55 protein-coding genes and 1 riboswitch (2 of these 56 cut by a window edge) are annotated in these 56,491 nt (G+C 63.8%); of the genes, 30 read left to right on the top strand and 25 right to left on the bottom strand.

All coding sequences use genetic code 11. From position 1 onward, the window contains the following. Positions 1-1,264 carry the 3' portion of a radical SAM protein gene (locus RBA40_RS17920; protein WP_306649132.1) on the top strand. Its footprint begins 203 nt before the window's first position, so only the last 1,264 of its 1,467 coding nucleotides appear in the window; its start codon lies off the left edge, out of view; the stop codon is at positions 1,262-1,264. Between the two features lie 47 nt (positions 1,265-1,311). Here RBA40_RS17920 and RBA40_RS17925 read toward each other — a convergent pair whose 3' ends face one another. The 8 genes from RBA40_RS17925 to RBA40_RS17960 all read right to left on the bottom strand — a co-directional run bounded on the left by RBA40_RS17925 (position 1,312) and on the right by RBA40_RS17960 (position 10,581). Further along, positions 1,312-2,067, bottom strand: a complete 756-nt coding sequence (locus RBA40_RS17925) for a hypothetical protein (RefSeq protein WP_306649133.1) — start codon at positions 2,065-2,067, stop codon at positions 1,312-1,314. A 33-nt stretch (positions 2,068-2,100) separates the two neighbouring features. Then, the gene (locus RBA40_RS17930; protein WP_306649135.1) at positions 2,101-2,472 is read right to left on the bottom strand and encodes a VOC family protein; all 372 of its coding nucleotides are present in this window, start codon (positions 2,470-2,472) and stop codon (positions 2,101-2,103) included. Positions 2,473-2,608: 136 nt separating this feature from the next. Beyond that, positions 2,609-3,061 (bottom strand): DUF2147 domain-containing protein, encoded by a 453-nt coding sequence (locus RBA40_RS17935; protein WP_306649136.1) that lies wholly within the window; start codon positions 3,059-3,061, stop codon positions 2,609-2,611. A 166-nt stretch (positions 3,062-3,227) separates the two neighbouring features. Continuing rightward, a complete protein-coding gene (locus RBA40_RS17940; RefSeq protein WP_306649137.1) occupies positions 3,228-3,914 on the bottom strand; it encodes a hypothetical protein in 687 nt (228 codons plus the stop codon). 321 nt (positions 3,915-4,235) lie between these two features. Further along, the gene (locus RBA40_RS17945) at positions 4,236-7,046 is read right to left on the bottom strand and encodes a valine--tRNA ligase (protein WP_306649138.1); all 2,811 of its coding nucleotides are present in this window, start codon (positions 7,044-7,046) and stop codon (positions 4,236-4,238) included. A 90-nt stretch (positions 7,047-7,136) separates the two neighbouring features. After that, entirely contained in the window at positions 7,137-7,781 is a 645-nt protein-coding gene (locus RBA40_RS17950; RefSeq protein WP_306649139.1) for an SRPBCC family protein, read from the bottom strand. Between the two features lie 20 nt (positions 7,782-7,801). Then, positions 7,802-8,929, bottom strand: a complete 1,128-nt coding sequence (locus tag RBA40_RS17955; RefSeq protein ID WP_306649140.1) for an MGDG synthase family glycosyltransferase — start codon at positions 8,927-8,929, stop codon at positions 7,802-7,804. A gap of 86 nt (positions 8,930-9,015) precedes the next feature. Next, positions 9,016-10,581, bottom strand: coding sequence for a S8 family serine peptidase (locus tag RBA40_RS17960; RefSeq protein ID WP_306649141.1), 1,566 nt, complete (start codon positions 10,579-10,581; stop codon positions 9,016-9,018). A gap of 378 nt (positions 10,582-10,959) precedes the next feature. After that, a riboswitch (TPP riboswitch) is annotated at positions 10,960-11,065 on the top strand. Positions 11,066-11,135: 70 nt separating this feature from the next. Here RBA40_RS17960 and thiC point away from each other — a divergent pair. The 9 genes from thiC (at position 11,136) to RBA40_RS18005 (ending at position 18,680) form a co-directional block, all read left to right on the top strand. Next, complete coding sequence (gene thiC, locus RBA40_RS17965; protein ID WP_306623641.1) at positions 11,136-13,061, top strand: phosphomethylpyrimidine synthase ThiC; 1,926 nt, start codon at positions 11,136-11,138, stop codon at positions 13,059-13,061. Positions 13,062-13,063: 2 nt separating this feature from the next. Next, positions 13,064-13,270, top strand: a complete 207-nt coding sequence (gene thiS / locus RBA40_RS17970) for a sulfur carrier protein ThiS (protein WP_099882074.1) — start codon at positions 13,064-13,066, stop codon at positions 13,268-13,270. A 17-nt stretch (positions 13,271-13,287) separates the two neighbouring features. After that, a complete protein-coding gene (locus RBA40_RS17975) occupies positions 13,288-14,094 on the top strand; it encodes a thiazole synthase (protein WP_306649142.1) in 807 nt (268 codons plus the stop codon). Between the two features lie 17 nt (positions 14,095-14,111). Next, positions 14,112-14,849, top strand: coding sequence for a bifunctional hydroxymethylpyrimidine kinase/phosphomethylpyrimidine kinase (gene thiD / locus RBA40_RS17980; protein ID WP_306649188.1), 738 nt, complete (start codon positions 14,112-14,114; stop codon positions 14,847-14,849). 20 nt (positions 14,850-14,869) lie between these two features. Further along, positions 14,870-15,517 (top strand): thiamine phosphate synthase, encoded by a 648-nt coding sequence (thiE, locus tag RBA40_RS17985; protein ID WP_306649143.1) that lies wholly within the window; start codon positions 14,870-14,872, stop codon positions 15,515-15,517. Positions 15,518-15,553: 36 nt separating this feature from the next. Beyond that, on the top strand, positions 15,554-16,189 hold the full coding sequence (locus tag RBA40_RS17990; protein WP_099874343.1) for an ANTAR domain-containing response regulator: 636 nt from the start codon (positions 15,554-15,556) through the stop codon (positions 16,187-16,189). 295 nt (positions 16,190-16,484) lie between these two features. After that, positions 16,485-17,072 (top strand): response regulator, encoded by a 588-nt coding sequence (locus RBA40_RS17995; protein ID WP_306649144.1) that lies wholly within the window; start codon positions 16,485-16,487, stop codon positions 17,070-17,072. Between the two features lies 1 nt (position 17,073). After that, a complete protein-coding gene (locus RBA40_RS18000) occupies positions 17,074-17,484 on the top strand; it encodes a response regulator (protein ID WP_306649145.1) in 411 nt (136 codons plus the stop codon). An 89-nt stretch (positions 17,485-17,573) separates the two neighbouring features. Then, on the top strand, positions 17,574-18,680 hold the full coding sequence (locus RBA40_RS18005) for an S-(hydroxymethyl)glutathione dehydrogenase/class III alcohol dehydrogenase (protein ID WP_306649146.1): 1,107 nt from the start codon (positions 17,574-17,576) through the stop codon (positions 18,678-18,680). Positions 18,681-18,887: 207 nt separating this feature from the next. Here the strand turns inward: RBA40_RS18005 and RBA40_RS18010 are convergent, their stop codons facing one another. Then, entirely contained in the window at positions 18,888-21,008 is a 2,121-nt protein-coding gene (locus RBA40_RS18010; RefSeq protein ID WP_306649147.1) for a heparinase II/III domain-containing protein, read from the bottom strand. A gap of 464 nt (positions 21,009-21,472) precedes the next feature. Between RBA40_RS18010 and RBA40_RS18015 the strand changes: the two genes are divergently transcribed. From RBA40_RS18015 to RBA40_RS18040, 6 genes are all read left to right on the top strand, one after another. Further along, positions 21,473-23,401, top strand: coding sequence for a M56 family metallopeptidase (locus tag RBA40_RS18015; RefSeq protein WP_306649148.1), 1,929 nt, complete (start codon positions 21,473-21,475; stop codon positions 23,399-23,401). Positions 23,402-23,512: 111 nt separating this feature from the next. Beyond that, a complete protein-coding gene (locus RBA40_RS18020) occupies positions 23,513-23,917 on the top strand; it encodes a hypothetical protein (RefSeq protein WP_306649149.1) in 405 nt (134 codons plus the stop codon). A 41-nt stretch (positions 23,918-23,958) separates the two neighbouring features. After that, on the top strand, positions 23,959-24,345 hold the full coding sequence (locus tag RBA40_RS18025; RefSeq protein WP_306649150.1) for a hypothetical protein: 387 nt from the start codon (positions 23,959-23,961) through the stop codon (positions 24,343-24,345). Positions 24,346-24,446: 101 nt separating this feature from the next. After that, positions 24,447-24,833, top strand: a complete 387-nt coding sequence (locus RBA40_RS18030; RefSeq protein WP_306649151.1) for a BlaI/MecI/CopY family transcriptional regulator — start codon at positions 24,447-24,449, stop codon at positions 24,831-24,833. Then, a complete protein-coding gene (locus RBA40_RS18035) occupies positions 24,823-26,040 on the top strand; it encodes a M56 family metallopeptidase (protein WP_306649152.1) in 1,218 nt (405 codons plus the stop codon). Before RBA40_RS18030 ends, RBA40_RS18035 begins: the two co-directional genes overlap by 11 nt. Positions 26,041-26,102: 62 nt before the next feature. Next, complete coding sequence (locus tag RBA40_RS18040; RefSeq protein ID WP_306649153.1) at positions 26,103-28,415, top strand: UvrD-helicase domain-containing protein; 2,313 nt, start codon at positions 26,103-26,105, stop codon at positions 28,413-28,415. 51 nt (positions 28,416-28,466) lie between these two features. On the opposite strand, the gene RBA40_RS18045 is transcribed toward RBA40_RS18040, so the two are convergent. The 3 genes from RBA40_RS18045 to RBA40_RS18055 all read right to left on the bottom strand — a co-directional run bounded on the left by RBA40_RS18045 (position 28,467) and on the right by RBA40_RS18055 (position 30,703). Further along, the gene (locus RBA40_RS18045) at positions 28,467-29,240 is read right to left on the bottom strand and encodes a BPSS1780 family membrane protein (protein ID WP_306649154.1); all 774 of its coding nucleotides are present in this window, start codon (positions 29,238-29,240) and stop codon (positions 28,467-28,469) included. Further along, the gene (locus RBA40_RS18050) at positions 29,237-30,196 is read right to left on the bottom strand and encodes a homoserine kinase (protein ID WP_306649155.1); all 960 of its coding nucleotides are present in this window, start codon (positions 30,194-30,196) and stop codon (positions 29,237-29,239) included. The genes RBA40_RS18045 and RBA40_RS18050 overlap by 4 nt, the downstream gene beginning before the upstream one ends. Before the next feature lie 78 nt (positions 30,197-30,274). Next, on the bottom strand, positions 30,275-30,703 hold the full coding sequence (locus RBA40_RS18055) for a hypothetical protein (protein ID WP_306649156.1): 429 nt from the start codon (positions 30,701-30,703) through the stop codon (positions 30,275-30,277). A 432-nt stretch (positions 30,704-31,135) separates the two neighbouring features. On the opposite strand from RBA40_RS18055, the gene polA reads away from it, so the two are divergent. The 6 genes from polA (at position 31,136) to RBA40_RS18085 (ending at position 37,829) form a co-directional block, all read left to right on the top strand. Then, a complete protein-coding gene (gene polA, locus RBA40_RS18060) occupies positions 31,136-33,880 on the top strand; it encodes a DNA polymerase I (protein ID WP_306649157.1) in 2,745 nt (914 codons plus the stop codon). A 32-nt stretch (positions 33,881-33,912) separates the two neighbouring features. Next, entirely contained in the window at positions 33,913-35,166 is a 1,254-nt protein-coding gene (locus RBA40_RS18065; protein ID WP_306649158.1) for a DUF4382 domain-containing protein, read from the top strand. 198 nt (positions 35,167-35,364) lie between these two features. Further along, entirely contained in the window at positions 35,365-36,114 is a 750-nt protein-coding gene (locus RBA40_RS18070; RefSeq protein WP_208640252.1) for a ZIP family metal transporter, read from the top strand. Between the two features lie 220 nt (positions 36,115-36,334). After that, complete coding sequence (locus tag RBA40_RS18075; RefSeq protein WP_306623618.1) at positions 36,335-36,601, top strand: beta/gamma crystallin-related protein; 267 nt, start codon at positions 36,335-36,337, stop codon at positions 36,599-36,601. Positions 36,602-36,680: 79 nt separating this feature from the next. Next, complete coding sequence (locus RBA40_RS18080; RefSeq protein WP_306649160.1) at positions 36,681-36,953, top strand: beta/gamma crystallin-related protein; 273 nt, start codon at positions 36,681-36,683, stop codon at positions 36,951-36,953. A 117-nt stretch (positions 36,954-37,070) separates the two neighbouring features. Then, complete coding sequence (locus tag RBA40_RS18085; protein WP_306649161.1) at positions 37,071-37,829, top strand: UCP032817 domain-containing protein; 759 nt, start codon at positions 37,071-37,073, stop codon at positions 37,827-37,829. Between the two features lie 54 nt (positions 37,830-37,883). On the opposite strand, the gene RBA40_RS18090 is transcribed toward RBA40_RS18085, so the two are convergent. Genes RBA40_RS18090 through RBA40_RS18105 form a run of 4 tightly spaced genes read right to left on the bottom strand, consistent with a single transcriptional unit; the run spans position 37,884 to position 41,703 of the window. Next, entirely contained in the window at positions 37,884-38,735 is an 852-nt protein-coding gene (locus tag RBA40_RS18090; protein ID WP_306649162.1) for a sulfurtransferase, read from the bottom strand. Between the two features lie 8 nt (positions 38,736-38,743). Then, positions 38,744-39,670: a DMT family transporter gene (locus tag RBA40_RS18095; protein WP_306649163.1), complete on the bottom strand. Its 927-nt coding sequence runs from the start codon at positions 39,668-39,670 to the stop codon at positions 38,744-38,746. Positions 39,671-39,677: 7 nt separating this feature from the next. Continuing rightward, a complete protein-coding gene (locus RBA40_RS18100; protein WP_306649164.1) occupies positions 39,678-40,592 on the bottom strand; it encodes a DMT family transporter in 915 nt (304 codons plus the stop codon). A 10-nt stretch (positions 40,593-40,602) separates the two neighbouring features. Continuing rightward, positions 40,603-41,703 carry an aromatic ring-hydroxylating oxygenase subunit alpha gene (locus RBA40_RS18105; protein WP_306649165.1) on the bottom strand — a complete coding sequence of 367 codons (1,101 nt, stop codon included), beginning with the start codon at positions 41,701-41,703 and terminating at the stop codon, positions 40,603-40,605. A 314-nt stretch (positions 41,704-42,017) separates the two neighbouring features. Here RBA40_RS18105 and RBA40_RS18110 point away from each other — a divergent pair, with 314 nt between their 5' ends. From RBA40_RS18110 to dxs, 3 genes are read left to right on the top strand one after another with little or no spacing between them, the layout of a single operon-like run. Continuing rightward, complete coding sequence (locus tag RBA40_RS18110) at positions 42,018-42,278, top strand: exodeoxyribonuclease VII small subunit (protein ID WP_054266369.1); 261 nt, start codon at positions 42,018-42,020, stop codon at positions 42,276-42,278. Further along, positions 42,275-43,168, top strand: a complete 894-nt coding sequence (locus RBA40_RS18115) for a polyprenyl synthetase family protein (RefSeq protein ID WP_306649166.1) — start codon at positions 42,275-42,277, stop codon at positions 43,166-43,168. The genes RBA40_RS18110 and RBA40_RS18115 overlap by 4 nt, the downstream gene beginning before the upstream one ends. Then, positions 43,169-45,037, top strand: coding sequence for a 1-deoxy-D-xylulose-5-phosphate synthase (gene dxs / locus RBA40_RS18120; RefSeq protein WP_306649168.1), 1,869 nt, complete (start codon positions 43,169-43,171; stop codon positions 45,035-45,037). 157 nt (positions 45,038-45,194) lie between these two features. Here dxs and RBA40_RS18125 read toward each other — a convergent pair whose 3' ends face one another. The 5 genes from RBA40_RS18125 to RBA40_RS18145 form a co-directional block, all read right to left on the bottom strand. Next, positions 45,195-45,803, bottom strand: a complete 609-nt coding sequence (locus tag RBA40_RS18125) for a uracil-DNA glycosylase family protein (protein ID WP_306649169.1) — start codon at positions 45,801-45,803, stop codon at positions 45,195-45,197. Continuing rightward, a complete protein-coding gene (locus RBA40_RS18130; protein WP_306649170.1) occupies positions 45,796-46,374 on the bottom strand; it encodes a DUF488 domain-containing protein in 579 nt (192 codons plus the stop codon). The genes RBA40_RS18125 and RBA40_RS18130 overlap by 8 nt, the downstream gene beginning before the upstream one ends. 99 nt (positions 46,375-46,473) lie before the next feature. Continuing rightward, positions 46,474-47,406: a hypothetical protein gene (locus tag RBA40_RS18135; RefSeq protein WP_306649171.1), complete on the bottom strand. Its 933-nt coding sequence runs from the start codon at positions 47,404-47,406 to the stop codon at positions 46,474-46,476. Next, positions 47,407-47,769: a DUF5329 family protein gene (locus RBA40_RS18140; RefSeq protein ID WP_306649172.1), complete on the bottom strand. Its 363-nt coding sequence runs from the start codon at positions 47,767-47,769 to the stop codon at positions 47,407-47,409. It abuts the gene before it with no gap. 5 nt (positions 47,770-47,774) lie between these two features. Continuing rightward, a complete protein-coding gene (locus RBA40_RS18145) occupies positions 47,775-48,329 on the bottom strand; it encodes a cob(I)yrinic acid a,c-diamide adenosyltransferase (RefSeq protein WP_306649173.1) in 555 nt (184 codons plus the stop codon). Between the two features lie 73 nt (positions 48,330-48,402). On the opposite strand from RBA40_RS18145, the gene RBA40_RS18150 reads away from it, so the two are divergent. From RBA40_RS18150 to glcF, 3 genes are read left to right on the top strand one after another with little or no spacing between them, the layout of a single operon-like run. Continuing rightward, positions 48,403-49,884: an FAD-linked oxidase C-terminal domain-containing protein gene (locus tag RBA40_RS18150; RefSeq protein WP_306649174.1), complete on the top strand. Its 1,482-nt coding sequence runs from the start codon at positions 48,403-48,405 to the stop codon at positions 49,882-49,884. A 1-nt stretch (position 49,885) separates the two neighbouring features. After that, on the top strand, positions 49,886-50,953 hold the full coding sequence (gene glcE / locus RBA40_RS18155) for a glycolate oxidase subunit GlcE (RefSeq protein ID WP_374710512.1): 1,068 nt from the start codon (positions 49,886-49,888) through the stop codon (positions 50,951-50,953). After that, positions 50,953-52,179 carry a glycolate oxidase subunit GlcF gene (glcF, locus tag RBA40_RS18160; protein WP_306649176.1) on the top strand — a complete coding sequence of 409 codons (1,227 nt, stop codon included), beginning with the start codon at positions 50,953-50,955 and terminating at the stop codon, positions 52,177-52,179. The genes glcE and glcF overlap by 1 nt, the downstream gene beginning before the upstream one ends. A gap of 2 nt (positions 52,180-52,181) precedes the next feature. Here the strand turns inward: glcF and RBA40_RS18165 are convergent, their stop codons facing one another. The 4 genes from RBA40_RS18165 to RBA40_RS18180 all read right to left on the bottom strand — a co-directional run bounded on the left by RBA40_RS18165 (position 52,182) and on the right by RBA40_RS18180 (position 55,354). Next, positions 52,182-52,400 (bottom strand): hypothetical protein, encoded by a 219-nt coding sequence (locus RBA40_RS18165; RefSeq protein WP_306649177.1) that lies wholly within the window; start codon positions 52,398-52,400, stop codon positions 52,182-52,184. A 270-nt stretch (positions 52,401-52,670) separates the two neighbouring features. Continuing rightward, positions 52,671-53,162 (bottom strand): glutathione peroxidase, encoded by a 492-nt coding sequence (locus RBA40_RS18170; protein WP_306649178.1) that lies wholly within the window; start codon positions 53,160-53,162, stop codon positions 52,671-52,673. Next, on the bottom strand, positions 53,159-54,295 hold the full coding sequence (locus RBA40_RS18175) for a PilT/PilU family type 4a pilus ATPase (RefSeq protein ID WP_306649179.1): 1,137 nt from the start codon (positions 54,293-54,295) through the stop codon (positions 53,159-53,161). The genes RBA40_RS18170 and RBA40_RS18175 overlap by 4 nt, the downstream gene beginning before the upstream one ends. Before the next feature lie 15 nt (positions 54,296-54,310). Then, a complete protein-coding gene (locus RBA40_RS18180; RefSeq protein ID WP_099874375.1) occupies positions 54,311-55,354 on the bottom strand; it encodes a type IV pilus twitching motility protein PilT in 1,044 nt (347 codons plus the stop codon). Between the two features lie 91 nt (positions 55,355-55,445). On the opposite strand from RBA40_RS18180, the gene RBA40_RS18185 reads away from it, so the two are divergent. Beyond that, the gene (locus RBA40_RS18185; protein ID WP_306649180.1) at positions 55,446-56,147 is read left to right on the top strand and encodes a YggS family pyridoxal phosphate-dependent enzyme; all 702 of its coding nucleotides are present in this window, start codon (positions 55,446-55,448) and stop codon (positions 56,145-56,147) included. Between the two features lie 22 nt (positions 56,148-56,169). After that, positions 56,170-56,491, top strand: partial view of a pyrroline-5-carboxylate reductase gene (gene proC / locus RBA40_RS18190; RefSeq protein ID WP_306649181.1) — the 5' end (the start) only. The gene runs 494 nt beyond the window's last position; only the first 322 of its 816 coding nucleotides appear in the window; the start codon lies at positions 56,170-56,172; the stop codon falls past the right edge of the window.

Here is a 56,491-nt window from a genome sequence, read left to right on the forward strand (position 1 = left end):
GCATCCGGAGATGCCGCAGACCTTCAACACGCCCATGCAGTACGGCTGCCCTTACGACTGCGGCCTGTGTCCCGACCACATGCAGCACTCCTGCCTGTCGATCGTCGAAATCACCGACAACTGCAACCTGAACTGCCCCGTGTGTTATGCCGAAAGCGGCACCCACCGCGAGCTGCACAAGAGCTTCGAGGACATCATCAAGATGCTCGACGCGGTCGTCGCCAACGAGGGCGAGGCGGACGTGATGCAGCTCTCGGGCGGCGAGCCGACCCTGCATCCGCGCTTCTGGGATATTCTCGACGCGGCCAAGGCGCGCCCGATCAAGCACGTGATGATCAACACCAACGGCATCGTGCTGGCGCAGGACCCGGCGTTCGCGCAGCGCCTGGCCACCTACGCGCCCGGCATCGAGGTCTACCTGCAGTTCGATTCCCTGCGCGGCGCGGTGCACAAGGCGCTGCGCGGCGCCGACCTGACCCGCATCCGCGCGCAGGCGCTGGCTAATCTGAATGCGGCGGGCGTGTCGACCACGCTGGTGGTGACGCTCAAGAAAGGCTTGAACGACGACGAAATCGGCGCCATCATCGACTTTGCGCTGACCCAGCCCTGCGTGCGCGGCGTGACCCTGCAGCCGATCCAGGACGCCGGCCGGGTAGACCAGTACGACCCGCGCGTGCACCGCCTGACGGTGTCCGAAGTGCGGCGCAAGATCGCCGAACAGACATCCTTGTTCACCTTGCAGGATATCGTTCCGGTGCCCTGCAATCCGGACACGCTGGCCATGGCGTATGCGCTCAAGACGGCCGAGCAGGTGGTGCCGCTGACGCGCTACCTCGATCCGCAAACGCTGGTCGAAGGCAGCAGCAATACCATCGTGTTCGAGCGCGACGAGACGCTCAAAAAGAGCATGAAGGAGCACGTCTTCAAACTGTTCTCGACCAACCACTCGCCCGAGTCGCAGGCCAACTGCCTGTCCGAGTTGATGTGCTGCCTGCCGCTGATCGACGCGCCCGCGGGTCTGCGCTACGACAATGTCTTTCGCGTGCTGATCGTGCAGTTCATGGACGCGTATTCGCTCGACGTGCGCGCGCTGAAAAAATCATGCATTCACTTCGCGCTGCCGGATGGGAAGATGATTCCGTTCGAGAGCTACAACCTGCTGTACCGCGGCGGCGAGCAACTGGCCGAGATCCGCGCCAGCATCGCGCAGCAGACCGCGCAGCGCAAAGGGCCGCGCAAGGTCATTCCGATCGGTGCGCAGTAAGGCCCCGCCGTAAGGCCCCGCCGTAAGGCGCACAGCCGGCATGCACGTCAGCGCGGCGCGCGCTTGCTTGCAATGACTTCGCCGATGGAATGCGCTCCGGGTGCGTATAGCGTCAGCACCGCGCCGCCAATGGCCATGGTCAGCGCCGCGGCCAGGAACCCCCAGCCGGTGCGCCGGATGGCCGGTTCGATCCAGTGAGCGCGGTCCAGGCCCCGCAGGCGGCGATACAGACTGGCCGAAAGCAGCCCGTCGACGAGCAGCTCGGCGAACAGCAGCGGCGCCGAGGCCACCACCGAGAACATCATGAAGATGGCTGTCCCGATGGCGGCGCAAATGGCCACGAGCAGCGCCAGCGGAATGAGCAGCTCTTCGGCGCTGCCGACCGCTTCGAGCGCTGTGTCGCTCACGTCCGACATCACCCCGTCGCCGGGCGGCTCAAAATCGGCGCTCGCGCCGCCGCCGTCGAAGCTGCCGCCCTCGCCGCTGCAAGCGGCATCGGAGCCGCGCCCGGACGGTGCCAGGTCGGGCAGGCCGCCGTCGCCGATGTCGGCGCCGGACCAGCGCAGCCAGAGCCACAGCAGAAAAAGGAAGGCGAGATAGGCGACGGCAATCGATGCCGGATAGCGCAGCCACATGCTCTGCAACCCGGCCAAGAGCAGCAGAAAGGATGCGAGAAAGCCCGCCGCGCCGGTCAGCGTGACCAGCAGGAGCATCTGCAAGCGCGGATAGCTGTCGCGTTCGAGCTTGCCGCGCAGGCGCTCGACGTCGCGCTCGCGCTGCGATACGGCGGGACGTCGTCTCATGGGGTGCTCACGCAGGGCCGGCGTGCCGCCCGCCTAGTGTTCGGCCTTGTGGCATACGGCTTCGATATTGTGGCCATCGGGACCGATGACAAAGGCGCCGTAATAGTCCGGATGATAGTGCGCGCGGATGCCCGGCGCGCCGTTATCCTTGGCGCCCGCTTCGAGCGCGGCGGCGTAAAACTGGCGGACCTGTTCGCGGCTGTCGGCCACGAAGGCCACATGCATCTGCCCCTGGACCGGGCCGCCCTGGCCGAACCAGAATTCCGGCTTGCCGTTCTTGCCCAGGCCGGCCCAGCCCTTGACTTCCACTACCAGGGAAATGCCCAGCGGCGCGAGCGCCTTGCCGAAGAAAGTCTTGCTCTGGTCGTAGTCGCTTACTGCAAAGCCAAGATGGTCGATGATCATGTCAGGTCCGGTGGAGAGTTAACGTGATGAAAGTGTCGCCATGGCTTCCATGGCAACCTTGTTCTTTGAATACTATCAGGATTAGCGACCAGCAACAATGCCGGTCGACGCCGCGCGCAACAGGCGGGAAAGGCGCTTACTCTTCGCGCACCCACACCTGGGAACGGCCGAACACCGGCATGCCCATGTAGCCGCGTACGTTGAGCTTCTTGCCGCCTTCGACGACTTTCAGCTTGCTCTTGTAGACCTTGCCGTTGTCCGGGTCGAGGATCTGGCCGCCGGTGTACTCGTCGCCTTCTTTTTTCAGGCCGCTCATGAAGGTCATGCCGAGGATCGGCTGGTCCTTGTTGGCGCCTTCGCACTTGGTGCACTTGGGATTCTGGTCGGTGCCCTCGGGGCGGAACAGTTTTTCGAGCTTGCCCTGGATTTCGCCGTTGTTGTCGCTGATGCGGATCAGCGCCTTCGGCTTGCCGGTCACGTCATCGATGTTCTTCCACAGGCCGACCGGGGACGCTGTTTCCTGCGCCAAGGCCAGTGCCGGCGCCATGGCCAGCATTGCGGCGATCAGGGTTGTTGTAAGTGCTTTCATGGGTGTCTCCAGTATTGTTGGTTTGTCCAGCGTTGCTAGTGTAGCAAACTGGCTTTGCACTGGAGCCACAACTTTGTATCAGCTTGTGAGGGCTTTTAGCGGGACCGGGCACGGCGCGCACCGTCCCCGGATGAGGCAGCCCCGGGACCGGGGCCACCCGCGGCACTCAGGGTGCCGTGATGATTGCGACGATCTCGTTGCGGGTGCCGGCCACCAGCGTGCCCTTGGCGCTCTGTTCTTCGGAGCGGATCCAGCCGAAGCCTTTCGCCATCCAGCCCACGACAAGTTGGCCCTGGACATCGGACGCTCCGGTCATTTTGCAGGTATTGGCAAAGATCCGGCCCGCCACGGTGATGGTCTCGAATCCGGCGAACGTCAATTCATCGTTGACGGCCCTGACTTCGGTGGTGAGCGAGTTGGCCCTGGTAATCGTCTCGGTGAACTGCGATCCGATGGCCTGGCCCGGTACCTTGTTCAAGACCACGGCCGCCTCTTTGGAATAGACGTATTTGTCCTCGTACACACCGGCTTCATTGTACCCGATCAGTCCCAGCGGCGTGAAGACCTTGCCGTCGAACGCATTGTAGACTGCGCCCATGCGCGTGCCGTTCTCGCGCAGATAGACGTCGGCATACGCCATCACGCCTTCAAACATCTCCTGGACGATCATGTGGGTGTACTTGTCGGTCGTCGTGAATTTCACGCCCGGCGTGCGCTCGTAGCAGTCGGCGAAGGCGGGTGCCGCCGGCACCACCACGGGCTTCGCCGGCGCGGTATTGTTATCGGACGAGCCGCCACCGCAGCCGGCAACGAGGACGCAGGACAGGGCGATGCCCCAGGTTGTATGTTTCATGTAATACCTTCTTCTTAAAAAAATCGTTGTGCGCGGCGAGTCCGTGGAAATCCATCGTGACAACGCCGCTGGCCCGGCAGACGGTGTTTGCCGCCTGCGTGGACCGTTGAATGATGTTGTCCTGCGCGCCAAAAATGCCGCTCGTGCGCGCACACGCGGGACCGGGCAACAGGGAATCGGTCGACGCTGAACGCCGACGAAGCGGAACGAATCAGGAACGCGCCGGCTCGCGCGGCGCTCGCATGAACATGCCCCCCGCGCCGGGTTTGGCGCTGGCGCGGGGAGACGGGGTGCGCGACTTGAAGCGCGCTACACGGCGCCTTATGCCGCCGGCAGCTTGGCCAGCTGCTCGCGCAGCTTCTCGATTGTTGCCGAGAAATTGACCAGACGTTCTTTTTCCTGCGCCACCACCGCCGCAGGCGCGCGCGCCACGAAGCTTTCGTTACCCAGCTTGCCGTTCACCTTGGCGATCTCGCCTTCGATGCGGGCGATTTCCTTCGCCATGCGCTCGCGTTCCGCCGCCACGTCGATCTCCACCTTGAGCATCAGCTTGGTGGCGCCCACCACCGCCACCGCCGCCGGCGACTCCGGCAAGGTGTCGACGATGTTCACTTCCGACAGCTTGCCCAGGGTCTGCACATAAGCGGCATAGCTTTCCAGGCGCGCGCGGTCGGGGGCATCGGCCGCTTCCACGATCAGCGGCACGCGCATCGACTCCGGCAGCTTCATCTCGCCGCGCAGGGTACGGGTGCCATCGGTCAGCGCCTTGAGCTGGCCCATCCACTCTTCCGCGCGCTCGTCGATGAGCGCGGGATTAGCTTCCGGATACGGCTGCACCATGATCGAGTCGCCGGCCGGGTTGAGCTGCTTGCCCGCCAGCGGCGCGACGGTCTGCCACAGCGTTTCGGTCACGAACGGGATGATCGGATGCGCCAGGCGCAGGATCACTTCCAGCACGCGCAGCAGCGTATTGCGGGTGGCGCGCTGCTGGCCTTCGCTGCCGTGCTGGATCTGTACCTTGGCCATTTCCAGATACCAGTCGCAGTAGTCGTACCACACGAACTTGTGGATGGCCGAGGCGATGTTATCGAAGCGGTAGTCATCGAAGCCCTTGACCACTTCCATTTCGGCGCGCTGCATGGTCGACAAGATCCAGCGGTCGCCCTGCGACAGGTCGGCATCGGCCGGCACGCCGCAATCCTTGTCCTGGGTGTTCATCAGGACGAAGCGGGTGGCGTTCCACAGCTTGTTGTTGAAGTTGCGGCAGCCCTCGGCGCGGCCCAGGTCGAAATTGATGTTGCGGCCCAGCGAAGCGTAGCTGGCCATCGTGAAGCGCACCGCATCGGTGCCGTAGGCCGCGATCCCTTCCGGGAATTCCTTGCGCGTGGCCTTGGCGATCTTTTCGGCGTCGCGCGGATTCATCAAGCCGGTGGTGCGCTTCTCGACCAGCGCTTCGACGTCGATGCCGTCGATCAGATCGATCGGGTCGAGCGTATTGCCCTTCGATTTGGACATCTTCTGGCCGGTCGAATCGCGCACCAGGCCATGCACGTACACGGTCTCGAACGGCACCTTGCCGGTGAAGTGCGCGGTCATCATGACCATGCGCGCAACCCAGAAGAAGATGATGTCGAAGCCCGTCACCAGCACCGACGATGGCAGGAAGGTTTTCAGGTCGACCGTCTCTTCCGGCCAGCCCATGGTGGAGAAGGGCACCAGCGCCGACGAGAACCAGGTATCGAGCACGTCGTCGTCGCGGCGCAGCGGCGCCGTCACGCCGGCCGCCAGCGCCTTGGCCTTGGCTTCTTCCTCGGTCTTGGCCACAAAGATATTGCCGGCGTCGTCGTACCACGCCGGAATCTGGTGGCCCCACCACAGCTGGCGCGAGATGCACCAGTCCTGGATGTTGTTGAGCCACTGGTTGTAGGTGGTATTCCAGTTCTCCGGCACGAACTTGATCTCGCCCTGGGCGACTTTGTCGAGCGCCACTTCGGCGATCGATTTACCCGGGAAGAACGTGCCTTCCGGCGCCGGCTTGGTCATGGCGACAAACCACTGGTCGGTCAGCATCGGCTCGATGACCACGCCGGTGCGATCGCCCCGCGGCACCATCAGCTTGTGCGGCTTGACTTCCTGCAGCAGCCCTTGCGCATCGAGGTCGGCCACGATTTTTTTACGCGCCACGAAACGGTCCAGGCCACGGTAGGCTTCCGGCGCTTCCTCGTTCATTTTCGCGTCGAGCGTCATCACGCAGATCATCGGCAGCTTGTGGCGCTGGCCGACCGCGTAATCGTTCAGGTCGTGCGCCGGGGTGATCTTCACGCAGCCGGTGCCGAAGGCCTTGTCGACGTATTCGTCGGCGATGATCGGGATTTCGCGCTCCGTCAGCGGCAGCTTGAGCATCTTGCCGACCAGCGCCTCGTAGCGCTCGTCGGTCGGATCGACCGCCACGGCGACGTCGCCGAGCAGCGTTTCAGGACGCGTGGTGGCCACCGTCAGGTGGCCGCTGCCGTCGGCGAACGGATAGCGGATGTACCACATCGAGCCGTCTTCTTCTTCCGACACCACTTCCAGGTCCGACACGGCGGTGCCCAGTTTCGGGTCCCAGTTCACCAGGCGCTTGCCACGGTAGATCAGGCCCTGCTCGAACAGGCGCACGAAGACGTCGGTGACGACTTTCGAGCGCGGTTCGTCCATGGTGAAGTATTCGCGCGACCAGTCGGGCGAGGTACCCATGCGGCGCATCTGGCCGGTGATGATGTTGCCGGACTTTTCTTTCCATTCCCAGACTTTTTCGACGAACTTCTCGCGGCCCAGGTCATGGCGCGAGATTTTCTGCGCATCGAGCTGGCGCTCCACCACGATCTGGGTGGCGATACCGGCGTGGTCGGTGCCGGGGACCCAGGCGGTATTGAAGCCGCGCATGCGGTAGTAGCGGGTCAGGCCATCCATGATGGTCTGGTTGAACGCATGGCCCATGTGCAGGGTGCCGGTGACGTTCGGCGGCGGCAGCTGGATGCAAAACGACGGCTTGTCGGCGTCGGTGGTCGCGGCGAAGTAGCCGCGTTTTTCCCACTCCGCGCGCCAGAATCGTTCAATGTCGGCGGGCTCGAAAGATTTGTCTAATTCCATGGTTTGTCGTGTATTTTTGCGAAAACGTTCATTATAGAGGACTGCCGCCAAGCCGCAGCCCGGAATGCCGGCCGGCCTGGCCGCCGACAGTTATTGCGCCGCGGCGCGCTGGCGCAGCGCTTCCAGGGTTTTGGGCATGCTGCCACGGCTCATGCTGTCGACGATCCAGCCCAGTCCCATCGGCACCGGACCCGGATCGGTGTACACCATGTACTTGACGACGGACTTGTTCTTGTCCGCGCCGTGCGGCACCAGCAGCCAGTAGCCGGTGGTATCGGCGATCGCTTCCTCGGCCTTCAAACCTTCCCAGGGCAGCATTTTCCACGACAGCTGGCACTGCGCGGCGGAGACCTTGGGCTCCATGCGCAGGCGGTATTTCTTGACCTTCCCGAGCGGGAGCTTGAGCGTCATGTCGACCTGCGAGGCGTCATCCTTGCGCAGCACCGCCACCTTCTCGACGTTGGGCATGAAGCTCGGGTAGGCCGCGTAATCCTGGATCATCGCGCACAGCTTCGGTACGGGGGCGTTGATGATGGTGGCGGCCATGAAGGCCTTGCCGGGGTGGCCGGCCTTGCTGACGTCGGCGATGGAGACCGCCGTCTCGGTCAGTTTGGCGGTGTCGATGCCGGCGTCCGCGTAAGCGCCGGCGCAGGCGGCGGACAGCGCCGCGCACAAGAATAGTCTGGTCGTGGTCATGAGGCGTTCTTCAGTGTTGGTCAGGTAGGTGGCGTTCATGGTAATCCGTCCGCGTGCACTCATGCCGGCTGGCCCAGCACCTGGGTCAGGACATCGCCGGCCGCATGCGGGCGGCCCAGCGCACGCGCGCGTTCGCCCATGGCGGCCAGCTGGCCGGGATGCGCCAGCAGGTGGGCGATGCGGTATTCCAGCGTCGGGCCATCGACCGCCTTGAGTGCCACGCCCTGTTCGAGCAGGTAGTCGGCGTTGCGCTCCTCCTGCCCCGGAATCGGCGAATTGACGATCATCGGCAGCCCCATGGCCAGACATTCCGAACTTGTCAGCCCGCCCGGCTTGGTGATCACCAGGTCGGCGCAGGCCATCAGGCGCTCCACGTGATCGGTAAAGCCCTGCGCCAGCAGGCGTCCCGGAAAGCGCGCTTCGAGCAGCTTGAGCGCGGCCAGCGCCTTGGCGTTTTTACCGGCCAACACGATCAGCTGGAAGGTGCCGTCGAGGCTTAGCAAGCGTTCGGCCACCGTCTCCAGGCTGCCCAGGCCCGCGCCGCCGCCCATCAACAAAAAGGTGGTGGTGTCCGGATCGAGCCCGAATTCGCGCGCGCAGGCGGCGCGTTCTGGCACCTGGCCGAAGGCGGGCATGATCGGAATGCCGGTGACGTGGATGCGTTCCGGCGCAATGCCGCAGCGCCGCATGCGGTAGGCGACTTCCTCGTTGCCGGCGAAGTAGCCGGCCATGTTCTCGTGCACCCACATGCGGTGCAGGTCGAAGTCGGTCACCTGCACCCACACCGGGCAGGTGAAGCCGCGCTTGCGGATCGCGCGCGCAAGAATCTCGGCCGGCAGGAAGTGGGTGCAGACGATGGCGTCCGGCCGGGCGTCCTCGATGGCCTGCATGAGGGCCCGCGTGTTGAGGCGTTCCAGGCCGCGCCGCAACTGCTGCATGGTGCTGTCCGGGCGCGCATCGTTGCTGGCCTGGTACAGGTAGCCCCACAGCGCCGGCGCCTTGTTGACCAGCTTCAGATAGAACTCGGTGTACATCTTGCGAAAGCCGGACGTCACGTAATCCATCACGTCCAGATGGGTGGCCTCGATGCCGCCCGGCGGCGCCGCCGCGTGGGCGCGGATCGCTTCGGCCGCGCGCATATGGCCGGCGCCGGCGGAAACGCTTAACAGCAAAATCTTTTTAGTCATACTTGCCCGGAGATGGTAGGGGCGCCAGGCGCCCCGGATAAACAAAAGTCTACCAGCGTACCATCTCCGCAAGGTCCGGCGTCAGATCAATTCCCGCAACCCATCAACTTGATGCGGTCGTAGGCGGCCTTGGCCTGCACCAGGCCGAAACCGAACTTGGTGTCGCGTCCCGCCGTGCCCAGGTCGAGCGCGCTCTTGCCGAGCGAGGTGCGGATCTGGGCGCCGCTGCAGGTCGGGAAGTAGCTCCACACCAGCGCCGCCACCGCCGATACGTGCGGGGTTGCCATCGAGGTGCCGTCGAAGTAGGCGTAGCTGGCCGGCTTGACCGCCACCGTGGCGCTCTGGCCCAGCTGGGTCTTGAGCTGCGCGCCTTCCGTGCTTGAGGCCGACACCGATGGAATGAGCGTGGCCGTGCCGACCGTGCCGGTAAAGGCGCCGGCCACGTTGTTGTACACGACCGCGCCCACGCCCCCGCTGTTCTGGCAGTTGGCGACCTTGGTGGCGAAATCGATGGTGCCACGCGCGATCAGGCACACCTTGCCCGAGACGGCGGCGTTGACCTTGTCGCCCAGGCCAAAGTCGGCCAGCGGCGCGGTGGCCGTTTTCACGGGCGAGCCGTCCATCGACCCCGGCGCATATACGGTGGCGCCGACGGTCAGTGCCGGCGTGGAGCCGCTGTTCATCGGCACGGTCGAGAGCACGCCCACGCCAGGGCCGGAAATTTCGACTTTGCTGTTGTACTGCGAGAAGCTGGCCCAGGCCTTGTTCTCGTCCAGCGCGCCGACCATCATCACGCTGCTGTAGCCGGGCGGGTAGGAGACCACCGTATTGCCATCGTTGCCCGCTGCGGCGATGCTGAGCACCCCCTTGGCGGCCAGTGCATCGAAGGCGCGCTGTTCGGTCTTGCTGGGGCGCCCGCCGCCGAGCGACATGCTGATCACGTTGGCGCCGGCGCTGCCGCACTTGTTGGCGGCCGTCGCCAGGGATGAGGAATAGGCCCAGCCGGCGGCGCCGAACACCTTCACGATGTGCAGTTTCAAAAGCCGGTTGGCGTTCACGCCCACCACGCCTGTGCCGCTGTTGTTGACGGCCGCGACCGTGCCCGCCACGTGCGTGCCATGATGGTTTTCGTCGGTGTACCAGTTGCCGGTGCCGGCATCGTATTCGCCGGCGACGCTGTTGGCGCTCAGGTCTTCGTGGGCGCGGTCGTAGCCGGAATCGATGATGCACACCTTGCGGTTGGCGGCGTTCGCGTCCGGCAGCAGGTCGGCCTGCACCAGCTTGATCCCGTACGGCACCAGCTGGCCGGTCGCATAAGGCGTGCCGGTCGACGCCGACGTCAGGGCGAACGCCTTGCGCACCACGTCTTCCTCGATGTACTCGACGTTCGGATTGCGCAGCAGTCCGTTCAGGGCCTTGGCCGGCACCTCGATCGCCATCGCATTCATGCCGTGGATCTCGTGTTTGACCGCACCGTGAGCGCCCGCCACCGCCGCCTTGACGATGGCCGCCTTGCCCGGCTTGAACGCGACGATCACGCGGGTCGTGTCCGCCGCCGCGGACGCATGCGTGACGACACCGGCGGCGACGGTCGCCAACAACAATTTGACGGCGCTGGCGATGGGGGACATTTCAGGCTTGGTATGCATCATGGCAGTTCTCCGGAATGATCGTTTCAAGGGTGCCGCAGGCGTTGGTGACTGGCGTGCCCATGGGACCAGAAATTAAGTGTATTGGGAAACGATTAGAGCAATCAATCAAGATATTTGATCGCTTCGATAACTGTTGTTTTATCTTGGAAATTAGTAGTCCTGCCGTGCGCTCACCGCCTGCCGTGAAAATTGGTGTTATGGTTTTGCGCGTCCACGGCAACGATCTGGTCGAATTGGCAATCATGGCGGGCAAGCCAACGGTTCAGTGTCCCATTCCGGCTCGGGCGGGTGTTGTGGCAGATCACCGCGAATGGCGTGCCGAAAAAGCCATCTTGTCGGGCGGATCAACAGGTATAATTGCGCACGCTGCCGCAAGGCGGCACACGCTAGGGGTCCTGCAAGTCGCTGAGCGACGCGCGGGTGAGAAACACCCTCTGAACCTGATCTGGATAATGCCAGCGAAGGGAAGCCAGTGAGTTCCATGGATGCGCCGTCACGGCTGCCATCCCGGCCGCTCCTACTCCTTTGCTGGCTCCTGCACGCAATGGAGCCACATGAACGCACCGCTTAAAACCCCGCTCAAATTCGATTCGGCCACCGCCACGGTGGACGAAGCCGCCATCGCGCCTTTCCCGAATTCCCGCAAAGTCTATGCCCAGGGCAGCCGCGCCGACCTGCGCGTGCCGATGCGCGCCGTCAGCCAGTCCGATACCGCCGCCTCATTTGGCGCCGAACCGAATCCGCCCGTGTATATATATGACACGTCCGGCCCGTACACCGATCCGGAAGCGCAGATCGACATCCGCTCGGGTCTCGGTACCCCGCGCCTGCCGTGGATTCTGGAGCGTGGCGACACCGAAGAACTGGCCGGCCCCAGCTCGGCCTACGGCCAGGCGCGCCTGGACGATCCGGCGCTGGCCGCGCTGCGCTTCCAGCTGCAGCGCACCCCGCGCCGCGCGCTGGCCGGCGCCAATGTGACGCAGATGCACTACGCGCGCCGCGGCATCATCACGCCTGAAATGGAATACGTGGCGATCCGCGAAAACCTGCGCCGCCAGGAGTACCTGCAGGAGCTCGAAGCGTCCGGCCCGATGGGCAAGCGCAGCGCGCAGCTGCTGGGCCGCCAGCATCCGGGCCAGTCGTTCGGCGCCAGCATCCCGGACACCATCACCGCCGAATTCGTGCGCGAGGAAATCGCGCGCGGACGCGCCATCATCCCGGCCAACATCAACCATCCGGAAGTCGAGCCGATGATCATCGGCCGCAATTTCCTGGTCAAGATCAACGCCAACATCGGCAATTCGGCCGTGACCTCGTCGATCGGCGAGGAAGTCGAAAAAATGACCTGGGCCATCCGCTGGGGCGCCGACAACGTCATGGATCTGTCGACCGGCAAGCACATTCACGAAACGCGCGAATGGATCATCCGTAACAGCCCGGTTCCGATCGGCACCGTGCCGATTTACCAGGCGCTGGAAAAGGTCAACGGCAAGGCCGAAGACCTGACCTGGGAAATCTTCCGCGATACCCTGATCGAACAGGCCGAGCAAGGCGTCGATTACTTCACCATCCACGCCGGCGTGCTGCTGCGCTACGTGCCGATGACGGCCTCGCGCCTGACCGGTATCGTCTCGCGCGGCGGCTCGATCATGGCCAAGTGGTGCCTCGCGCATCACAAGGAATCGTTCCTGTACACGCACTTCGAAGACATCTGCGCCATCATGAAGGCTTACGACGTCTCGTTCAGCCTTGGCGACGGCCTGCGTCCGGGTTCGATCTACGACGCCAACGACGAAGCCCAGCTGGCCGAACTGAAGACCCTGGGCGAACTGACCCAGGTCGCCTGGAAGCACGACGTGCAGGTCATGATCGAAGGCCCGGGCCACGTGCCGATGCAGCTCATTAAAGAGAACATGGACCTGCAGCTGGACCAGTGCGGCGAAGCGCCGTTCTACACCCTCGGGCCTTTGACGACCGACATCGCGCCCGGCTACGACCACATCACCTCGGGTATCGGCGCGGCCATGATCGGCTGGTACGGCACCGCCATGCTGTGCTACGTCACGCCGAAGGAGCATCTGGGCCTGCCGAACAAGGATGACGTCAAGGACGGCATCATCACCTACAAGATCGCCGCCCACGCGGCCGACCTGGCCAAGGGCCATCCGGGCGCGCAGATCCGCGACAACGCGCTGTCGAAAGCGCGCTTCGAGTTCCGCTGGGACGACCAGTTCAACCTGGGCCTCGATCCGGACAAGGCGCGCGAATTCCACGACGAGACCTTGCCGAAGGATTCGGCCAAGGTGGCGCATTTCTGCTCGATGTGCGGACCGCATTTCTGCTCGATGAAGATCACCCAGGAAGTGCGCGACTACGCCGCCACCATGAACGTGAGCGAACAAAGCGCGCTGCGCCAGGGGATGGAAGTGAAAGCCATCGAATTCGTGCGCCAGGGCGGTGAGCTCTATAAAAAGGTGTAACCGTGATCGAGATCGAGGTGAATGGCGAGGCACGGCGCGTGGCGCCGGGCGCCTCCTTGCTCGACCTGGTCGAGGAACTTGGCCTGCCGCCCGGGCAGGCCATGGCGCTGGCGGTCAACCGCCAGGTGGTGCCGCGCCAGCAATGGCCGCAACGCGCGGTGCTGGCGCTGGACAAAATCGAGATCGTGCGCGCCATCGGCGGCGGCTGACAGATAAGGAATCGACAATGAACATGAACGATAACAACGGGGGCGCCAGCGACGTCCTCACCATCGCAGGAAAAACCTACCGTTCGCGCCTGCTGGTCGGCAGCGGAAAATACCGCGACCTGGCGCAAACGCGCGAGGCGACCGACGCCGCGCAGGCCGAAATCGTCACCGTGGCGATCCGCCGCGTAAACATCGGCCAGGACCGCAACGCCCCCAGCCTGCTGGACGTGCTGCCGCCCGACCAGTACACGATCCTGCCCAATACGGCCGGCTGCTACAACGCCAAAGATGCGGTGTACACCCTGCAGATGGCGCGCGAGCTGCTGGGCGGACGCAACCTGGTCAAGCTCGAAGTGCTGGGCGACGAAAAGACCCTGTTCCCGCACATGCCCGAAACGCTGATCGCGGCCGAAGCGCTGGTCAAGGACGGCTTCGACGTCATGGTCTACTGCAGCGACGACCCGATCCAGGCGCGCCTGCTGGAAGAAATCGGCTGCGTGGCGGTGATGCCGCTGGCGTCCCTGATCGGCTCGGGCATGGGTATTCTCAATCCCTGGAACCTGTCGCTGATCATCGAGCAGGCCAAGGTGCCGGTGCTAGTCGACGCCGGCGTGGGCACCGCGTCGGACGCTGCGATTGCCATGGAACTGGGCTGCGACGGCGTGTTGATGAACAGCGCCATTGCCGGCGCGCGCGATCCGGTGCGCATGGCCGGCGCCATGCGCCTGGCGGTGCAGGCCGGGCGCGAAGCGTTTTTGGCCGGCCGCATGCCCAAGCGCTTCGCCGCCGTGCCGTCCTCGCCGGCGGCCGGCAAAGTCGCGTGACAGGGCAGGGCGCGTTCATGCCGACGGTGCTGGTGTTCGCCGGACTCGATCCGTCGGGTGGCGCCGGCATCGCCGCCGACCTGACCGCGATCGCGGCCCAGGGCGCGCACGCGCTGCCGGTGGTCACCGCGCTGACGGTGCAGGACCATAACCGCGTGCACGACGTGGTGCCGGTCGATTGCGCCCTGCTCACGCGCCAGGCGCAGGCGCTGATCGACACGGTCGAGGTCAAAGCCGTCAAACTCGGCATCCCCGGCAACCGCGCCAACGCCGAAGCGATTGCCGCGCTGATCGTGCAACTGCGCCAGCGTCATCCCGCGCTTCCGGTGGTGCTCGACCCGGTGCTGGCCAGCGGCCATGGCGACGCGCTGGCGCGCGGCGACGCGCTGGCGGCGCTCATGCCCCTGCTGGCCGTGGCCACGCTGGTGGTGCCGAACCTGCGCGAAGCGGAAGCGCTTGGCCAGCTCGCGTGCCCGCATGTGCTGGTCACCGGCGGCCACGGCGAGGGTCCCGATGTCGTCAACCGCTGGCGTAGCGGGAACCAGGAGCACGCGTGGCGCTGGCCGCGCCTGCCCGGCGAATTTCATGGCAGCGGCTGCACCCTGGCGGCGGCGATTGCCGCCCGCCTGGCGCTGGGCGAATCGATGTTTGACGCCCTCGAACGCGGCCAGTCCTATACCCACCAAAGCCTGGCGCAATCGTTCGCGATCGGCGCCGGGCAGCGCATTCCACAGCGCTTACCTTCCTTACTATGAAACTGAAAGCGACACTCCCCATGCGCGGACTTTACCTGGTCACCCCCAACTGGGACGATACCGAACGCCTGCTCGACTGCACCCGCGCCGCCCTCGATGGCGGAGTGGCGCTGGTCCAGTACCGCCACAAGGATGCCAGCCCGGATCTGCGCCGGCGCCAGGGTGCGGCGCTGCTGGCGCTGTGCCGCCGCTACGGCCGTCCGCTGGTCATCAACGACCACCTCGACCTGTGCCTGACCTTGGGCGCCGACGGCGTGCACGTGGGCGGCACCGACGCTTCCGTGGCGCAGGTGCGCGCCGCCCTGGGACCCGGCAAGATCGTCGGCGCCTCCTGCTACGGCGACCTGGAACTGGCGCGCGCGGCCGAACGCGATGGCGCCACCTACGCGGCCTTCGGCGGCTTCTATCCCTCGCCGGTCAAGCGCTACAGCTTCACCACCGCGCCGGATATTCTGCTGGAAGCGCGCAGCCAGATCGCGCTGCCGCTGGTCGTCATCGGCGGCATGACGCCGCGTAACGCCGTGCCGCTGGTCGAACGCGGCGCCGACATGGTGGCGGCGATTACGTCGGTCTATGGCAGCGCCGATCCGGGCGCCGCCGCGCGCCAGTTCGACGCCTTGTTCGGCGCACAGCGGAAAACGTGCGCGAACGGGACCGGGGCCGTATAATCTTTTTACACTTCTTCATAGCGTAAAAGGACTTCCGTGCCAAATTCCGCCCCTGTCGCGAAACGCCGCATCCTCATCGTCGACGACGATCCGCTGCTCCTGCAGTTTCTCAATGAAGTCATCGGCCACGCCGGCTACGACACGGTGACCGCGTCGTCCGGCGAAGAAGCGCTGCAGCAGATCGTCGCGGGGGAGCCGGACATGGCGCTGCTCGACATCACCATGCCCGGCATGACCGGGCTGGAACTGGCGCACCACCTCAAGACCCACACCACGGTGCCATTCATGTTCCTGTCGGCCATCGGCGACAGCGAATCGAGCAAGCAGGCCGCCGCCTACGGAGCGCTCGGCTACCTGGTCAAGCCGGTCGACGCCGAGCGCCTGATGCCAGCCTTCGAGGCGGGTCTTGCGCGCGCCGACGATATCCGCCAGCTGCGCCGCACGGAACTGAACCTGAACGCCGCCCTGGCCGCCGGACGCGAAACCAGCCTGGCCGTCGGCCTGTTGATGGGCAAGTTCCAGACCGACCGCAACACCGCCTTCGAGGTGATGCGCGACCACGCGCGTTCGAGCCGGCGCAAGATCAACGAAGTGGCAGACCAGTTGCTGGCCGCCGAAGAAACGTTGAACAGTTTGCATGCCGGATTTGCCAGTCGTCTCAAATCGAAGTGATGCGACGCGAAGGCGTTGCGTGTTGCGGACGCTTTCAAAATAAAAAACTTGCACACTGTTCCCGTAGAGCAAAACTTTGCTACACTTGGTCCTGTGAGTTGCATTTCTTTATATGGTTGTTGCGTGACTGAGCCCTGACCCGCTCCTGTCCGCCCCTTTTCAGCGCCGCCTTTCCCCTGCGGCCGATAGATGTTTTCGGCCCAACTCCGCCGATTGTTCCCCTGATGTCGCCACGCTTGCGCTATTGCCGTGCGATTCAGGATGTCGATCGAACCGGTACAGAAAGGAGGTCGTCATGAAAGCGACCGCTAATTACAAACTCTGCATTTCCGACGCTGGCCCGCAAGTGGTGGCCAAAGAGCGCCGTACCCTGTTTTCCCACACCCCGCGGCGGCGCGAGGTCGGTTTCGCCTTTATCCCCCTGGACGCCGAGGCACCGCGCCTGACCGCGCCCTTGATGGACGCGGCGCTGGTACTCGGCTCCAGGGCCGATGCCGGCCCGGGCGACCGCGAGAGCGTCGTTCGCAGTGTGCCGCGTGTGCTGCACATCGACAGCGATGAAAAGACCGCGCTGGTGCTGGCCACGCTCCTGCAGCCGGAAGCGTGCGTGACCCACGTGGCCACCATCGCCGAGGCGCGCCACCTGCTTGGCACGCAACTGTATTCGCTGGTGGTGCTCGATCCCGGCCTGTCCGACGGCGACGGCCGCGCGCTGCTGCCCGAGCTGCTGACGACGCCCCTGCTGGTGTATTCGGCGCGCCTGCCCGACGCGCGCGACCCGGTGCGCGCCTTCCTGCCCAAGCCATGGACCTCGCCGCGCCAGCTGTGGAGCACCATTTCGACCATGCTCGGGATTGCACCCGGCATGACGGCGGGGGATTAGGATGGACACCGGCATCAACAACGGCCTCAAGTCCATCCTGTACGTCGAAGACGACCTGCACGTGCGCACCACGGCCAAGCTGGTGCTGGAGGTGATCGGCAAATTCGAGGTGCGCGACTGCGGCTCCGGGCGCGAAGCGCTGCTGGCGGCCATGGATTTCAGGCCCGACCTGATTTTGCTGGACGTGATGATGCCCGAACTGGACGGCCTCGCCACCCTGGCCATGCTGCGCCGCATGCCGCACCTGGCCGAGACGCCGGCGCTGTTCGTGACGGGCCTGACGTCGGAGGCGGACGTGCGGCGCTATGCCGAGGCGGGGGCGATCGGGGTCATTCCCAAGCCCCTGATGCCGCTGCGCCTGACCGGCCAGCTGCACTCGCTGTGGGAGCAGCACGCGCTTGCCGTGGCGTGAACGGAAGATGCACGCTTGGTTCCAGCTTGATATGATGGCGCAAGTGCGCCCGCGCGGCGCGATCCGATCATCTGAGGGACAGGAACAACATGAAAACCAAGGCAGCGATTGCATGGAAGGCGGGCCAGCCGCTGACGATTGAAGAAGTCGACCTGGCAGGCCCGCGCGAGGGCGAGGTGCTGGTCGAAATCAAGGCCACCGGCATTTGCCACACCGACTACTACACCCTGTCGGGCGCCGACCCCGAGGGGATTTTCCCCGCCATTCTCGGACACGAAGGCGCCGGCGTGGTGGTCGACGTGGGTCCGGGCGTGAAAAGCCTGAGCAAGGATGACCACATCATCCCGCTGTACACCCCCGAATGCCGCCAGTGCAAATTCTGCCTGTCGCAAAAAACCAATCTGTGCCAGTCGATCCGCTCGACCCAGGGGCGCGGGCTGATGCCCGATGCGACCAGCCGCTTCTCGATCGACGGCAAGCCGATTTTCCACTACATGGGCACGTCGACCTTCTCGAACTACATCGTGGTGCCCGAGATCGCGCTGGCCAAGGTGCGCTCGGATGCCCCGTTCGATAAAATCTGCTACATCGGCTGCGGCGTGACCACCGGCGTGGGCGCGGTGCTGTTTACCGCCAAGGTGGAAGCGGGCGCCAACGTGGTGGTGTTTGGCCTGGGCGGCATCGGCCTGAACGTGATCCAGGCGGCGAAAATGGTCGGCGCCGACAAGATCATCGGCGTGGACCTGAACCCCGAGCGCGAAGCGATGGCGCGCAAGTTCGGCATGACCCACTTCATCAATCCGTCCAAGGTGGAAAACGTGGTCGATACGATCATCGAGCTGACCGACGGCGGCTCCGACTACAGCTTCGAGTGCATCGGCAACGTGACCACCATGCGCCAGTCGCTCGAATCGTCGCACAAGGGCTGGGGCCAGTCGATCATCATCGGCGTGGCGGCGGCGGGGCAGGAGATTTCGACCCGTCCGTTCCAGCTGGTGACCGGGCGTGTGTGGAAAGGCTCGGCTTTCGGTGGCGCGCGCGGGCGCACCGACGTGCCGAAAATCGTCGACTGGTATATGGAAGGCAAGATCAACATCGACGACCTGATCACGCACCGGCTGCCGCTGGAACGCATCAATGAAGGCTTCGACCTGATGAAGAGCGGCGAGTCGATCCGTTCGGTTGTACTGTACTAAGCGCCTGCTCTAACAGGGAGGAATCGCGGCTGGCGCGCCTGGCAGCAACATCAGGCCCCAGGCGCAGTGCCATCGTTTCTGCCACTGGCAGAATCGATTTTCTACCACGGGCAGACACGATTCCGTCAAGCGCGCAGCCGCGCTTGACGGTGCTGACCCGGCATCAGTTTTGAAAACCAAGCCTGACGGGCCAGCACGGCCAAGCTGTTACCTCACCACAATTCCATTGGGCGAGATATCGATATCCACAGTCCCGACGCTGACCGACGCTACATCACTTGCCCAAAAACTAAGATTTTCGTTAGGTTGAGGATTGGCGCAATCGATCCGCAGGATCGATACGATCGTTGCGGTCTTTGTCTTTGCTTTCGAGCTGAATATATTCCAATAATGCGGTGAGGGCTTTATATCCTTGGGTGGAGTTTTGTAGCCATCTTTATGCGAGAACCGGGACATGCCATTTTGATCGGCCACCTTGACGCACAAGCTGGTATTGCTCGCGACATTGAATTTGAGCTCGCCCCATTTGTCTCCGGACGCAAGCAGCTCTGGCGCAACCGTGGTGTGCAGGTTGTATTCCCAGGTTCTGGCGGTCTCGCTGGCCAATTGATCGACGATCACGACAGTGGACATGGAGCGCAGATACACCAGTGTTCTTAGCGCCTTGGTCAAGGCCCCACCGTACGACGGAGCAGCATCGCTGGTCACGATGTCGTAGGGAACGGACGGGGTCCCTGGCACAGTCAGCGACGCGGTCAGCGCGACCGACGTCGATGGCCGCGCCGCGCCCGGGTTTAACGTGATCGGTTTGGCTCCCGGAGTGCGGCTGCCTTGGTCGCTGGCCATGTACTGCCCTTGTCCGACATCGAAAGTGATCGCATTGTGCGCCTTCGTCTGCTTGCTCCACAGCCGCCGATGAGCCGAATTGTAGTCGTCATAGTAGCCGCTATCCATCGCGAGAATCTTTCCTTTGTTATAAATAACAAAACTGTTCTGGTCCGCGTGGGCATGGTTTACCGACCCGAAAGGCGTGCTGCCCTTGAACAGGATGGATAATCTGTCCGGCTCAAAGGAGCTATGCAGCGCCGCGATACCAACGGATGGGAAGGCGGCACTCAGATACTCGGTAGGCTGGGGAACGGCGCTCTTTGCGCGCTTGCTCAACAACATGCTCAGCCGGGAGGGATCGTCGCCCGAGGAATTGGCGACAAACCACCGGGTGAAGTTCGAGTCCAAGCGGTTCATGATCGATTTTCCAAGCCGCGCCCTTTCGTTGCTCATGGGCGACTCCGCACCATCTCCAAAAGCGCCGGCGGGTGAACCCGGTGGAGTCGTGAAGACGATGAACTCCGGCAGATGCTGGAGATAAGGCTTGCTGTACAGCGGATAGTCGAGCACGCGCTCCATGGCGTCCCACGACAGGAGCGACTCGCTGGTATCGTAAAGTAGATAGGCGGAACCGTTTGAATATCCGCCATCCGCAGGATTGGTGGGACCGCTTGCGAATCCGCTATCCCCACCCCAGTTGGGCAGTTTCGTCACGTAGGTCTTGATCGCATTGTCCAGCCAGGCCTTGTCAACCGCGGCGCTGAAGTTGGGGTCGCCGCGCAAGAGCAGGTGCGCGCCAACGAACTTGCTCAGCCCGTTGAAGACAGTGCCTTCGTTAGGGGAGTCGATGACTTTTTGAGCCAGCGTTTTCACCTCATCCGTGCCCGTACAGGCGGTGACGAGATCGACGATGTTCTTTTTATCCGTATCGCTGAGTTTCTTGCCGTCGGTTGCAACGTGGCCCTGGACGAAATCGTAAGCGACGGCGAAATACCAGACATAGTCGCGCTTATGATAAATCCCGTCCGAGCAGTTATTTTTGACGATGGTTGGCGCGAACGCGCTGATACGATGGGAGAGCTCGTCCAGGTATCTTGAATCGCTGGTGACATAAAAAGCGAAGGCAGATTCGGCGGCGCCCTCCATCCATTTCAATGATTCATTCAGCGAATTCGCCCTGACTACCGGATCGGCACTCGTAAAGGCTTTTTTCACTATCGATCCATCTACTCCGTCGATATTCCTTCTGAGCACGTGCTCCGCCATGCTGTCGAAACCGAATTTCCTCTCGTACTTTGTTGCCTCGACGATGCCAAACAGCGAACGGTCGCCTTTTAACAAGCGCGGGCGTTTCGGCTCCGCCGCCACATCGAACGCCTTAATTCTTTGCTCCAGCAGCAAGCGTTCCTGTTCGGGTGTTGATGGCACGGTGGTGGCGGATAAAGCGGAAGTGGACATGCACGCGAGTGTTGTGAGCGCGACGAGTCGTTTGCTGAGCATCTTTTTCTTTCGATAAGCTGGGAGGGGGGCGGTTCCTGATCCGCTATTGGATCAGCCGGTTTGAAATTGTTTAACAAAAACTATAGAGTTCCATGGAAATAACCGCAAGGAAAATAGTATAACATGTGTTAAGGTTGACAAAGAAGCTACATGGGAAGGCAATAGCGTGATCGGGAAAACATCCCATGGCATCGGCATCTTTTCGTGGCATGCCAGCTGCCAGACTGCCGGCCCACGCCCCTGCGCACCTTCAAACCACCCGTTTTCGATCGCCTGATCCCGCAAATCGACTGTCCATCGCCTGTCGATGGAACCTGGCTGCCATCCTGTCTAGAGTCGTGCCATCAAGGCGCCGCGCCCGCGGTTGCCACCGAAGTAGAAAAAAAGTTCTAGACAAAACTATCTAGATATTTTATTCTACATTGGCCCTTTGACGGAGAGACCATGCACGCAGGAACCCACTCATGAACGCCATGCTCGCCGTTATCGTGCCCAGTCTGGGTTGGGCGCTGCTCGATTTTGTGTGGCAGGGCTTGCTGATCGGCTGCCTCGCCGCCATGGTGCTGGGATTGCTGCGCGGCGCGCGTCCCCAGCTGCGCTACGCGGTCGGCTGCGCCGCGCTGCTGCTGTGCGCCGCCTTGCCGCTGGCCGGCACGGTGCAGCGCGTGCTCGATGCGCAGGCGGTCACGACGATTTTGCCGCTGGCTGCGATCGGCATGCCGGCCATGCCCGGCGACGCGCCGATGCTGGCCGCGCAGGTCGCCACCTGGGAGCCGGTGCTGCAGCAGCGCCTGCCCCTGCTGATGTTTTTCTGGAGCTGCGGCGCCGGCCTGCTGGCACTGCGCCTGATGCTGGGCCTGGCCTGGGTGCGGCGCCGCAGCCAGCCGGGCCGGTATGCGCACAACGCCGCCTGGCAGGCGAGGGTAGACCGGCTGGCGCTGCGTTTCGGTGTCGCGCGCAAAGTCGCGCTGGGGCTGGTGGACGACTTGCCCAGCCCGGTCACGGCCGGCTGGTGGCGTCCGGTGATCCTGGTGCCGGCGTCGCTGGTAAGCGGCATGCCGCCCGACCTGCTCGAAGCCCTGCTGGCGCACGAAATGGCGCATATCCGGCGCCTCGACTATCTGGTCAACCTGATTCAAAGCGCGATCGAAATCGTGCTGTTCTATCACCCGGCGGTGTGGTGGCTGTCGCACCGGGTGCGGATCGAGCGCGAACAGATCGCAGATGATTTAGCAGCAAGCATGCTCGGCGAACCGCGGCGTCTGGCGCTTGCATTATCCGAACTGGACCAGTTCCAGTTCTCCACACCTCAACTCGCCCACGGGGCTCACGGAGGAAATCTTATGTCCCGCATCAAACGCCTGGTACGCCCGGATACCGAACCGCTCAACTGGAAAATGGCGCTGCCGATTCTCGGCCTGTCGGCCGCCTGCGCCGCCTTCTATGCCAACGCGCAGACAGCGCCGCTACCGCTTGCCAAAACCGCGCGCATCGATAGTGCGCAGGCGATTTTGCCGGTGCCGCCGGTACCCCCGGCGCCGCCCGCCGCGTCGGCCGCTCCCGCGGCATCGATGGATGTGCCGGTGCCGCCGGTACCACCCATGCCACCGATGCCGCCGCGTCCTCCCGTGACCATCACCAAGGGCGCCGGCGAGATGTCGTATGCGCTGGTGCAGGGCGCCGAGCGCAAGGGCATGCTCAGTGGCGACAGCCGCGATGTCGACGCCATCGACGCCGCCAAGCACACCGTCAAGGGCGATTTCCTGTGGTTCCGCCAGGGCGCCAAGGCTTACGTGGTGCAGGACCCTGCGCTGATCGCCAGGGTGACCGACGCCTATGCGCCGCTCAAGCGCCTCGGCGAGCGGATGGACGTGCATGGCAAGGAGATGGAAAAGCACGGCAAGGTGGTCGAACAGCTGGGCCGCGACATGGAACGCACTGTGGGCGCCAATCGGCCCGACGACGCTGAAACGCAGCGCATCACCGGTCTGATCGTGGCGCTGGCATCTCAGCAGGGCCGCTTGCAGCGCGACATTGTGCTGCTCGAGCGCCAGATCGACGACGCCAGCGGGGCCGAGCGCGCGCAGTTGTCGGGCAAACGCGCCCATCTCAACGTCAAGCTGGGCGACATCGAACGCCAGCTCGACGAGCAGCATGCGCAACTGGAACGCCAGCACAGCAAGCTCGCCGATGCGCGCGCTCCGATGGACGCCATCGGCAAGCAGATGAAAGAAGCCGGCAAACCGATGGACGCGCTGGGCAAGCAGATGAATATACTGGGCCGGGAAATGGACCAGCAAGCCAAAGCGGCCGAGCGCGTGATGCGCGAGGTGTTGCGCGACGCCGTCGCCAGGGGCCTGGCGCGGCCCGTGCCAGGGGACCGCGCGGGCTGAGCTGTCTGACTATTTTGGCAAATAGCCAAAAATGTCGAATCTGCAATGGTTTAGAATGGCGGCTCCGGCGATGCGCCGGGGTTGCCGCCCTATCTGACCATGAAAGTAAACATGAAAAAATTCATCAGCGTTTGTCTCGCGGCCACTGCCGTCTTGTGTATCGCTCCATCGCATGCCGCGCCGGTCGATATCACGGGTCGCTGGATCATTGACCTGGCGCCCATGGTGGCGGAGATGAAAGCGAAGAAGGCGCCGGCGAAAGCGATCGCGTCGATGGAGGAGACCTTCCGCGGCGGTATCATGACCATCGATGCGAAGGCGGTCAAGTTGAGTGTCGCCGGCTATGACGGCCAGCAGCCCGTCACCCTCAAATACAAAATGGTGTCGAGCACGGATAACTGCGCCACGATGCTCATGGATGGCTCACCGCGTCCCATTGCGTACTGTCTGGTGGCCGGCGGCATGCAGGTCAAGGACCCGACCGCCGGCATGACCCAGTTCTACCGGCGCCATTGATCACGCAGCGACGAAGGGCTGCAATATGTTAACTTAATTACATGTCGATTGTGCAATGGCTGTGCTCCGCCCAGTCGCACGCCGCCCCGGTCGATATCAAGGGAAGCTGGGAGATCGACCTGGCCCCGATGCTCGAACAGGCGAAGAAAAATAACGCCCCGGCCGAACAGCTTGCGCAGCGCGAGCGCAGGTTCCGGGGCAGCCAGATGGTGATCGATGCAAAAACGATCAAGCTGTCGCTGGCCGACAGCGTCGCCCAGCCGATGACCTATGAATACAAGATCGCCAAGACCGCCTCGAAGAAGGCCAACTGCGTCAGCCTGAGCATCGATGCCTTGCCCGCGCCGCTGGACTACTGCATCAACGATGGCGCCCTGTCCGTCAACGATCCCACCAGCGTGCCGGTGTCGGTCTACCGCCGCAAATAAGCAATGAAGCAATGAAGCCCGCAACACGGGCTTGACCTTTGCGATTACACGTGTAATCATAAGTGATCGATTACACGCGTAATTAATAAGGGGAGTGGCGCATGGAACAACAAGCAGGCGCGATCAGCGACGCCGAGTCGAAGGTCATGGAAGTGCTGTGGCAGGCTGGGCGTGCCATGCCGGCCGAGGATATCGTGGCCGCGCTCGTGAGCGGCCACCAGTGGCAGGAAGCGACCATCAAGTCGCTGCTCAACCGGCTGCTCAACAAGGGTGCGGTCAGCGCGCAGAAGGAAGGCCGCCGCTATCTCTACACGGCGGTGCTCAAGCGCGAGCACTGGCTCACCAGCGAAAGCAAGGGCATGCTCGATCGCCTGTTCGGCGGGCGCATCGCGCCGCTGGTGGCCCATTTCGGCAAGCACCGCAAACTGAGCAAAACCGACATCGCCGAGCTGAAACGCCTGATCGGAGAGCTCGACGATGATCAATAGCCTGCCCGATCTGCTGCTGCGCCTGGCCATCGCCGCCAGCGCGGCCATTGTGCTCCTGCTGCTGGTGCGGCGCCCGCTGCGCCAGCGTATCGACGCCCGCCTGGCTTACCAGGCCTGGCTGATCGTCCCGCTGGCCATGGCCGCCGCCGCGCTGCCGCCCTTGTTCGCCGCCCCGGTAAAGGCGCTGGTGCTGCTGCCGGCGTTCGGCCGTGCGGGGAGCGCGACGGAGGCGCTCAGCGCCGCCAATCCTGGTGTCACCGGCTGGCTGCTGCTGGCATGGGCATGCGGCGCGCTGGCCACGCTGGCCCTGTTCTGCCTGAGCCACCGCGCCTTCGTGCGCGGCCTGGGCACACTGACCGAGCGTGGCGGCCTCGCCTACGCCGCCCATGCGGCTGGCGGGCCGGCCCTGCTCGGGTTGTGGCGCCAGAAGATCGTGGTGCCGGCCGATTTCGAGCAGCGCTACAGCGCCGCCGAACAGGCGCTGATCATCGCCCACGAGCAAGTCCATGCGCAGCGTGGCGATGCCGCCGCCAATACCTTGCTGGCGCTGATGCAATGCGCCTTCTGGTTCAATCCCCTCGTGCATCTGGCCGCACCGCGCTTTCGCTTCGACCAGGAACTGGCCTGCGACGCGCTGGTGATGCGGCGCCATCCGGCCCAGCGCCGCGCCTATGCCGGCGCGATGATGAAAACCCAGGCCGGCGTGAGCGTCACGCCGTCCGTCTGCCACTGGCAATCCTGCCACCCACTCAAGGAGCGCATCATGCATCTGCAACAAACCTCACCAACCCCTTCGCGCCGCATGGCAGGGCGCATGCTGGTAGCGGCGCTGGCCGCCGTCACCGTCTTCGGCGCCCTGGCCGCACGCGCCGAGTCCACGCCCGGCTACGCAGTGGCCATGACGCTGCGCGTCGGGGTTGACGCGGCGCCGCAGAACGTCAACATTCTCACGCCGGCGGACTTTTCGGTGCGCTCGGGAGCGGGCGAGAGCGTGTGGACCGGCGATTTTTCGATTACCGCGGTCGGCACCGACCAGGTGTTCATCCGCAGCAAAATCAGCCAGAACGGCAAGCTGGTGAGCGAACCGGGCATGCTGACACGCCTGGGCACCAGCAGCGGCATCAAGATTGCCGGCGCCGAGGGCAAGCCCGGCCTGGCGCTTGAATTGACGGTCACGCCTGCGGCCCAGGCCGTGCCCGGCGCCTGACAAGGCCCGTTCGCCAGCGAAACCGCCGCCGTCCGGCGGCGGTGCGCCGGTATAATCACGGTATGCAAAATCTCCTCCATAACCTCAATCCCGAACAACTCGCCGCCGTCACCCTGCCACCGCAGAGCGCCCTGATTCTAGCGGGCGCCGGTTCCGGCAAAACGCGCGTGCTGACGACCCGCATCGCCTGGCTGATCCAGACCGGCCAGGTGTCGCCGTCCGGGATCATGGCGGTGACGTTTACCAACAAGGCAGCGAAGGAAATGCTGACCCGCCTGTCCGCCATGCTGCCAGTGAGCACGCGCGGCATGTGGATCGGCACCTTCCATGGCCTGTGCAACCGCTTCCTGCGCACCCATTACCGCGATGCCGCGCTGCCGCAAACCTTCCAGATCCTCGATTCCCAGGATCAGCTGTCGATGATTAAACGTTTGCTGAAAGCGAACAATATCGATGACGAAAAGTACCCGGCCAAAAACCTGATGTATTTCATCAACAATGCCAAGGACCAGGGCTTGCGTGCCAACCGGGTCGAGGCGCACGACCCGATCGAACGCAAGATGGTCGAGTTGTACGAACTGTACGACAACCAGTGCCATCGCGAAGGCGTGGTCGATTTCGCCGAACTGCTGCTGCGCGCCTACGAGCTGCTCGAACGCAACCAGCCGCTGCGCGAGCATTACCAGGCGCGCTTCAAGCACATCCTGGTCGACGAGTTCCAGGATACCAATGACCTGCAATACAACCTGCTCAAGCTGCTGGCGGGGCAGGGCCAGCAGGTCGCCGGCGCGCTGTTCGCCGTGGGCGACGACGACCAGAGCATTTACGCCTTCCGCGGCGCCAATGTCGGCAACATGAGCGCCTTCGAGCGCGAATTCCGGGTCGAGAACCTGATCAAGCTGGAGCAGAACTACCGCTCGCACGGCCACATTCTCGACAGCGCCAATCACCTGATCGCCAACAACAGCAAGCGCCTGGGCAAGAACCTGCGCACCGATGCCGGCCACGGCGAGCCGGTGCGCATCTACGAAGCCTCGTCCGACCTGGAAGAGGCGCAGTGGATCATCGAGGAAGCCAAGAGCCTGATGGCTGAGGGCTCGCTGCGCCGCGAAATCGCGATCCTGTACCGCTCCAATGCGCAGTCGCGCGTGATCGAGCACGCCCTGTTCGCGGCCGGCCTGCCGTACACCGTGTACGGCGGCCAGCGCTACTTCCAGCGCGCCGAGGTCAAGCACGCCATCGCCTACCTGCAGCTGATGGACAATCCGCACAACGATTCGGCCTTTCTGCGCGTGGTCAATTTCCCCACGCGCGGCATCGGCATGCGTTCGATCGAAGCGCTGCAGGCGGCCGCCGAACAGTACGGTATTTCGCTGTACGCGGCGGTGCCTTACGTGGCGGGCAAATCCGGCTCCTCGCTGAACAGTTTCGTGAAACTGGTCGAAGGGGCCCGCTTCGAGACCCAGCAACTGGCGCTGCCCGAAACGGTGCGCGTGGTGCTCGAGGCCAGCGGCCTGCTGCAGCACTACCAGAACGAAAAGGAAGGCGCCGACCGCATCGAGAATCTGGAGCAGATGGTCAATGCCGCCACCCAGTTCGTGCAGGAAGAAGGCTTCGGCCAGGGCGCCCCGGCTTACATGGGACCGAAGACGCAAGCCAGCGCGGGCGAGCTGATTTTGAATGGCGACGGCACCGAAATCATCGACGCCGACATCCCGCTCAACACCATCATGTCGCCGCTGTCAGCGTTTCTGTCGCACGCCTCGCTCGAAGCGGGCGACGCCCAGGCCCAGGCCGGGCAGGATGCGCTGCAGCTGATGACGGTGCACTCGGCCAAGGGCCTCGAATTCGACGCCGTGTTCATCACCGGCCTGGAAGAAGGCTTGTTCCCGCACGAGAGCAGCTCGCGCGAAATGGATGGCGTCGATGAAGAGCGGCGCCTGATGTACGTGGCCATCACGCGCGCGCGCAAGCGCCTGTACATGAGTTTTACGCAAACGCGCATGCTGCACGGCCAGACCCGCTACAACATGAAGTCGCGCTTCTTCGACGAGCTGCCGGAAGAGGCGCTCAAATGGATTTCGCCGCGCGTGCAGTCGCACTGGTTCGGCAACAAGAAGTCGGCCTGGGATGACGCCAAATTCAGCAGCGGCGGCTCGGACAACAAGATCGCCCAGCAGATCACGCAGAAAGCGGCCAGCAACGGGCCTGGATGGCGCATCGGCGAATCGGTGGAGCACGCCAAGTTCGGTGAAGGGGTGATTGTCAATATCGAGGGCGGCGGCAGCAATGCGCGCGCCCAGATCAATTTCGGCAAGGCCGGCATGAAAGTGCTCGACCTGTCAGTCGCCAAGCTCGAACGCGTGGCGCGCTAAATTGACGGCGGGTGGGCCGGCGCCCACCCGCTTGCGTCCTTGTTTGCGTTCCTACTTGAGCGCCGCCTCTTTCGCCAGCAGCGACGGGTCGCCGAAGATCTGCCGGTAGCTGCAAAAAATCGCGCACTGCAGCAGCAGCACGAACTGCAGCATCAGCCAGATGACGGCAATCCGCCCGCCCTGGCTGTCGCCGAGCAGCAGCATGACCATGATCGACGCACCGAAAAACATGGCGCTCCACGCCAGCAGCATCACCATGAACGGGCGGATCGCCCCGAAGATGCCGAAGACGCTGTAAAAGATCGCTTTGCCCGGTGACATCTGCTGCCAGTACGTCAGCGGCGGCGCGAAGCACAGCGCCAGCAGCGCCATGCTTTGCAGCAAGCCCGTCAGCAGTACCGCCTGCATGTCGGCGGTGCTGATCTTTTGCGCGGCGCGTTCGGCCAGCGGCACGCTCATCTGCTTGATGAATTCTGGCGAAATCATCAGCGCCAGCATCACGCCGAGCAGGATCGACAATCCCAGGTAGACCAGGCCCAGCTTGCACAGGCGGCGCAAGGCCGGCTGGCGAAATCCCGTCAGCAGCACGCCGGGCGTGACCGGCTGGTCCTGCCCGATCAGGTTGCAGGCCTGCAGGATCGCCATGCTGAACGAGGGAACCAGCACCATCGTAATCATCTGTCCGAGCAGGGGAATGGTGCTCAGGGTCAGGCTGAACAGCAGGGTGGCGAACAGCAGCATGGTGAGGATCGCCGGCTGCTTGCGGAACAGGGCGAATCCCTGCTTGATCCAGAGCCATCCGGTGATGGCGGGAAGGCGGCTCATGCGAACAATTCCGGGGCTGGGGTGGCGATGCGCTCGCGCAGGATGCGCTCGAAATGGGTCGGGTCGTGCGGGGTCAGCATTTCGGCTTCGCGCGGCAGGTAGAGGTCGTACAGGCGCGAGAGCCAGAAGCGCAGCGCGGCGGCGCGCAGCATGGGCTGCCAGGCAGCCTGCTCGTCGGCCGTGAACGGGCGTACCGCGTGATAGGCGTCGAGCAGGGCGCGCACGCGCTGCGCGTCGAGCACGCCGGTAGCGAGGTCGATGCACCAGTCGTTGACGGTGACGGCCACGTCGAACAGCCAGGTGTCGCAGCCGGCGAAATAGAAATCGAAGAAGCCGGTCAGGCGCTCGCCGACGAACATCACATTATTGCGGAACAGGTCCGCATGGACCGGGCCGCGCCCGAGCCGGTGGTAATGGTCGCAAGCGGCGAACGCGCTCTGGAAATGCATCTCGGCGCGCAACAGGTGGGCGTTGCGCTCGTCGAGGAAGGGCAATACCAGCGGCGTGGTGTCGTTCCACCAGTCCAGGCCGCGCAGATTCGGCTGCTGCAGCGGGAAGTCGCGCGCGGCCAGATGCATCCTGGCCAGCATCACGCCGACGGCCGCGCAATGGACCGGCTGCGGCGCCATTTGCGATGTGCCTTCGAGTTTGCTGACGATGGCGGCCGGCTTGCCGTGCAGCGGCACCACCAGCTCGCCCGACTCGTCCGGCACCGGGGCCGGCACCAGCACGCCGCGCCCGGCCAGATGGCGCATCAGTTGCAGATAAAACGGCAACTGCGCAAAACTGAGGTTCTCGAAAATCGTCAGCACGTACTCGCCGCGCTCCGTATCGATGAAGAAATTGCTGTTTTCGATGCCGGAACTGATCCCTTTGATGGCGATGGCGTTTCCTAATGGAAACTTCTTCAACAACAAGGTGAGGTCATCCATGCTGACCGCGGTAAAAACTGCCATGTGCAAGCGAAGGGTAAGGTGAGTCGATCGATATCGGTGCGCGCGCGCAAGGGGATGCGCGCGGGCGGATGGGGCGGATTACTTGGCTGGTGCGGGCGGTGGCGGCACCGGTGCCGCCTCGGTGTTAGCGGCGGCCTCGCTGGCGTCTTTTTTCTTCTTGTTCAGGTCGAATTCACCGACTGTCCACTGGGGCGCGCGCAGGGTCGAACCGCTGGCGTCGCCGGTCGAACTGCCGCCGGCGGGGTTGGTGCCCTTCATCGTATAGCTGCTCTTGCCGGTTTTGACCTTCACTTCCGTGGTCCGGCCGCCCTCGCGTTTTTCGGTGATCTTCGGCTCGTTCGCGCGCGGCGCGGGGGTTGCGGGGGTGACTGGCGCCAGGTTGCCGTCGTCGATGCGTTCGAGCTTCGGCGGCGCGTCGCTCGGCTTGGATTGCTGGGCCCCGGCCAGGTTCGCGTGGGCCAGCAGGCACAGTGCCAGGGTCTTGCAGAGAGAAGAAATGCGCAGCATGATTGGGTCGCCTTGTGATCGTGTGGACCATTGTAACAAACCCCCGCCCCGCCGTGGAAACACATCGTCCAAGCCAGTGCAATTCCTACCGCCCAAGTCCGCCCCCTACAACCGGGGTCAGAGCTCTGATTAGCAACAAATGCCGTCGGACCTCGCAGAACCGCAGTCGCACCCCGGTTTTCTCCGATTTTGCAAGGAACTGTGCCTCAAAAGTTGCCTAACCGGGGTCAGACCTCCGACTAGCAACAAAAATGTTTCGATTCGGGGGGCTGACCCCGGTTAGGAAACAAAAAAGTTGCGAGTCAGAGCTCTGACCCCGGTTGGGCGATATTTACAGGCGCTTCGCGCTTCGGGCCAGCCGCGCTTTCTGCGATAATGACCGGTACGCTGCCGCGCCCGCTCCTGTCCCGGCTCAACCTCATTTTTGGCACTATGCAAAATACCCTGCTGTTAGTCGACGGTTCCAGTTATCTTTACCGTGCTTTTCACGCCCTGCCTGACCTGCGCAGCCCGGACGGCCATCCCACCGGCGCCATGCACGGCATGGTCAACATGCTGCGCCGCCTGCGCCAGGATTATCCGGCTGCGTACATCGCTTGCGTGTTCGATGCCAAGGGCAAGACTTTCCGCGACGATATGTATCCGGAATACAAGGCCACGCGCGCGTCCATGCCGGACGACCTGCGCCTGCAGATCGAGCCGATCCACGAAGTGGTGCGCCACATGGGCTGGCCGATCCTGATGGTCGACGGCGTCGAGGCCGACGATGTCATCGGCAGGCTGTCGGTCCAGGCGTCAAGCCTGGGCATGAACACCGTCGTGTCCACCGGCGACAAGGACCTGGCCCAGCTGGTCAACGACAAGGTCACCCTGATTAACACGATGAGCAACGAGAAGCTCGATGAAGCCGGCGTGCTGGCCAAGTTCGGCGTGCCGCCCAACCGCATCATCGATTACCTCACGCTGATCGGCGACACGGTCGACAATATCCCGGGGGTGGCCAAGTGCGGCCCGAAAACCGCCCTGAAGTGGCTGGCGCTGCACGACAGCCTCGATGGCGTGATCGCCAACGCGGCGTCCATCGGCGGCGCGGTCGGCGAGAATCTGCGCCAGGCGCTCGACTGGCTGCCGCAGGGCCGCGCCCTGATCACCGTCAAGACCGATTGCGACCTGGCCGCGCACATGGTGTCGATCGCCGACACCCTGGTGGCGCAGCCGGAAAACAAGGAGGGCCTGAAAGCCTTCTTCGAGCGTTACGGTTTCAAGACCCTGCTGCGCGAAGTGATCCAGCGCGACGACGAAGGCGCCCCGCGCGCACTGCTCAATTCCCCCGAGGGCGACCTGTTCCCCGGCGCGGTGGTGCCGGTCATGCGCGGCGAGTACGACACCGTGGTCACCGAGGCCGAGCTGGAACGCTGGCTGGCGCTGGTCGATGCCGCCGAACTGACCTCGGTCGATACCGAAACCACCTCGCTCGACCCGATGACGGCCCAGATGGTCGGCATTTCGCTGTCGGTCGAAGCAGGCAAGGGCGCTTACATTCCGCTGGCGCACCGCTACGCCGGCGTGCCCGAACAGCTCGACCGCGAGGCAGTCCTGGCGCGCATGAAGCCCTGGCTGGAAGATGCGTCCAAACCGAAGGTCGGCCAGAACCTCAAGTACGACAGCCATATTTTCGCCAACCACGGCGTGACCCTGCGCGGCATCATGCACGACACCTTGCTGCAGTCGTACGTGTTCGAGTCGCACAAGCCGCACGACATGGACAGCATGGCCCTGCGCCACCTGGGCTACACCACGATTCCGTTTACCGAGGTATGCGGCAAGGGCGCCGGACAGATCTGCTTCGACCAGGTGGAACTGGGGCGCGCCACCGAATACGCGGCCGAGGATTCCGACATCACCCTGCGCCTGCACCAGGCCATGAAGGGCCATGTCGAGAGCGACGAGAAGCTCAATTTCATCTACCGCCAGATCGAACTGCCGACCTCCGTGGTGCTGCACAAGATCGAACGCAACGGGGTGCTGATCGACGCCGAGCTATTGAACGTGCAGTCGGGCGAACTCGGTGCGCGCATCATGGAGCTCGAGCAAAAAGCCTACGAGCTGGCCGGCGGGCCGTTCAACCTCGGTTCGCCCAAGCAGATCGGCGAGATCTTCTTCGGCAAGCTGCAGCTGCCGGTGATTAAAAAGACCCCGAGCGGGGCGCCGTCGACCGACGAGGAAGTGCTGCAAAAGCTGGCCGAGGACTTCCCGCTGCCGAAAATCCTGCTCGAGTACCGCGGCATGTCCAAGCTCAAGTCGACCTACACCGACAAGCTGCCCAAGATGGTCAACCGCGCGACCGGCCGCGTGCACACCAACTACGCGCAGGCGGTCGCCGTCACTGGCCGCCTGTCGTCGAACGAACCGAATCTGCAGAACATCCCGATCCGCACCGCCGAAGGACGCCGCATCCGCGAAGCCTTCATCGCCGGGCCGGGCAACGTGATCGTGTCGGCCGACTATTCGCAGATCGAGCTGCGCATCATGGCCCATATTTCGGAAGACGCGGCCATGCTGCGCGCCTTTGCCGAGGGCGAGGATATTCACCGCGCCACCGCCGCCGAAATCTTCGGCGTGCCTCCGGCCGAGGTGCAGGGCGAACAGCGGCGCTATGCGAAGGTCATCAATTTCGGCCTGATCTACGGCATGAGCGCCTTCGGGCTGGCCGCCAACCTGGGCATCGAACGCGCGGCGGCGCAAAACTATATCGACAAGTACTTCGCGCGCTTTTCCGGCGTGCGCCAGTACATGGAAGACACGCGCATGCAGGCCAAGGCGCGCGGTTACGTCGAAACCGTGTTCGGACGGCGCCTGTGGCTGCCGGAGATTAATTCGCCGAACGGGCCGCGCCGCCAGGGTGCGGAACGGGCCGCGATCAACGCGCCGATGCAGGGCACGGCGGCGGACCTGATCAAGCTGGCCATGATCGCGGTGCAGAACTGGCTGGAGACGGACAAGCTGGGCACGCGCATGATCATGCAGGTGCACGATGAACTTGTACTGGAAGTGCCGCAGGCGGAACTGGAGCTGGTCAAGACCAGGCTGCCGCAGTTGATGGCGGGCGTGGCGGCCCTGAAAGTGCCCTTGCTGGCCGAAGTGGGTATTGGCAAAAACTGGGACGAAGCACACTAATAACTTATAGATACCTACTGAAAGAGGGAACGATGAAGAGCACATTTATCCGCCTTAGCACGGCAACCACCGTATTCGCCGCCCTGGCGCTGACTGCCTGCGGCGGCGGTGGCGGCAGCCCCGGCGCCAACCGCACCGGCGGTAGCGGTAACGGCAACACCACGCCGCCGGCGCTGGGCGGCACGACGGGCACCCTGGACGTGTCGCTGACCGATGCCCCGGCCTGCGGTTTCGATGCCGTCAACGTCACCGTCAGCAAGGTGCGGGTGCACAAGAGCGCCGGCGCCGCCGATGCCGACAGCGGCTGGTCCGAGGTGGTGCTGGCTCCGCCGCGCAAGATCAATCTGCTCAATCTGACCAACGGCAAGCTCGATCCGCTCGGCTCGACCGCCGTACCGGCCGGGCGCTACAGCCAGGTGCGCCTGGTGCTCGACCCGAACACCGGCGCCGGCTTGGCCAACACCGTCACGCCGACCGCCACCAAGGTCGAAACGACCCTGGAAACGCCCGCCGCCATCCACTCCGGCGTGAGGATCGCCAGCGATTTCGAGGTCGTGGCCGGCCAGGCCTATGGCCTGGTGCTCGATTTCGACGCCTGCCGCTCGGTCGTCACCAAGGCCGCCGGCGGCTACCTGCTGTCGCCGGTCGTTACCGTCGTGCCGGCCAAGGCCAATGGCATCACCGGCTTCGTCAGCCCGGTCTTCGCGCGCGATGGCGTGGTGGTCAGCGCGCAGCAAAATGGCAATGTGATCGGCAGCACCGTCGCCGATCCGGCCACCGGCGCGTTTGCGCTGAGCCGCCTGAACCCGGGCGCCTACGATGTCGTCCTGGTCGGCACGGGCCACGCGGCGGCCGTGATCGGCGCCGTTCCTGTGACCAGCACGACCGGTACCACGGCGGTCAGCACGGCGGCCGCGCCGATCAGCATGCCGGCCAGCCTGACGCGCACCATCAGCGGCACGGTCACCCTGCTGCCGGCGAAAGCGACCGTCACGCCGTTCGTCAAAGTGCTGCAGACGGTTTCCGCGGGCAAGACCGTGGTGATCCAGGCGCGCGATACCGGCACCGGCGGGACCTACTCGATCAATGGGCTGCCGGTCGCCGCGCCGCAGTATGCCAATTACGGCGCATCCCTGCCGCTGACCTTCGGTCCGGTAACCCCGGTCCAGGGCCTGGGCGGGTACCGCGTGGACGCGCTCGCCACCGGTTATACCAGCAAGACGGTGGCAGTGGTCGACGTGGCGGCTGGCGACAAGGCCGACGTCAACCTGCAGCTGGTGCCGTAAGGCGCCTGCCATCCCGTCCTGCGGCGCGCCATGGAGGCGCCGCGGGCGTGGTGGCGCCTCCGGTGCCAGCCTGCCTGGTTTGGTCCTGATGGGGCCGAACCGGGCGGCTGGCGGCCCGGAGCGGTACAATGCCCGGCTTGCGATCAGCGCAAGTGTCGTTCAAGAGGCTTCAAAATCGATTCAACCCTCATTTCCATCCTGCTGGCAACGACCATCGGGGGTGTGCTCAGCATTTCCGCCGCTGCCGTGTTTTCGTTCGCCCTGCTCTCGAAAATGGTCGAGCGCATGGTCAGCCTGTCAGTCGGGATCATGCTGTCGACCTCGCTCCTGCACGCCTTGCCGGAAGCGTTCGAGTCCGGCGCCGATGTGCGCAGCCTGTTCGCCACCTTGCTGGCCGGATTGCTTGCATTTTTCATGCTGGAAAAGTTCGCCATCCTGCGCCATTCGCACCATCACGAAGGCGATGGCCACCACCATGCCCACGGGCACGACAAGCGCGAAGCCGGCAAGGCCGGCTGGATGATCCTGCTGGGCGACGGCATGCACAATTTTACCGATGGCATCCTGATCGCCGCAGCCTTCCTGGCCAATCCGGAACTGGGCATCGTCACCGGGCTGGCCATCATCGCCCATGAAATCCCGCAGGAAATCGGCGACTTCATCGTCTTGCTCAACGCCGGCTTTTCGCGCACGCGCGCCTATCTGTTCAATCTGCTGTGCAGCCTGATGGCCGTGGCTGGCGGTTTGCTCGGCTATTTCACCCTGGACCGCGCCAGCGGACTGATTCCGTACGTGCTGGTATTTGCCTCCTCGGGCTTCTTGTACATTGCCGTCAGCGATTTAATGCCGCAGATGCAACGCCGCGCCACCGTGCGCGAATCCGTTCCGCAAGTGTTGCTGATCGGCGTAGGCGTGCTGATCGTGCTGTTTCTCACGCGCGGAACTTAAGCATCGCGGCGGCAATTTTTGCAGCCCGCAATAGATATTATTCCGGTCCGGATATTTCATTTCCCTCTGTTATGCACCAGGCGCTGGAATGCGCATGGCGTTTAGTCCCCGTCAAACCCGCGCTATTGTTTAGCTCGCCAGCCTCTTTATACTACAAGCCTGAAGCAGGGAAGCGGTGAAGCGAGACCACCTTTTGCCTCGCAACCAGTCTGGAGGACATATGGCTGAAGTCGTGCTATTCCAACATGCTAATTTTCACGGTGCGCATAAACATCTGTTTCGGTCTGAATCGAACCTGAATGCGCCTGATGATAATGCGTTCAATGATCAGGTATCGTCGTTTGTCGTCTTGTCGGGCCGATGGCAGTTTTTCCGCGATAGCAATTTCCAGGGACCATCGTCCCAGGTGTTCGGGCCGGGACTGTATAACTGGGTCGAAGCGGTGAATATTCCGAACGATTCCATTTCGTCGGTACGGCTGACCTGAGCCGCGGCCGGTAAGGGCGGCATGCGCGCCGGCGTGACATAGGGCGCGCCAGCCGCCTGCAACTCAGTAAGGAGGATATATGGCTGAAGTCGTGCTATACCAACATATCGATTTTCGTGGCCGGGAAAAGCATCTGTACGGCTCGGAACGGAATCTGAACGCTCCCGACGATAATTTTTTCAACGATAAAGTATCGTCGTTTGTCGTGGTATCCGGCCGCTGGAAATTTTTCCGCGATAGCGAGTTTCGCGGGCCGGGATCGCGGGTTTTTGGACCCGGACGTTATCGCTGGGTCGAAGCGGTGGATATTCCGAACGATTCCATTTCGTCGGTGCGCCTGATAGCGGCCTGATTTGGCCGTGATCCATGACAAGCGCATGCCTGATCGTTTTCACGCGCTTGTCATCAAGCTGTCACATATCTATGCGAGGCTATGCTCATCACAAAAACAAAAAAGGAGAATATGACCATGCTCAGCAACGTAGTGAATCACATCAACACCTATCGCGCCGCCCGCATCAAGCATCAATCGCCGTACCGGGCCGAAATGGCCGATCTCCCCGCGACGCTGTATCCCTTCTGGAAACGCAGTGCGCAACACGAATTCAAAGGCATCCCCCAGGATGCCTTTTTTTTCGCCCGCGCCGCCGAAGGCTTGATGGCGTTTTTCGACTGCGTGCGCGACAGCGGCATGCCGTGCGGCTTGCCGTCGATGGCGGCCGATTCGGTGTGGCACGCCTGGATGCGCCTCTCGCCCACCGGCCTGAACGCCTTTTGCCGCAAGCACTTCGGGCGCGTCATCCCGCACGTGGAAGCGCTCGACATGGCCGGCGGCATGGAAGGCGCGCTGGCCGCGTGCCTGGTGCGCGCGCGCCGGATCGAGCGCATGCCTGTGGCCGGGCCCAACCTGCCGCGCCTGTTCGCACTGGACCGCATGCTGGCCATGCCCGGCGGTTGCGGCTACCTGCTGTTCAACGGCCAGGTGGCGTCGCTGGCGCTCGACGCGCGCGGGCGCGCCATCGGCGTGCCGGCCTATGTCGACAGTCTGTGTCCGGAGCGATTGCTGGGGGCTGGCCTGATCAGTGACGACGAATACCGCCGCCACGCGCGCAAGGCTGGGCCGGCCGGCACCAGCGACCGCCATTCACCCTGCGGCACCGGTGCCTGGGAGGGCCCGAGCGAGGCCGGGGGCGATGCGGGCTGCGGCGGCGGCTGTGGCGGCGATTGATCGGCGCAGCGCCGGCGATGGATGCTTCTGGTCAGCCCGCGCCGCGCAGGCGTTTTATGTTCCGGTGGCTACCGGGCGTGCCGGATCGGCGCACCACTCGCTCCACGAACCCGGGTACAGCGCGGCGCCGGGTAGCCCGGCCACTTCCAGGGCCAGCAGGTTGTGGCAGGCGGTCACGCCCGAGCCGCACTGCATGATGGCACCGGACGGATTGCCCACCAGGGGCGCCAGTTCCGCCTTGAGCTGGGCGGCATCCTTGAAGCGTCCGTCCGGTCCCAGGTTATCCTTGAAGAAGTGGTTCTTCGCGCCCGGTATATGGCCGCCGACCGGATCGATGGTTTCGTTCTCGCCGCGGAAGCGGTCAGCCGCGCGCGCGTCGAGCACCACGCGCTTGCCGCCCTCGATATTATCGAGTACATCGGCCGCCGAGACGGTCGTCACCAGCGGCGCGCGTTCCGTGATGCCGCCGCTGCGCGATGGCGGCGCGGCCGTCGACAGCGCCAGTCCCGCCGCCTGCCAGGCCGCCAGGCCGCCATCGAGCACCGCTACCGCCGGATGGCCGACCCAGCGCAGCATCCACCACAGGCGCGCCGCGAACATGCCGCCGTGCGCGTCGTAAGCGACCACCTGGCTGTCGTCGTCGATGCCCCAGCTGCGCAGGGTGGCGATCAGGTCGGCGCGCTCCGGCAGCGGATGACGTCCGCGGAAAACGCCGTCGGCGCCGCGCTTGGCGCCCGACAGTTCCGTTTCAATATCGGCGAACAGGGCGTGCGGCAGGTGGCCTGCGGCGTAGGCGTCGCGTCCGGCGGACGGGTTCATCAAGTCATGGCGGCAGTCGACGATGACCCAGGCCGGGTTGTCGATATGGCCGGCCAGGTCGGCTGCGGAGATCAGTGTCGTGTACATGGGCGTCCTTAAAGTTCGCTTGCGATGGGATCGGTCTTGCTGACGGCGGCGCCGCGCGGCGTGCTTTGCGTATTGTAAAACGTCGCGGCGATGCCCGACACAAGAATCACCGTCATTCCCAGCCAAACGTACCAGGTAAATTTGTCTCCCCACAGCAGCATGCCCCACAGGCTGGAAAAGACGATGCCGGTGTACTGCAGGTTGGCCACCACCAGCACCTTGCCGATGCGGTAGGCGCGCGTCATGGCGATCTGCGCGAACAGGGCGGACACGCCGATGGCCAGCAGCAGCGCGGCGCCATGCAGGTTATGCGCGGTGAATAAGGGCACGCCGGCGCCGCGCCCTTCGAGCAGGGTGCCGGCCAGGCCGGCCGTGGCGGTCATCGCGGAAAAATAGAACACCACGCGGAACTCCGGTTCGCCCAGCTGGCCCAGGCGCCGCACCTGCATGTACGCCATCGCCGACAGCACGCTCGAAAGCAGGCCGACCACGCCGCCGAGCCATTGGTTGGCCGCGATGGCCGGCTGCAGCACCAGCGTGACGCCGACAAAGCTCATGATCACGGCCACCACCAGCGGCCATTCGGCATGGTCCTTGGCGTGCCACCAGCCGGCGCAGAACAGGAAGGCGGCGATCCAGATCGGCGCCATGTAATTGAGGGTGACGGCGGTGGCCAGCGGCAGTTTGCCGATCGCGAAAAACCACATCCACAGCGACACCACGCCCACGACACTGCGCCACAGATGGTCTTTCACGAACGCGGTGCGCAGGGTCAGGCCCTGGTGCCTGACCATGACGAGCAGCATGACGGTGCCGATCAGGCCCCGGTACATGACGATTTCGGACGTCGAATACACGCTTGATGCCAGTTTCACGGCCGCGCCCATGGCGGCAAAAGCGAAGCTGGCAAATAACATCCACAGTGCTGCTGCCATGGTTTCCTTATTGGTCGACGCCGGCCGATGCGGCCGCGGCGGCGCGTTTTTCAGTAACGGTGTTGTAGAACGTGGCGGCGATGCTGGAAGCGAGGATCAGTCCCATGCCGAGCCAGACATGCCAGTCGAAGACATCGTGCCAGATCAGGATGCCCCACACGCTGGAGAACACGATGCCGGTGTACTGCAGGTTGGCCACCACCAGCACCTTGCCGGTGCGCCAGGCGCGCGTGAGCGCCATCTGGGCGAACACGCCGGAGGCGCCGATGAACAGCAGCAGGGCGGCGCCGCGCGGCGAATGCGCATGCCAGGCGGCGCCGTCGGGCGAGCCGCCCGGCAGCAGGCTGCCGGCCAGGCCGGCCGCGATGTTGACCGCCAAAAAGTAGAACACCACCCGGTATTCGGGTTCGCCGGCGCGGCTCAGGCGCCGCACCATGGTGTAGGCGACGGCGGCCAGCACGCCGGACAACAGCGCCATCAGCGCGCCGAACCACTGCTGCGCCTCGAACGCCGGACGCAGGGCCAGTATCACGCCGCCGAAACTGACGCCGATGGCCGCCAGCAGGGGCAGGGCGATGCGCTGCCCGCCCTGCCACCAGGCGAAGGCGATCACCGCGACCGCGGTCCAGATGGGCGACATGTAATTGAGGGTGACGGCGGTGGCCAGCGGCAGCTTGGTGGCCGCGTAAAACCACATCCACAGCGACACCACGCCGATCGAACCGCGCCACAGGTGCCCGCCCAGGTGTCCGGTGCGCAGCCTGCCGCCCTGGTGGCGGATGAAAAAGTACAGGAGGATGATGCCGACCAGGCCGCGGTAGAACACGATTTCGGCCACCGAATACTCGCTCGAGGCCAGCTTCACGGCCGCGCCCATGAGCGAGAACAGGAAGCTCGCTACCAGGATCCAGAGCGCGGCCATCGCTCGGCGCCTACAGCGCCAGGTTGCTGCGGTACCACTCGTGGAAGTGCTGCATGCCGTCTTCCATTGGCGACTGGTACGGCCCCACCTCGTTGACGCCGCGCGCCAGCAGGATGCGGCGGCCGGCGTCCATGCGCTGGGCGATTTCATCGTCCTCGATGCAGGTCTCGAAGTAGGCGGCGCGTTCGGCCTCGATGAAGTCGCGCTCGAACAGCACGATCTCTTCGGGGTAGTAGAACTCGACCACGTTGCGCGTCTTTTGCGGACCGTCCGGCCACAGGGTCGAGACGATCAGCACGTGCGGATACCATTCGACCATGATGTTCGGGTACAGCGTGAACCAGATCGCGCCTTTTTCGGGCGGCACGCCGCCGCGGAACTTGAGCACCTGTTCCTGCCAGCGCTGGTAGATGGGCGAACCGGCCTTGCCCAGGCCGCGGTTCACGCCGACCGTCTGCACGCTGTAATCGCGCCCGAATTCCCAGCGCAGGTCGTCGCAGCTGACAAAGCCGCCCAGGCCCGCGTGGAACGGCTCGACGTGGTAATCCTCCAGGTAGACTTCGATGAAGGTCTTCCAGTTGTAATCACAGGTCTGCACCTCGACGTGGTCGAACATATAGCCCGAAAAATCGAAATCCTTCGTCACCGACAGGCCGGCCAGTTTTTCCATGACGTTGTAGCCGTTCTGCTCGAACAGCAAGCCGTTCCACTCCTGCAGCGGCGTCTTGGACAGGTTCAGGCACGGTGTTTCCGGAAAGTGCGGCGCACCGATCAGCTCACCCTTGAGGTCGTAGGTCCAGCGGTGCAGCGGACAGACGATATTGTTCGCATTGCCGCGTCCGTTGAACATCAGCGCCTGGCGGTGGCGGCACACATTGGACAGGACTTCGATCCCGTTTGCGTTGCGCACCAGCATGCGGCCCTCATTCTCGGCAGCGAGCGTGGCAAAGTCTCCCGTTTCGGGCACCATCAGCGTATGGCCGACATAGCGCGGGCCATGCTGGAACAATTGCTGCATTTCGCGCTTCAAGAGCGCTTCATCAAAGTAAGCATCTACCGGAAGCTGCGCGCATGAGCGCGCCAGCTTGGCGTGGGTAGCCAGATCGGACATCCCAACCCCCCTTTTATATGTGCATCAGCCAAAGAAGAGAAAGAATCCAAAGACCAGTATTTTTAAGTGCGGAATACGGCATTTCGGACAGAACCGGCGATTATAGCGCGGAACGGGCCCTACCGTCTTGGTCCGGCGCGGGAATGTGGTGTGGGCGAATGCAAATGTTGAAGGAAAAACATGGTTTTCATCGATCCAGCCCCAATGCGATAAAATGCCAAATCGCCACCCGTCAGGATGGATTGTTCTAGAATAAGCGATTAGACTGGCCGCCGCGCATAAAGTTGCGGGCGGCGGTCTCACATAAAGTAACTATGGCAAAGAAATTAATAGCGGAAAGCGCAGCTGCGCCCGAATCGTTCGAACAGGCGATGGCCGAACTGGCCCAGCTGGTGACCCAGATGGAAGCCGGCCAGTTGCCGCTGGAGGCGTCGGTCGCGGCGTACGCGCGCGGCTCCGAGCTGGTGCGCTATTGCGCGGCGCAGCTCGAAAAAGTCGAGTCCCAGGTCAAGGTCCTCGAAGGCGACATGCTCAAGCCCTTTGCGGCCGACGGCGCCGGCGAGGGCATGCAATGAGCGGCGGAGCTTTCGGCGACTGGATGAAAACCGTGCAGGCCGGCGTCGAAGAGGCGCTGGGCGCCTTGCTGCCGCCGGCGGGCGCGGTGCCGCACAAACTGCACGAAGCGATGCGCTACACGGTGCTCGGCGGCGGCAAGCGGGTACGCCCGCTGCTGGTGTTCGCCGCCGGCGCGCTGTATGGCGCCGATACGCGCGCCCTGGAGCGCGCCGCCGCCGCGGTCGAAATGATCCACGCCTACTCGCTGGTGCACGACGACATGCCCTGCATGGACGACGACGACCTGCGCCGCGGCAAACCGACCGTGCACGTGGCCTACGACGAAGCGACCGCGCTGCTGGTGGGCGATGCGCTGCAGTCGCAGGCCTTCCTGGTGCTCTCCGAAGGCATGGACATTCCGGCGGCGCGCCAGGTGGCGATGCTGCGTTTGCTCGCGCACGCGGCCGGGTCGGCCGGCATGTGCGGCGGCCAGGCGATCGATCTTGACAGCGTCGGCATCAGCCTCACGCTCGAACAGCTCGAACAGATGCACCAGCTCAAAACCGGCGCCTTGCTGCGCGCTTCGGTGGTACTGGGCGCGCTGGCCGGCGGCGATGTGAGCGACGAGCAGATGACGGCGCTCGACGCCTACGCAAAAGCGATCGGGCTGGCCTTCCAGGTGGTCGACGACGTGCTCGATGCGACCGCCGATTCTGCCACCCTCGGCAAGACCGCGGGCAAGGATGCGGCGGCCAACAAGCCGACCTATGTATCGATTTTGGGCCTGGAGCCATCCAGGGTCTTGGCAGAAAAATTGCGGAACGATGCGCATGACGCGCTCGCGCCGTTTGGTGAAAAAGCAGATCGGCTGCGCCAGTTGGCGGACCTGATCGTGCAGCGGAAAGCGTAAATGAACTTGCTAGAGACAATCAACGAACCGGCCGAACTGCGCAAGCTGGCACGCGCCCAACTCACGCCCCTGGCGCACGAGTTGCGCCATTTCCTGCTCGATTCCGTGTCCAAGACCGGCGGCCACCTGTCGTCCAACCTGGGCACGGTGGAGCTGACGATTGCGCTGCACTACGTGTTCAACACGCCGTACGACCGCATCGTGTGGGACGTGGGCCACCAGACGTACTCGCACAAGATCCTCACCGGCCGGCGCGACCAGATGCACAGCCTGCGCCAGCTGAACGGCATTTCGGGCTTCCCGCGGCGCGACGAAAGCGAATACGACACCTTCGGCACGGCGCACTCGTCGACCTCGATTTCGGCCGCGCTGGGCATGGCGCAGGCGGCCAAGATCAAAGGCGAATCGCGTCACGCGATCGCCGTCATCGGCGACGGCTCCATGACCGCCGGGATGGCCTTCGAGGCGCTCAACAACGCCGGCGTACAGGAAGACATCAACCTGCTGGTGGTATTGAACGATAACGACATGTCGATTTCGCCGCCGGTCGGCGCGCTCAATCGCTACCTGGCGCGCCTGATGTCGGGACAGTTCTACGCGGCCGCCAAGAACGTCGGCAAGTCTGTGCTGCCCGGCCCCGTGCTGGAACTGGCCAAGCGCTTCGAAGAACACGCCAAGGGCATGGTGGTCCCGGCCACGATGTTCGAGGAATTCGGCTTCAACTACATCGGCCCGATCGATGGCCATGACCTGGACTCGCTCATTCCCACGCTGGAAAACATCAAGAAGCTCAAGGGTCCGCAATTTTTGCATGTGGTGACCAAAAAAGGGCAGGGCTACAAGCTGGCCGAAGCCGATCCGGTGCTGTATCACGGGCCGGGCAAGTTCAATCCGACCGAAGGCATTCTGCCCGCGAAAGCCGGCAAGACCACCTACACGGAAGTCTTCGGCAACTGGCTGTGCGACATGGCCGCCGCCGACAAACGCCTGGTCGGCATCACGCCGGCCATGCGCGAAGGCTCGGGCATGGTGCGCTTCGAAGAGCAGTTCCCGGACCGCTATTTCGACGTCGGCATCGCCGAGCAGCACTCGGTGACCTTCGCCGGCGGCCTGGCGACCGAAGGCCTCAAACCCGTGGTGGCGATCTACTCCACCTTTTTGCAGCGCGCCTACGACCAGCTGATTCACGACGTGGCGCTGCAAAACCTGGACGTGCTGTTCGCGCTCGACCGCGCGGGCCTGGTCGGTGCCGACGGCGCCACCCACGCCGGCAACTATGACATCCCGTACCTGCGCTGCATTCCGAACATGGTCGTCATGGCCGCCTCGGACGAAAACGAATGCCGCCAGATGCTCAGCACCGGCTACCAGTACAACGGTCCGGCGGCGGTGCGCTATCCGCGCGGCGCCGGCATTGGCGCGGTCATCGAAAAAGAACTGACGACGCTCCCGATCGGCAAGGGCGAGATCAAACGCGAAGGCAAGAGCGTGGCGATCCTGGCCTTCGGCTCGATGGTGGCGCGCAGCGTCGTGGCGGGCGAGGAACTCGACGCGACGGTGGCTAATATGCGCTTCATCAAGCCGCTCGACGTGGAACTGGTCAAGCGGCTGGCGCAGGAGCACGACTACCTGGTGACGGTGGAAGAGGGCGCGGTCATGGGCGGCGCCGGTTCGGCCGTGGCCGAGGCGCTGGCGGCGGAGGGCATCCAGAAGCCGCTGCTCATTCTCGGCCTGCCCGACAAATTCATCGACCATGGCGACCCGGCAGCCCTGCTGGCCAGCGTGGGACTCGACGCCAAGGGCATCGCCGCGTCGATACGCCAGCGTTTCGGCGCCGCCGAACCGCGCCTGGTGGTCAACAATACCTGACACGCGGTCGTTACGGAACGCTGCGCGATGCGCTGCCAACGAAAAGCGCCAACCTTCGGGTTGGCGTTTTTGTTTGCGCGCAAATGCCGTGGGCCTTTTGATCAACCAGGAAGCCAGGCGATGCAAGATTGATGCATTCGTCCGCGCGACGCGACCGTTATCTGAAGAGCGCGTCGATCCGCGCGCGCAGCACCGGCACCAGATCCTGCTCGAACCACGGATTGCGCTGCAGCCAGGGCGTGTTGCGAGGCGATGGATGCGGCAGGGGGAAATACGCCGGTGCGACATCGCGCCATGCCTGGACTGTGCCGGTCAATGACGGCTGGCGGCGCGGGCCCAGAAAGTGGCGCTGGGCGTGCGCGCCGATCAGCAAGGTCAATTCTATATCCGGTAATTTGGCCAGCAGATGGTACAGCCAAAGATCGGCGCATTCGCTGCGCGGCGGCAGGTCTCCACCGTTGCCCCGGCCAGGGTAGCAGTACCCCATCGGGATGATGGCAAAGCGTGTGGGATCGTAGAACGCCTTTGCATCCACACCCATCCATTCGCGCAGCCTGGTGCCACTGGCGTCATCCCACGGGATGCCCGAGGCGTGCACGCGCGCGCCGGGCGCCTGCCCGACGATCAGCACGCGCGCGCCTTCGCCGACCTGCACGATGGGGCGCGGACCTTTGGGCAGATGGGCTTCGCAGGCACGGCACGCGCGCACGTCGGACAGCAGGCTGTCCAGATTCGGATAGTGCTTGAGGACTGCGATGTCAGTCATCCGCGTTTGCGGCGGGCGGCGCCGGATAGGTGATGCGCTTACCGTCGACATGGGCGAACGGCGTCAAGGCGTGCGGCCTGCGTCCTGTGGGCCCGATGATATGTTCAACGCCGATGTGGCGCACCAGCAGCGCGTCGCCGATCATCGAGCGATGGCAGCGCCACGGAACGGCTTCCGCGCACATCAGCGCACAGCGCTGCTTCTGAGCGAGGCCGCTCAACACTTCCAAGCCTTCGGCGAATTCGGCTGACTGCATGTGGTCGGCGTAGCCGCGGAACGAGGCATTGCGCCAGCCGGTATTGGGCGAGTCCTTCGCTGCGCGGCGTAGTCCGCCCAGCGCCTGCATGTAGCGATAATTGATGCCGGCGGCAGCCAGTGAATGCGGCAACGTATGCTGGCCGAACTGGGGATTGTGGCGCGAGCGCGGAACGGTGCGCACATCGACCACGCAGCCAATTTCATTGATGGCCAGCAGATCGAGAAACGCAACCAGCGGCCGGTTGGAATGACCGATCGTGCAAACGAGTGCCCCGGTTGGCGTGGCGGGAGGAACTTTGCTTGGCTTTTCCACGAGGTGGCAAAACAGTTACGGGCTGTCGAAGCTGTGTAAGTTACTAGATTTGATGATAACACTGCCTTTGCGGCGCACGATTGACGGGACGACAGGCCTTCAAAGATCGTCGATATCGATGATGGAAGGCAGCGCTTCGAGCTCCAGATAATCGACTTGCGCGATCGACTGGCGCCAATCGTCCAGATGCAGCGCCAGTAAGGGCCGCATCGCGTCCTTGAACGCGCACCGGTTTTCCTCGGTGATGAATGGCGCTGCCAGCCTGGCGTCGAGCAGAAACGATTCCGACCATTTTGTCTGGGGTGTCCTGTCTCCCAGATCGGCGGGAAAGGCGCTTCCCGCGTCCCATATCTTCCGGGCCAGGCCGAGCCACAACAATATCTGCGCGCGCCAGTGCGGATCGTCAATCGCGAAGATCGAGTCCACCCAGCCCTCGATGTCGCGAGGATCGAGATACTTCAGGCAGAAGAACAGCGATACCGACAGGTCGCTGCAGACATCCCACCAACCCCACGTCTCATCAGGGCTGTTGGGCGGGCCATTAAAGAAATGGTCGAGGATCAGCCGGCCGTTCTTCCAGCGCGACGGTCCCATGATGACCTGTCCCAGCGTCTGCAACACGTCGTCATAGGTCCAATCGTCGATGCGGACCGGGTAATGGATAAAGAATGCCGTCGCCAGCATCTCGATAACGGACCGCTGCGCTGGCGCTTGCTTTATCCCGATCAGTCTTGGAAGCAGGTAAGCGAACCACGCATCCCATTCGTCCATATGGCCGAAGCTGGACGTCCCGCTGGCGATGTCCCACAGCGTCTCATTGATCTGATTGTCGGAGAGATGTTCGACGGCTGTGGTACCGAGATAGCCGTACATCTTGCGCTCATCATTCATGAACCATGCTTCGCCCATGACGGCCGATGGCTTGGGCGCCGCCTGGGCCATGCGTGCCAGCGTTTGCGGGTCAGGTCCCGTTCCTGGCTGCCATCTGAAGCCCGGGCTGCGCGCCGGCGCGCGCTTGGAACGCTTGTCCACTTACTTGCGCACGCGCGCCAGTTCAGCCTTGAGCCAGTCCGCGCTGTTGACCACCGCCGTGCCGGGACAGCGCATCTGGTACGCCTCGCCGCTCATGCTGCTGCCGGTCGCGCCGCGCTCAATGAAGCTTTCGGTGCTCGTCAACAGCTTCTTCTTGTCGAGATAGTCGTACTTCTTTTGCAGGTGCGCACGCGCCGCCCTGGCATCGTGCCAGCTGCCGTTACGGTTGAACTGGCACTGCGACTTTTCAACCGCGTCGAGCAGGCGAGTGATCTCGGTACGGGTGACGTCGGGCGTGGCGGCAAACGCACTGCCGGCGCTCCACAGTGCCGCGGCCAGCGCGGCAATCAGTGTCTCTTTCATGGAGATCATCCTCTCTTGCGCTCATGCTGCCACAGCACGTCACTGCCGCCCGCGAAGCGGTTCAACACGCGCGAGAGCACGAACATCAGGTCCGACAAGCGGTTGACGTACTGGCGCGGATGGTCGTTGATGGTCTCGGTTTTGCCGAGCGTGACGATGCTGCGCTCCGCGCGCCGGCACACCGTGCGGCATACGTGCGCAATCGACGCCGCGCGCGAGCCGGCCGGCAGGATGAAATCCTTCAGCGGCGGCAGGTCGGCATTGTATTTTTCGAGCAGGTCGTCGAGGCGCGCCACATGCTCGTCGGTGATCAGGGTGTAGCCGGGGATGCAGATCTCGCCGCCCAGGTCGAACAGGTCGTGCTGGATCGAGACCAGTTCCTCGCGCAGCTCGGTCGGCATGTCTTCGCACAGCAGCAGGCCGACGAAGGAATTGAGTTCGTCGACTTCGCCCAGGGTGTGCACGCGCACGCTGTCTTTTTCAGTGCGGCTGCCGTCACCCAAGCCGGTGGTGCCATTGTCGCCCGTGCGGGTGGCGATTTTAGAAAGTCGGTTGCCCATGATTGTTTTCCGGTAGCTGAATCATAATCAGGCAGGATACGACAAAAGCGGCGATAACGCATACAATCGATGCATGTCAGCTTCCCTTCCCATCGATCCCGAACGCAGGCGGCAAGTCGCCCAGGCGCTGCTGGCGGTGCTGCCGGAACGCTGCGTGCTGTCCGACCCCGAAGACACCCGCCCTTACGAGTGCGACGGCCTGGCCGCCTACCGCCAGTTGCCGATGATCGTCACCTTGCCCGACGACGAAGAGCAGGTGCTTGCCATCCTCAACGTTTGCCGGGAACTGAACGTGCCGATCGTGCCGCGCGGCGCCGGCACCGGCCTCTCGGGCGGGGCGCTGCCGATCGCCGACGGCGTGGTGCTGTCGACTGCGCGCATGAACCGCATCGTGCGCATGGAGCCTTATGCGCGCCTGGCGGTGGTGCAGCCGGGCGTGCGCAACCTGGCCATTTCCGACGCGGCCGCGCCGCACGGCCTGTATTACGCGCCCGATCCATCCTCGCAGATCGCCTGCACCATCGCCGGCAACGTGGCGGAAAATTCGGGCGGCGTGCACTGCCTCAAATACGGACTCACCGTGCATAACGTGCTGCGCGTGCGCGTGGCCACCATCGATGGCGACATCATCGAACTTGGCGGCGAGGCGCTCGATGCACCGGGCCTGGACCTGCTGGCCGTATTCATCGGCTCCGAGGGCATGCTGGGCATTGTCACCGAAGTGACGGTCAGGCTGATCCCGAAGCCGGCCACCGCGCGCGTGATCATGGCTTCGTTCGACAGCGTCGTCACCGGCGGCAATGCGGTGGCCAGCGTGATCGCCGCCGGCATCATCCCGGCCGGGCTGGAAATGATGGACCAGACGTCCGCGCGCATGGTCGAACCGTTCGTGCGCGCCGGTTACGACACCGATGCTGCGGCGATCCTGCTGTGCGAGGCGGACGGCACCCAGCTGGAAGTGGACGAGGAAATCGGACGCATGTCGGCGGTGCTCCAGGCGGCCGGCGCGAGTGCCATCGCCGTGTCGCAGAGCGAGGCCGAACGCCTGCGCTTCTGGTCGGGCCGCAAGAACGCCTTTCCGGCGGCGGGCCGCATCTCGCCCGATTACTACTGCATGGACGGCACCATCCCGCGCAAGAACCTGGCGCAGGTGCTGACCGGGATCGCGCAGATGGAAGTGACCTACGGCCTGCGCTGCGCCAATGTGTTTCACGCCGGCGACGGCAACCTGCATCCGCTGATCCTGTTCGACGCCAACGAGCCGGGCCAATTCGACCGCGCGGAAGCGTTTGGCGCGGCCATCCTGGCGCTGTGCGTCGAAGTGGGCGGCACCATCACCGGCGAGCATGGCGTGGGTATGGAGAAGATCAATTCGATGTGCGTGCAGTTCACGCGCGCGGAACTCGATGCCTTCTTCGCCGTCAAGCGCGCCTTCGATGCGCCGCACCTGCTCAATCCCGACAAGGCCATCCCCACGCTGAACCGCTGCGCCGAATTCGGCAAGATGCGCGTCAGCGGCGGCGTGCTGCCCTTTGCCGGCCTGCCGCGTTTCTGACATGGGAGACAATGTGCAGCGGATCGAACAATTCAGGGAACAGGTGCTGGCGGCGGCAAGCAGTGGCCGCGCCCTGCGCATTCGCGGCGGCGGCACCAAGGATTGGTACGGCCAGGCCAGCGATGGCGACATTCTCGACACGTGCGGTTTCAGCGGCATTGTCGACTACGAGCCGACGGAATTGGTCATTACCGCGCGCTGCGGCACGCCGCTGGCCGAGATCGAGGCGGCGCTGGCCGAACGTAACCAGATGCTGGCATTCGAGCCGCCGCACTTCGGCGCAGGCGCCACCATCGGCGGCGTGGTCGCCAGCGGCCTGTCCGGCCCGCGCCGGGCCAGCAGCGGTGCGCTGCGCGACTTCGTGCTCGGCGCCGTCCTCATGGACGGCAAGGGCGAGGTGCTCACCTTCGGCGGCCAGGTCATGAAGAACGTGGCCGGCTACGACGTATCGCGCCTGCTGGCCGGTTCCATGGGCACGCTGGGGCTGATGCTGCAGCATTCTATCAAGGTGCTGCCGCGCGCGCTGCGCGAGACCACCTTGCGCTTCGAGACGGATGAAATCGACGCGCTGCGGCGCCTGAACGAGTGGGCGGGCCTGCCGCTGCCGATCTCGGCCAGTTGCTGGCATGGCGGCGTGCTTACCTTGCGCCTGTCGGGCGCGCAGGCCGCGGTCGTTGCTGCCGCGCGCACGCTGGGCGGGCAGGCGGTCGATGACGGCCCCGCCTTCTGGGCTGCGCTGCGCGAGCAGCAGCATGCGTTCTTCGATGGCGACGCCAGCCTGTGGCGCCTGTCGGTGCCGTCGGCCACGGGCGCCATCATCCTGCGCGGCGCGCAGCTGATCGAGTGGGGCGGCGCACAGCGCTGGCTCAGAATCGATGCCGATGCGGCGATGGCGCACAATATCCGGCGCGCGGTGGCGGCGGTGGGCGGCCATGCCACCCTGTTCCGGGGCGGCGACAAGCGCCTCGGCGTGTTCCAGCCGCTGGCGCCCGGCGTCGCCAGGATTCATCAACGCCTGAAGGCGGCCTTCGATCCGTCGCAGGTTTTCAATCCCGGACGGATGTACTGATGCAAACCAACCTCGCCGATTTCATCAAGGGCACGCCTGACGGCGACGAAGCCGAAGCGATCCTGCGCGCCTGCGTTCATTGCGGCTTCTGCACCGCCACCTGTCCCACTTACCAGCTGCTGGGCGATGAACTCGACGGCCCGCGCGGACGCATCTACCTGATCAAGCAGGTGCTCGAAGGTGCGCCGGTCACCGTCAAGACCCAGACCCACCTGGACCGCTGCCTGACTTGCCGCAACTGCGAGACGACTTGTCCGTCGGGCGTGCGCTATGGGCGCTTGGCCGACATCGGCCGCAGGGTGGTCGAGGAGCGCGTCCAGCGTCCGCTCGGTGAACGCATCAAGCGCGCGGTGCTCAAGGAAGCGCTGCCGCGCGCGTGGATTTTCAAGCCGGCGTTCAGGGCGGGGCAGCTGTTGCGGCCACTGCTTTCGCCGGCGCTGCAGGACAAGCTGCCCAAGACGCGCAGCGCAGGCCACTGGCCGGCGCGGGAACATGCGCGCAAGATGCTGGTGCTGCAAGGCTGCGTGCAAAGCACCATGGCGCCCGGTATCAACGCCGCCACGGCGCGGGTGCTCGACGCCTTTGGCGTGCAGCTGCTGGCCGCGCCCGAGGCGGGCTGCTGCGGCGCGCTGCGCTACCATCTGAACGACCAGGAAGGCGGCCTCGATGACATGCGCCGCAATGTCGACGCCTGGTGGCCGCTGGTCGAGGGCGGGCATGTCGAGGCGATCGTGATGACTGCGTCGGGCTGCGGCGTCACTGTCAAGGAATACGGGCACCTGCTGGCGCACGACAGCGCCTACGCCGCCAAGGCTGCGCGCATTGCGATGCTGACGCGCGACCTTAGTGAAATCATGCCGCAGTTCGAGGCCGAACTGGGAGCGAAGCTGAAAGGGAAAGTGGCGAAGCGGGTGGCGTTCCACCCGCCTTGCACCCTGCAGCACGGACAGCAGATCCGCGGCAAGGTGGAAGGGGTGTTGCGTGCTGCCGGCGTCGATGTGACGCTGTGCGCCGACAGCCATCTTTGCTGCGGTTCGGCCGGCACCTATTCGGTGCTGCAGCCTGCGCTGGCGACTGAACTACGGGACCGCAAGCTGGCCAGTCTGCAGGCTACGAACCCGGAAGTGATTGTGTCGGCCAATATCGGATGCCAGACACACCTTCAATCGGGCACGGAGACGCCCGTTGCGCACTGGATCGAGTTAATCGACCAGGCGCTGGTCTGAGATTACGCGGCCAGTTTCGCTTTTTCCGCCGCGGTCAGGCGCTTGCCGGTGACGACGATGGTGGTCATGTCGGCCTTGGCGTCGGCGTCGGCCTTGGCGGCAGCGGCCGGCGAAGTCGGTGCGGTGCGGGCGCGCGGTGCTTCAGCGGAGGCCATGGCGGTGACAAAGGTCAGTGCAACTGCGGCGATGACGACGGCTTCCATGTTCTTCACGATGTTCATATCGATCCTTTTTCAATGTGTTTGTTTGGTATGTACACATTATGCGGCATCGCAACATATAACTCCAATTTCAAATTAGAATGTTCGTCATTCACGTTTTGAATGATGTAAGCACATTATTTGATGAAGGTTATTTGCTTTGTGAATGCTGGTGCGAGCAATCGCCGTCGTTTTAGCCAATGGCACGATCGACGGGGATGAGGAAGCGGGAAGGTGCGACGGAGAGGGGACGGGAACGACGGGGACGAGAACAGGCGGACGGCGTAACCGTTAGCCCTTATCTGCGAGCAGCTTCTCGATATCGTCGACCAGCTCTTCCGGCTTGGTCATTGGTGCGTAGCGTTTGTACACGCTGCCGTCTTTCCTGATCAGGAACTTGGTGAAGTTCCATTTGATCCGCTCGGTCCCCAGCACACCGGGTGCCGCTTTCTTCAAGTGCTGGAACAGCGGATGCGCATTATCGCCATTGACATCGATCTTGGCAAACAGCGGAAACGTGACGCCATAGTTCTTCTCGCAGAACGCGCCGATCTCGCTTTCGCTGCCCGGTTCCTGTCCGCCGAACTGATTGCACGGAAAACCCAGCACCGCCACGCCCTTGTTCCTGAACTGCTGGTACACGACTTCAAGGCCCTTGTACTGCGGCGTGTAGCCGCAGGCGCTGGCCGTGTTCACGACCAGCACAACCTGGCCCTTGTACATGGCCAGGTCCACCGGCGTGCCCGAAATATCAGCCGCCTTGAAATCGAGTGCGCTCGTCACACGATACCCAGATGCTCGGTGCCGTGCGAGAGGTCGCGGTTCTTGGCTTCCTTGCCGTTCAACTTGATGTTCAGGCGCAGGTCATTGACCGAGTCGGCGTTGCGCAGCGCGTCTTCGTAGGTGATCTTGTCCAATTCGTGCAGGTCGAACAGCGCCTGGTCGAAGGTCTGCATGCCCAGTTCGCGCGACTTCTTCATGATCTCCTTGATCTCGTGCACATCGCCCTTGAAGATCAGGTCCGAAATGAGCGGGGAGTTGAGCATGATTTCGATCGCCACGCAGCGGCCCTTGGCTTCCTTCATCGGAATGAGGCGCTGCGACACCATGCCCTTCAAGTTCAGCGACAAGTCCATCAGCAGTTGCTGGCGGCGTTCTTCGGGGAAGAAGTTGATGATGCGGTCGAGCGCCTGGTTGGCGCTGTTGGCGTGCAGGGTGGCCATGCACAGGTGACCGGTTTCGGCGAAGGCAATCGCGTGTTCCATCGTTTCGCGGTCGCGGATCTCGCCGATCTGGATCACGTCCGGCGCCTGGCGCAGCGAGTTTTTCAGCGCGACTTCAAACGACTCGGTATCGACGCCCACTTCGCGCTGCGTGATCACGCAGTTCTTGTGCGGGTGAACGTATTCGACCGGGTCTTCGATCGTGATGATATGCCCGTAGCTGTTTTCGTTGCGGTGCCCGACCATCGCCGCCAGCGTCGTCGATTTACCCGAACCGGTCGCGCCGACCATGATCACCAGGCCACGCTTGGTCATCACGATGTCTTTCAGGATTTCCGGCAGGCCCAGGTCGTCCAGGCGCGGAATGGCGGTGGTGATGGTACGCAGGACCATGCCGACAGAACTCATCTGGATAAAGGCCGATACCCGGAACCGTCCCAGGTCGCCCGGGCTGATTGCAAAGTTCGATTCCTTGGTCAGCTCGAAGCCGGCGGTCTGCTTGTCGTTCATGATCGCACGCGCCAGGTCGGCGGTGTGCGATGGCGTGAGCGCCTGGCTCGACACCGGGGTGATCTTGCCGTCGATCTTGATCGCCGGTGGAAAACCGGCCGTGATGAACAGGTCGGAGCCGCCCTTGCTGGTCATCAGACGCAGAAGGTCGAACATGAATTTTGAGGCCTGGTCGCGTTCCATTAAATATCCTAAAAATTAGCCGGGGAAGTTTTCCGGCGTTTTGGCGGCCGAACGCGCAGCAGCGCCGGAAATGACGTTGCGGCGAACCAGATCGGTCAGGTTCTGGTCCAGCGTCTGCATGCCGACCGAGCTGCCGGTCTGGATCGCGGAGTACATCTGCGCGATCTTCGCTTCGCGAATCAGGTTGCGGATCGCCGGGGTGCCGATCATGATTTCGTGCGCGGCGATACGGCCGGAGCCGTCCTTGGTCTTGAGCAGCGTCTGCGAAACGACGGCCTGCAGCGATTCGGACAACATCGCGCGGACCATCTCTTTTTCTTCGGACGGGAACACGTCGACGATACGGTCGATGGTTTTCGCGGCCGAGGAGGTGTGCAGCGTGCCGAAGACAAGGTGGCCCGTTTCCGCGGCCGACAGGGCCAGGCGGATGGTTTCCAGGTCGCGCAGCTCACCCACCAGGATGCAGTCCGGGTCTTCGCGCAGCGCCGAGCGCAAGGCGTTGTTGAACGAGAGCGTGTGCGGACCGACTTCGCGCTGGTTGATCAGGCACTTTTTCGAGTCGTGCACGAATTCGATCGGGTCTTCAATGGTCAGGATGTGGCCATACTCGTTTTCGTTGAGGTGGTTGACCATCGCCGCCAGGGTCGTCGACTTGCCCGAACCGGTCGGGCCGGTGACCAGCACCAGGCCGCGCGGACGCATCGCCAGTTCGGCGAAAATGCGCGGGGCATTCAAGTCTTCCAGGCTCAGGATTTTTGAAGGAATGGTCCGCAGTACCGCCGACGCGCCGCGCTCCTGATTGAAGGCGTTGACGCGGAAGCGCGCCAGGCCCGGAATCGCAAACGAGAAATCGCACTCGAGCATTTCTTCGTACTGCTTGCGCTGGCCGTCATTCATGATGTCATAGATCATGCCGTGCACATCCTTGTGCTCCAGCGGCGGCAGATTGATACGGCGAACGTCGCCGTGCACGCGGATCATCGGCGGCAAGCCGGATGAAAGGTGCAAATCGGATGCCTTGTTCTTGACGGAGAATGCGAGTAATTCGGAGATGTCCATTTATAATCCCTGTGCCGTGAATGGGCGCGTGCCGATGGTGTGCGCATTTCGCAACGACCGACCTGCATTGAATTGCCCGCCGAAAATGATTATGTCCACAATCGTCCAGAACTTGCAAGCTGTCGATGCGAGTATTGTTGCTGCGGCCGACGCCGCAGGCCGCTCCCGGAACGACGTGCAATTGCTCGCCGTTTCCAAGACTTTTCCTGCCGAGGCTGTACTTGAAGCCGCTGCCGCCGGGCAGTATGCGTTCGGAGAGAATTACTTGCAAGAAGCATTGGATAAAATAGCCGCGGTTTCGCACGCACTGCCCGCTGCGCCGATGGAATGGCACTTCATCGGCCCTATACAGAGCAACAAGACGCGCCCGATCGCGGCCAGCTTCGCGTGGGTGCATACCGTTGAACGGCTCAAGATAGCGCAGCGCTTATCTGAACAACGCCCGCCTGAAATGGTGCCGCTGAATGTTTGTCTGCAAGTTAACATCAGTGGTGAGGCTAGCAAGAGTGGTGTCACGCCGGAAGCATTGCCCGAATTGGCACGCGCAGTGGCGCAACTGCCACACTTGCGCCTGCGCGGGCTGATGGCGATCCCGGAAGCGCAGGCCCAGGTCGACCGGCAGCGCGCCGGATTTCGCCAGTTGCGCGTGCTGTACGACCGGTTGCGCGCGGACGGGCTGGCGCTCGATACGCTGTCGATGGGCATGTCGGCCGACCTGGGCGCGGCGATTGCGGAAGGCGCGACCATCGTGCGGGTCGGCAGTGCGATTTTCGGATCACGGCAATACGAGTAAGACAATACTAATAAGGGTGGCTATGAAGATTGCGTTTATCGGTGGTGGAAACATGGCGTCGGCGCTGATCGCCGGCCTGGCGGGCAAGCTGGCCGCGGGGGCGGACATTCACGTGGTCGATCCGAATGCCGATGCGCTGGCGCGGCTCAAGGCGCAGCATGGCGTGAGCACCAGCGGCGCGATCGATGGCGCGCTGGCCGGGTGCGATGCGATCGTGCTGGCGGTCAAACCGCAGCAGATGCGCGAGGTGGCGGCGGCGCTGCTGCCGCAGTTGACCGGGGCGCCGCTGATTGTGTCGATTGCGGCGGGCATCCAAGCGGCGGATTTGTCGCGCTGGCTCGGTG

This window comes from Massilia pseudoviolaceinigra (assembly GCF_030846505.1).
Taxonomy (GTDB): Bacteria; Pseudomonadota; Gammaproteobacteria; order Burkholderiales; family Burkholderiaceae_D; genus Telluria_A; species Telluria_A violaceinigra.

What these genes read in the sequence shown, in the direction of transcription:
- RBA40_RS17925 (WP_306649133.1), bottom strand. Translation starts at nt 2,067, where the DNA reads ATGAGACGACGTCCCGCCGTATCGCAGCGCGAGCGCGACGTCGAGCGC.
- RBA40_RS17930 (WP_306649135.1), bottom strand. Translation starts at nt 2,472, where the DNA reads ATGATCATCGACCATCTTGGCTTTGCAGTAAGCGACTACGACCAGAGC.
- RBA40_RS17935 (WP_306649136.1), bottom strand. Translation starts at nt 3,061, where the DNA reads ATGAAAGCACTTACAACAACCCTGATCGCCGCAATGCTGGCCATGGCG.
- RBA40_RS17940 (WP_306649137.1), bottom strand. Translation starts at nt 3,914, where the DNA reads ATGAAACATACAACCTGGGGCATCGCCCTGTCCTGCGTCCTCGTTGCC.
- RBA40_RS17945 (WP_306649138.1), bottom strand. Translation starts at nt 7,046, where the DNA reads ATGGAATTAGACAAATCTTTCGAGCCCGCCGACATTGAACGATTCTGG.
- RBA40_RS17950 (WP_306649139.1), bottom strand. Translation starts at nt 7,781, where the DNA reads ATGAACGCCACCTACCTGACCAACACTGAAGAACGCCTCATGACCACG.
- RBA40_RS17955 (WP_306649140.1), bottom strand. Translation starts at nt 8,929, where the DNA reads ATGACTAAAAAGATTTTGCTGTTAAGCGTTTCCGCCGGCGCCGGCCAT.
- RBA40_RS17960 (WP_306649141.1), bottom strand. Translation starts at nt 10,581, where the DNA reads ATGATGCATACCAAGCCTGAAATGTCCCCCATCGCCAGCGCCGTCAAA.
- thiC (WP_306623641.1), top strand. Translation starts at nt 11,136, where the DNA reads ATGAACGCACCGCTTAAAACCCCGCTCAAATTCGATTCGGCCACCGCC.
- RBA40_RS17975 (WP_306649142.1), top strand. Translation starts at nt 13,288, where the DNA reads ATGAACATGAACGATAACAACGGGGGCGCCAGCGACGTCCTCACCATC.
- thiD (WP_306649188.1), top strand. Translation starts at nt 14,112, where the DNA reads ATGCCGACGGTGCTGGTGTTCGCCGGACTCGATCCGTCGGGTGGCGCC.
- thiE (WP_306649143.1), top strand. Translation starts at nt 14,870, where the DNA reads ATGCGCGGACTTTACCTGGTCACCCCCAACTGGGACGATACCGAACGC.
- RBA40_RS17995 (WP_306649144.1), top strand. Translation starts at nt 16,485, where the DNA reads ATGAAAGCGACCGCTAATTACAAACTCTGCATTTCCGACGCTGGCCCG.
- RBA40_RS18000 (WP_306649145.1), top strand. Translation starts at nt 17,074, where the DNA reads ATGGACACCGGCATCAACAACGGCCTCAAGTCCATCCTGTACGTCGAA.
- RBA40_RS18005 (WP_306649146.1), top strand. Translation starts at nt 17,574, where the DNA reads ATGAAAACCAAGGCAGCGATTGCATGGAAGGCGGGCCAGCCGCTGACG.
- RBA40_RS18010 (WP_306649147.1), bottom strand. Translation starts at nt 21,008, where the DNA reads ATGCTCAGCAAACGACTCGTCGCGCTCACAACACTCGCGTGCATGTCC.
- RBA40_RS18015 (WP_306649148.1), top strand. Translation starts at nt 21,473, where the DNA reads ATGAACGCCATGCTCGCCGTTATCGTGCCCAGTCTGGGTTGGGCGCTG.
- RBA40_RS18020 (WP_306649149.1), top strand. Translation starts at nt 23,513, where the DNA reads ATGAAAAAATTCATCAGCGTTTGTCTCGCGGCCACTGCCGTCTTGTGT.
- RBA40_RS18025 (WP_306649150.1), top strand. Translation starts at nt 23,959, where the DNA reads ATGTCGATTGTGCAATGGCTGTGCTCCGCCCAGTCGCACGCCGCCCCG.
- RBA40_RS18030 (WP_306649151.1), top strand. Translation starts at nt 24,447, where the DNA reads ATGGAACAACAAGCAGGCGCGATCAGCGACGCCGAGTCGAAGGTCATG.
- RBA40_RS18035 (WP_306649152.1), top strand. Translation starts at nt 24,823, where the DNA reads ATGATCAATAGCCTGCCCGATCTGCTGCTGCGCCTGGCCATCGCCGCC.
- RBA40_RS18040 (WP_306649153.1), top strand. Translation starts at nt 26,103, where the DNA reads ATGCAAAATCTCCTCCATAACCTCAATCCCGAACAACTCGCCGCCGTC.
- RBA40_RS18045 (WP_306649154.1), bottom strand. Translation starts at nt 29,240, where the DNA reads ATGAGCCGCCTTCCCGCCATCACCGGATGGCTCTGGATCAAGCAGGGA.
- RBA40_RS18050 (WP_306649155.1), bottom strand. Translation starts at nt 30,196, where the DNA reads ATGGCAGTTTTTACCGCGGTCAGCATGGATGACCTCACCTTGTTGTTG.
- RBA40_RS18055 (WP_306649156.1), bottom strand. Translation starts at nt 30,703, where the DNA reads ATGCTGCGCATTTCTTCTCTCTGCAAGACCCTGGCACTGTGCCTGCTG.
- polA (WP_306649157.1), top strand. Translation starts at nt 31,136, where the DNA reads ATGCAAAATACCCTGCTGTTAGTCGACGGTTCCAGTTATCTTTACCGT.
- RBA40_RS18065 (WP_306649158.1), top strand. Translation starts at nt 33,913, where the DNA reads ATGAAGAGCACATTTATCCGCCTTAGCACGGCAACCACCGTATTCGCC.
- RBA40_RS18075 (WP_306623618.1), top strand. Translation starts at nt 36,335, where the DNA reads ATGGCTGAAGTCGTGCTATTCCAACATGCTAATTTTCACGGTGCGCAT.
- RBA40_RS18080 (WP_306649160.1), top strand. Translation starts at nt 36,681, where the DNA reads ATGGCTGAAGTCGTGCTATACCAACATATCGATTTTCGTGGCCGGGAA.
- RBA40_RS18085 (WP_306649161.1), top strand. Translation starts at nt 37,071, where the DNA reads ATGCTCAGCAACGTAGTGAATCACATCAACACCTATCGCGCCGCCCGC.
- RBA40_RS18090 (WP_306649162.1), bottom strand. Translation starts at nt 38,735, where the DNA reads ATGTACACGACACTGATCTCCGCAGCCGACCTGGCCGGCCATATCGAC.
- RBA40_RS18095 (WP_306649163.1), bottom strand. Translation starts at nt 39,670, where the DNA reads ATGGCAGCAGCACTGTGGATGTTATTTGCCAGCTTCGCTTTTGCCGCC.
- RBA40_RS18100 (WP_306649164.1), bottom strand. Translation starts at nt 40,592, where the DNA reads ATGGCCGCGCTCTGGATCCTGGTAGCGAGCTTCCTGTTCTCGCTCATG.
- RBA40_RS18105 (WP_306649165.1), bottom strand. Translation starts at nt 41,703, where the DNA reads ATGTCCGATCTGGCTACCCACGCCAAGCTGGCGCGCTCATGCGCGCAG.
- RBA40_RS18110 (WP_054266369.1), top strand. Translation starts at nt 42,018, where the DNA reads ATGGCAAAGAAATTAATAGCGGAAAGCGCAGCTGCGCCCGAATCGTTC.
- RBA40_RS18115 (WP_306649166.1), top strand. Translation starts at nt 42,275, where the DNA reads ATGAGCGGCGGAGCTTTCGGCGACTGGATGAAAACCGTGCAGGCCGGC.
- dxs (WP_306649168.1), top strand. Translation starts at nt 43,169, where the DNA reads ATGAACTTGCTAGAGACAATCAACGAACCGGCCGAACTGCGCAAGCTG.
- RBA40_RS18125 (WP_306649169.1), bottom strand. Translation starts at nt 45,803, where the DNA reads ATGACTGACATCGCAGTCCTCAAGCACTATCCGAATCTGGACAGCCTG.
- RBA40_RS18140 (WP_306649172.1), bottom strand. Translation starts at nt 47,769, where the DNA reads ATGAAAGAGACACTGATTGCCGCGCTGGCCGCGGCACTGTGGAGCGCC.
- RBA40_RS18145 (WP_306649173.1), bottom strand. Translation starts at nt 48,329, where the DNA reads ATGGGCAACCGACTTTCTAAAATCGCCACCCGCACGGGCGACAATGGC.
- RBA40_RS18150 (WP_306649174.1), top strand. Translation starts at nt 48,403, where the DNA reads ATGTCAGCTTCCCTTCCCATCGATCCCGAACGCAGGCGGCAAGTCGCC.
- glcE (WP_374710512.1), top strand. Translation starts at nt 49,886, where the DNA reads ATGGGAGACAATGTGCAGCGGATCGAACAATTCAGGGAACAGGTGCTG.
- glcF (WP_306649176.1), top strand. Translation starts at nt 50,953, where the DNA reads ATGCAAACCAACCTCGCCGATTTCATCAAGGGCACGCCTGACGGCGAC.
- RBA40_RS18165 (WP_306649177.1), bottom strand. Translation starts at nt 52,400, where the DNA reads ATGAACATCGTGAAGAACATGGAAGCCGTCGTCATCGCCGCAGTTGCA.
- RBA40_RS18175 (WP_306649179.1), bottom strand. Translation starts at nt 54,295, where the DNA reads ATGGAACGCGACCAGGCCTCAAAATTCATGTTCGACCTTCTGCGTCTG.
- RBA40_RS18180 (WP_099874375.1), bottom strand. Translation starts at nt 55,354, where the DNA reads ATGGACATCTCCGAATTACTCGCATTCTCCGTCAAGAACAAGGCATCC.
- RBA40_RS18185 (WP_306649180.1), top strand. Translation starts at nt 55,446, where the DNA reads ATGTCCACAATCGTCCAGAACTTGCAAGCTGTCGATGCGAGTATTGTT.